We start from the raw sequence: 40,681 nt of genomic DNA on the forward strand, positions 1-40,681 counted from the left end.
TTCTGGTATGATTGTCATCGAGTAGAGTCCCTTCTTGGTGGCGTGGTAACCCCGAGGATACTCTACTTTTTTGTGTCTTGGAAAGACTCCAAATGTTGGTACACAACTTATTGTACGTCATCCCTGCCGCGGAAATAACGTTATTTTATCCGTTAATCGCAACGGTCGCACCTTGGCCCACTAGACACACCATTCGCACCAGTCGAACCGCTTGTGTCGGTCACACAAGACACACAAGCCGCGCCATCGACCAAAAAAAGGCTCGAGCCGCTGCGTCCGCCATTTTCCCGGACCTCGCGCTCGAGCCTTCATTTGTCCAAAACTCATCTATACTCGCAACTATCGCTTCTCTTTCTTTTTTACGCTCACTTGAGCACCTTGCGGATCCACTTCAGCTTGTCGCCGTAAGGCGGGAACAGCATGCCCGTCTCGAACCGCGTGCTGCGCTTCAGCACGCTCTTCCGGTGGGAGAACAGCTCGAAGCTGTGTTTGCCGTGATAGGCCCCGATGCCCGAGGGTCCGACCCCGCCGAAAGGAAGATGCGGGTTGATGATGTGGGAGAGCGTATCGTTGACGCAGCCGCCTCCGAACGACAATGTCCCGAGGACGCGCTCCTGAACGGACCGCTCCTCCGAGAAGACGTACAGCGCAAGCGGCTTCGGGCGGTTCCGTATCCACTCGATCGCATCGTCCAACCGTTCGTAACCGATAAGGGGGAGAATCGGACCGAACAGCTCGTCTTCCATCGCAGCCGAGTTCGCGGCTTGCTCCGACACGCGGCCTAGATCAAGAAGAGTCGGCTCGATATACAGGTCGTCACGATCATTGCGTCCCCCGTGCACGATGCGCTCTCGTTCGGCCTCCAGGATGGCCGCCAGACGGTCGAACTGACGAGCGTTCACGATCCGGCCGTATTCGCTGCTTGCGCTAGGATCATCCCCGTAAAAGCTCCCGATCGTCTCCTTCAGCTTACGCGCAAGCGGCTCCTTCACCGATTCATGGACAAGCACGTAATCGGGGGCGATGCAGGTCTGCCCCGCGTTCATCAGCTTCCCCCACGCGATGCGTTTCGCCGCCAACCCGATGTTCGCCGTCCCGTCCACGATGACCGGACTTTTGCCGCCCAGCTCCAGGGTAACCGGCACCAGGTTTTTGGCTGCAGCTTCCATGACAATCCGTCCAACGCCCGTGCTGCCGGTGAAGAAAATATAGTCGAACGGCGCGTGAATCAAGGCGGAAGTCGTCTCTTTCTCCCCTTCCACGACCCGGACAAAAGCCGGCTCGAACGTATCCGCGATAAGCCGGCTGATGACGGCCGACACATGAGGCACGCTCTCCGACGGCTTGATCACGGCGCAATTGCCCGCGGCGATTGCCCCGATCAGCGGCTCCAGCACAAGCTGCACCGGATAATTGAACGGACCGATGACGAGCACCGTTCCGTACGGCTCGAGCCGAATTTGGCTGCTCGTGCCGAATAACTGCAATGGCGTCCGCGTTCTGCGGGGCTTCATCCAGCTTCTCAGCTTCTTCGACATCTGCGTGATGCTGCCAAGCACAATCCCGACCTCCGAGGCGTACGCTTCCGCCTCGCTCTTGCCCAGATCAAGGCGCAGCGCCTCCAGCAGCTCCTTCTCGTAGCGCCGGATGCCTTCCTTCAGCTTCCTTAGCTGCTCAAGACGGAACGAGGCATCCGCCGTTTTCCCCTGTCGGAAGAAGCCGCGATGCTCCTCCAGCATGTCCATGACATTCTCTTTCGTTATCATATACGGAGCCCTCCAGCCTGTTTTCTTGACGATATGACTTCTAGTTCTGCGCCGTCTGCCGATTTCCTCTCCCCAGCGTTACTTCGCTTCGGCCAAGCCCTGAGCCCCGCCCTTCAAGCCGCGCTGCACCTTCAACAAGCGGAGGAAAAACCCGGCCGCCGCGCAGGTCAAGCCGATAATGATGCCGACCCAAAATCCGAACGCCCGAAGCTCCGTAAACGCAGACAGCAAGTATCCCGCCGGAATTCCAATAATCCAATACGAGACGAAGGCGATGACGAACGGCAGCCTGACATCCTTGTATCCGCGCAGCACCCCGAGTAGCGACGCCTGTGCCGCGTCCGATATTTGATAGAAGATCGCAAAAATCAAAAACTGCGCCGCAAGCGCGGCTACCTCCGGCTCCTGCGTGTAAAGCTCCGCGATCGGCACGCGGACGTAATACAGCACGACGGCGCACAGCGCCATAAAGCCGACTCCGCCGCCGACGCCCAGCCTCGCGTATTGCCTCGCATGCTGAAGCCGCTCCCCTCCGACCGAATAACCAACGACGATCGTAAGCGCCATCGATATGCTAAGCGGGATCATGAAGATCAGCGACGAGAAGCTAAGCGCGATTTGGTGTCCGGCCGCAACCTCCGTCGCGAACATTGAGCCGACCATCAACGTTACGACCGAAAAAATGCCAACCTCGAAAAAGATGCTCAGCCCGATAGGAATGCCGATCACGAATAGCTCCTTCCATGCCTTCCACGACGGAACGGCCCACTCTCTGAACAGCCGGTATGAACGCATCGCCTCGACTTTGAACGTCGTTGCGATGCTGACCAGCAGCACGAGCCAATAGGTGACCGCCGTCGCATAGCCCGCTCCGATTCCGCCCAGCGCGGGGAATCCGAGCTTGCCGAAGATCAGGCAATAGTTCAAAAGCACGTTAAATGGCACAGCCAGCAAAGTAATGTACATGGAGATGCGCGTGAAGCCTTGCGCGTCGAAAAAATACCGCAGCACGTTCGATGCGAATAACGGGATAATGCCGATGAGGAGCGCCAGCAAATATTGATGCGCGATATATTCAACCTTTGGCGTAAGGCCCATGTACTCTAATAAAGGCAAAAAAGCAACGGCGCCGATACCGGCCACGACAAGCGCGATCAAAACGGAGACATACAACGCTTGGCTGATCGCCCGCGCGATTCCTTCGCGCTGCCCGCTGCCCATCAGCTGCGAGACGATCGGCGTCACGGCTAACAATATGCCGTTAATGCCCGTAATGATCGGCATCCAGATCCCCGATCCCATGCTCACTCCGACGAGATCCTCGCTGCTTACGCGCCCCGACATGATCGTGTCGGCAAGATTCATCGCATAGAGTCCTACCTGCGTGACCATAATCGGCCATAAAATGTGCATGAAGAGCTTCACCTTGGCTCCCCAGCTTTCCGCATGAAACATGCTGCAGCCCCTTCCTATAGAAGAACACCCTCCTGATCAGGAGGGTGCTCTGTTTGATCTATTCCGTCCGCTTCGGCAACAGCTTCATATATCCGTCCGAAAGCTTCATCAGTTCTAGAATATAATCATAGTCCTCGCGATACTTGCTGAAATCTTCAACCGGCTCGAATGTTTCCAAATCGATTGCCGTGCCGTCGTCGAAGCCTTTGCCCGGCACGAACATGATATCGTCGTTGAAGAACGAGCCTGTTGGCATGTAGTAACGCATACCGACTACGTTTTTGGTTGTGTTCAGAAGATCCTTGCCGAAGACCGTATACCCTTCGTTCTCGAGCGAAATGCCAAGCAAGTTCGCTACGGTCGGCATCATATCGACTTGTCCGCCGACGCCGTCGACCGTCATTCCTTCAACCCCTGGCACGTGGACAAGGAACGGAATGTTGAAGCGGCTGATGTTTTCTTGGTATTTGACGCCGAGCACTTCTTCCACCCAAGCGGCGTCGTTATCTTTGGTTTGAAGGCCCATATGGTCGCCGTATACGACGAGAATCGTATCTTCCCACATGCCGTTCGCCTTCAAGTTCTCGATGAATTCGCCCAGCGCTTTATCGGTATAGTTGGTTGCCGCCACGTAATGGCCCAGCTGCTTGCCGCTCAGCCGCTGCGGCACGTTGATGTTCAGGAACTCCTTCTTCACCCAGAACGGATGGTGGCTGGAGGTCGTCACGAACTGCGCATAGAACGGCTGGCCTTGCTTGTGCAGCTCGGTCAGCTTCTCCAGGCCGACGCGGTACATCTCTTCGTCGGAAGCGCCGAAGCCGTTGAACTCATCGTTCACGAACGACGGCTTGTCATAATATTTCGTGAAGCCTAGCGCAGGATAAAGCTTATTGCGGTCCCAGAACGTGACGTCGTTGACGTGGAACGTGTTCGAAACGTAGTTCTGCTTGGCGAGCAATCTCGGCATCGACGGGATTTCCCGGTCGCCGTAGCCTTTGGACATCGCGATAGTGCCCGTCGGATAAATACCCGTGTTGCTGATGAATTCGGCGTCGGACGTGTTGCCCTGACCGATCTGTTGGAATACTTTCGGGAAGTAGAAGCTTCCGTTCTCGATCAGATCATTGAGCACCGGCGTAACTTCTTGACCGTCCACTTCCAGGCCGATCATCAGATTCTGGAACGATTCCAGCTGGATCACGATAACATTCTTGCCTTTGGCCGCTCCGAAGAACTTCGGCGTTCCTGCTTCTATAACGCCTGTATCTTCTCCGTTGAAGCTTTGCTCCAGATCCTCCAGCGTTTCTCTCGTCTCATCCGTCGAGCCGTTTCTAATCGCGCTGTTTTCTTTGCTCTCGTTAATCGCGATGGCGACTTGGTAATTCAGAACGCCCAGTCGCTCCGCTTGAACAAGCTCGTTCGGAATATCGAGGTCGGTGCGGATATACAGGAACGAGGCGCCCAGCGCGACGATCAGCGCAATGCCAACATACAGCGGCTTCGCGGCAGGCTGGCTTCGCGGCTTGTCCGCTTTGCTTCTTAACGTAACCAAATACAAGATGAGCAATACGGCCAGGTCCAGGAACAACAAGAAAAACTTCAGGCTGATCGCGGACTCCACGCTCTCCTTCACTTGGCCGACCTGATCAAGCCCGTGCAGCGCCGTATACGAAGGAATGCTGCCGAAGAATGAAAAGTAGACCGAACACGCGAATAGGATCAACGACATGATGCCATTGCCAATACTCATGACCGCCGTCTTCCAGCGCGCCGAAGAGATCAGCTCCAGCACGCAGAGCACGACGAGCACGGCCGCGGCATCGGACAGCAGCCTGCTGATCTGCACCTCTTCGAAGGTAAAGCTGCGGAACAGCGCCATCTTCAACATAATCAGAATAAAAGTCGCCCAGAACGGCGATTTACGGTATTGATTCATGATAGCATTCACTAGCTCTCACTCCCCTTTATTTACTTTAGCCCAAAAGAAAAACCGTCGACAAACGACGGTCGCACGCTGCAGAAATGTTAACTTCATATTAACGTATTCTGTCGAATAAATAAATAGGGAACAATAGACATTCTATCTCTATTCGTCGCCCTGCCACAGACGACGGAACGATTCGCTCGAGGCGAGGAGCGACTGCATCGTGCCCTCCGCTTCCACGCGGCCGTCCTTCAGCACGATGATGTGGTCGGCTTTGGCGAGCGCCGCTTTGCGATGGGAGACAACGAGGCATGTCGCGTCTCCCCGCTCCTCGAACAAGCGCGCCCACAGCTTCTGCTCGGTCTCGACGTCGAGCGCGCTCGACAAATCGTCGAACACATACAACTCCGCGTCGCGTACGAGCATGCGCGCCGCGGCCGTGCGCTGCGCCTGTCCGCCGGACAGCTTGACGCCGCGCGGCCCGATCATGGTCTCGAGTCCGAGCGGAAGCTGCTTCAGATCCTCGTCCATCACGGCCGTATGGACGGCTTGCGCAAGTTCCTCCTCCGAATCCGCGCGGCCTAACAGGATGTTCTCCTTCAAACTGTCGCTATATAATCTCGGCACCTGCGCCGTATAAGCGCTTCTAGGCGGAACGAAGAACGAACCGGGATCCGTAACGACCTCTTCGTTCCAGCGAACCGTGCCGCTGTCCATCGGCAGCAGCCCTAGCAATGTCCGGACGAGCGTTGTCTTCCCGGAGCCGATCGGCCCTGTAATGACGGTGAACGTTCCTCTTCGAAGCTCGAGGCTGATGGACTCTACGCCCCTCCCCGTCTCCGGATAGCGATAGGTTAAGCCCGACGCTTCAAGCGACTGCAGCTGCTCTTCCGTTTGCAGCTTCTCCGCCTGCTCCCGCATCTCTGCATCCTTCTTCTTCAGATGGAGCGGCTTGAACACCGTGAGCACGCGCGCCGGCGCTCCTTGCAGCAGCTCGGTCAATCGCGAGAACGCGACGCCCATCTGCTTGTAGTAGGTCAGAAATTTGCCGAAGTTCGATATGAACTGCGTCACGAACGTCAAATAATAAACGAACAGCGCGAAGTCGCCAACCGCAAAATCTCCGCCGCGCATTTTCGACCCCGCCAGCAGAAGAATCAATCCCGTCCCCAGATTGACCGTATTGGAGAAAATCGAATCCAGACCCTCGGTCATCAGCTTATCCTTCAGCATCGTCTTGCGGCGCGTGTCGTTCAGATCCCTGAACCGGTCCACGACCCGTTTCTCCGCGCCAGCCACCTGAATAGCCTGCACGTTGCCGAACATGTCGCTGATCGCCCCGGTCACTTGGGAGGTCGCCTCCCGGCTGGCGGAGCGGTATTTCTGAAGCTTTGTTGTCGCGAGCTGAGCCGCTATGACGACCAGGACGAGCGGCAGGAATACGAGCAGCGTCATTTGCGCGTCGATTCGAATCAAAATAATGCAGGACACGATAGCGAAGCATGTCATCCCGAATACGTCGACCGACCAGCTCACCGCTTCCTCCGACTGATCGACATCGTCCCGGAAATAGCTGATCGCTTCACCAGGCGAGCACGGAATCGCTTTGGCGCCGGGCTCCTTCAGCACGTGCTCGAGCAAGTTGCGCCGAAGAAGCATGCCCATTCGGAACCGAAAGTTGACGTCGGTGATGAAGCCGATCCAAATGGTCGCGCTTCTGGCCAGCGCCGCGCCGACGAGCAGCGCGACAAGCATGCCGGTTCCGATACCTACAGCGCTATTGAATTCGAGCGAATCGAAGAACGCCTTCGTTATCAGACCGGGAAAGATCGGCATCAAATAAATGATCGTCCACATTATCGCGTTCGCGATATACCAGCCCTTGCGGTATCCGATCAGCCGCATCATATATTGGAACGGGTTCATGCCGTCACCTCCTCTAGCCCTGCCGCAAGCATGCGGCTGAACCTCGACTCCGGGTCGCTTGCCAGCTTCGTCCGTTCTCCCGCTTCCACGATGCGTCCCTGCTCGAGAATGACGATCCGGTCCGCGCGCTGAATCGTCGCGAGCCGATGCGCGATAATGACGCAGGTGCGCTCCTCCAGCAGCTTGTCGACCGCCTTCTCGAGGCGATGCTCCGTCAGCGGATCCAGGCGCGAGGACGCTTCGTCCAGAATGACAAGCCCCGGATCGTTCAAGAACACCCGGGCGAAGGCTAGCAGCTGCGCTTCGCCGGCCGAGAGGCTCCCGCCTCCCGAATCCAGCCTGGTATTCAATCCGTCGGGCAGCGAATCGAACCACTCCTTAAGACCAAGCCCGCGAAGGACTTCCTCGATCGCTTCATCCGGAATGCTTCTATTATAGAAGGTCAGGTTGTCGCGCACGGTGCCTTGCATGATTTCGATATTTTGCGTCACCAGAGCGACCTTATCCCGCACTTCCGCCAGCTTGCAGTCGCGGATATCTATACCGCTAAGCTTGACGCTGCCCTGCTGCGGATCGTAGAAGCGGAGCAGCAGCCGGCCGATCGTCGTTTTCCCGCTGCCCGTCCTTCCGAGAAGACCAAGCACCTCGCCCGGCTTCAATTCGATGTCGATTCCCTGCAAAGTCGGTTTCTCGTCGTAGCCGAACGTTACCGAATCGATATGAAGCGCCAGCGGTCCATCCGGCAGAGGAACGCCTTGGCCGTCCTGAATTTTCGGCTGCAGTCCGAACAGCTCTCGAATTCGCTGCATGCTGGCGTCCGCTTTCTGCAAATCTTCGATCTGCGTCCGAATCTTCTCGATGGGCTTCGCGAGCAGCTCCGTATAGAAGAAGATCAGGTACACCGTGCCGATCGTAACACTGCCCGACTTCCACAGGAACGCGCTGATGGCGAAAGCCATCGCATTGCCGAGCGCGAAAACGATGATCGTCGTGATCCACATCGAGGCGAAGCCCAGGAACGCCTTCTTCCGCAGCGGCAGCATCCGCCTTAGCAGCGAATAGAAGCGGCGCATGACGAACCCGGAAGCGCCATTGGCGCGCGTATCCTCGGTCCCCTCCAGATGTTCGCCGATGAAGCCGTAAAATTCCGCGTTGACGCCGCGCCAATCCTGCCAGACCGGAGCCGCGAATTTGCGGATCCATTGAATGACGTACATGGCGAAGAAAACAAACACCAGCATGCCTGCTCCGATCCAAATATTTTCGCGGAAAAGAAGCACGATAATACCGATCATCAAAATCAGGTTGCCCGCCAAGTGAATAAGGAAGCTTGAGAAAAAGTTGGCGAGCGCGTTCACGTCTCCGTCCACTCTCTCGATCAGGGAGCCCGACGTATTGGACTTGTGGAACGTCATATCCAGCTTCAGGCAATGCTCCGCGAGATCACCTCTAAGCTTGTTCGTCGTGCGCCAGGCCAAGTTCTCGCTGACGTAAGTCGCTACGACGTTAATGACCTGCCCGACGAGGGAAAAGCCGATGAAGATCAGGGCGGCATACAGCAGAAGCTCGAGCGGTTTGTCCGATTGGGCCGTGTCGATGAAATAGCGGATGATCTGAGGGTTCACCAGCTGCAGACCGATGGATACGAACAAAAGGATGGTCAGCAAAATCAAGGAAGACTTCTGAGGAAGCAAATAACTGCGTAACATACTGTAACGATGATTGACGCTTGGCGTGCCGGCTTGCTTGTTCATGAGTTTCCTTTCCCCGCCAAAGCGGAACATTCTTCGGTTGTAAGCATTAGACATGTCTGATATGATTTTTACAGATTGGGCGCTACTTCGACAGAGTTCGCCTAAGAAGCAAGACGATTATAAGGAGGTAACGACCCTGAGCTCTTTCGACGACAATAACAACAACAGCGGTAACAACGAGCCAAGCGGCGGCTCGCAGGATTCCTATTCGCCGGATAACCGCGCGAATGAATCGGCTCCTCAAGATACGGCCCCGCAGGCATCGCAGAACGCCGATTCGAGGCATGCGAGCGAACAGTTCGACCCTTCTCCGGCCCAAGAACAGGCATCCGACGATCATGATTTCCATGACCATTCGAAAGCCCCTCATCAGCCGGTTCGGGAGCAATCGTTCAGCCAGCAGCCTCCTACACCGCAGCAAGCGTACGGACAGCCGCCTTACACGGCGCCTCATCCGCAGCATGCTCCATATCCGCAGCAACCGGGAGGTCAACCGCCTTACGCGGGACAGCAGCCTTATCCGCAAGGACAAGCGCCATACCAGCAAGGGCAAGCTCCTTACCCGCAGGGCCAGGCTCCATATATGCAGCAGAACGGCTCCTATCCAGGCAATAGCGGCGGCTTCCAATCGCCTCCGCCGTATCCGCCGTACAACCAGCCGGCCAAAACGAACAGCAAGTCGATCGTGACGCTGGTGCTTGGCATCTTGTCGCTTATCGTTCCGTACATCGGCTTCCTGATTGGTATTGTCGGCATTATCTTCGGCGCCCTATCCTTCAAGGAATTGAAAAAAACCGGCGAGCAAGGACGCGGAATGGCCATCGGCGGCTTGATTACCAGCATCCTCGGCACGCTGTTCTGGGGCTTGATCGCCATTATCTTCATCGTCTTTCTCATTATCGGCTTCAGTGAAGGAAGCGGCTACAACAACAATTTTTATTACTAGAGTTCTAATTAGGAGTTATCTATTCTTATGACCAAGCTTATATCCTGGAACGTTAACGGACTTCGCGCTTGCGTGAACAAAGGCTTCCTCGACTACTTCCATGCCAGCGGCGCGGACCTCTTCTGTCTCCAGGAGACCAAGCTTCAAGCTGGCCAGCTCGATCTGCAGCTGGAGGGCTACCGCCAATATTGGAATTATGCCGAGAAGAAAGGGTACTCCGGTACCGCCATATTCTCGAGAATCGAGCCTCTCTCCGTCCGTTACGGACTGGAGACGGACGATGAACCCGAAGGCCGCGTCATTACGCTGGAATTCGAATCGTTTTACCTTGTGAACGTATATACGCCGAATGCCCGGCGCGACCTGTCGCGTCTGGACTTTCGGCTCGAATGGGAATGCCGGTTCCTCGATTACCTGAAGAGTCTCGACGCCGTCAAGCCCGTTGTCGTATGCGGGGATTTGAACGTCGCTCATCAGGAGATCGACCTCAAAAACGCGAAGTCCAATCACGGCAACTCCGGCTTCACCGCCGAAGAACGCGGCTGCATGACCAAGCTGCTGGAGTCGGGCTTCGTCGATTCGTTCCGCCACCTCCATCCGGACCGGACGGACGCCTACACGTGGTGGTCGTTCATGCCCAAGGTGCGCGAGCGGAACATCGGATGGCGCATCGACTACTTCCTGGTATCGTCCCGGCTGGCGGAACGCATCGCGGACGCCGGCATCGAACCCGGCGTAATGGGAAGCGATCATTGCCCGGTTACGCTTACGCTATCATAATCTTTAGCCCATTCGGGCGGCACCGCGCGTGCCCCTCGAATGGGCTATTTTATTGGCTCGATTAGCTCGAGGAGGTCGGGATGAACCTGCGGAGCCAGCTGCCGAAGTTCGCGGGGTTGCGGCTCTGGATCAGGATCGTGCCTTCGCCCCGGAAACGGCAGACGAGCATCTCTCCGCTCTTCCAGCTGGATACCCAGCCCTTGGACGACTTCTCGATGCCGTACGACATATGGCTCGGCCATGCGACCAGATGCCCGTTATCGATAACGACCTCCTCGCCGGGTCCGAGCTTCACTTCGTGAATGGCGCCGAAGGAGGAGAGGAACACCGTGCCGCGGCCGCTGATCTCCACGACAAAAAATCCTTCGCCTGAGAAGATGCCTTTGCTCAGGTTCTGCATCTTCGTATTCACCTCGATGCCGCCGGTGCCCGCCAGGAATCCGTCCTTCTGCACAAGCAGCGTGTAGCTGCCGTCGAGCTCGACCGCCCGGATATCCCCGAGCGACTTGGGCGCCAGCATCAACTCGCCTCCGCCTCTTGCCGCATTGACTTCCTGGAAGAAGAAGCTTTCGCCGCTTAGCATGCGGCCGATTCCCTTGAGGACGCCGCCGTCCGTCGTGCCTTTCAATTCCAGAGTCGGAGACATCGATACCATCGCCCCGGATTCCGCTTTGACCCGCTCTCCCTGCTGCAGCCGCAGCCGCAGCATCGCGAACGCTCCTTGATTCAACAGCTCGTATTGCATCTTACGTGGCCTCCTCAAGTCGTTATGTATCGTTCTTTACTCGTTAAAATATATTCCCAGTATACCGAAAATAACCGAACGTGTGTATTCATTTAATAATGTACCTCCTATCCGCTGGAAGGACAAGGTAGAGATTGATTATAGCTTTTGTTTCACTTGGCGCCTAGCCCCCGCATGCCTTAAAGTTCAGTTTAGCGATTGAAAATAATTCCACTGAAAACGAAAGAGGAGATTCACATCATGCAAGAGTTACACAAAGGTTTAATTAAAGGGCTACATTGGGAGGACGGCCCGCAGGACGTTGTTCGTCAGGCGCTTCTCGCCAAGCAGTATGCAATGGACTATTTGAAGGAGGCGCTGGTAGGGGTTTACGTTCACGGCTCGTTGTGCCTGGGGGCATTCCATGAAGGACGAAGCGATCTGGATCTGCTGATGGTCGTTAACCGTCCGCTGACCGTGCAGGAGAGATTCCAGCTGATGGTCGCGTTCCTCGGCTTCCATAGAACGCCGGCTCCCATCGAAGTGAGCATTATGCTGCAGGACGACCTGCTGGAATGGAAGCATCCGGCTCCGTATCAATTCCACTTCAGCGATTACTGGCGCAAGCGTTATGCCGACATGGCGTATTGGGACGACGCGAGCTTCTGGGATTACGAAGGCGAACGGACGGATATCGACCTCGCCTGCCATGTCTCGCTCGCGAAGCAGTTCGGCGTAACGCTGCATGGCCCGGCCGCGGGCGAGCTGTTCCCAGCCGTCCCGGAAGCCGACTTCTGGGAGTCGATCCGAAGCGGAGCCGAGAGCCTGATGACAGCTGCCGAAGGAGACGCGTGCCTCACGGTTCAGGAGGACGAAGCTCAAGGCATTCTGACGTTGGCCCGAATCTGGTCCTATCAGGAGCACGGCATCTTCTTCACGAAAACCGAGGCGGCGGAGTGGGCGGCAAAACGATTGCCCGAGAAGCTAAGCAAGATTTTGCTCGCATCCATCGAGGTGTATGGCGGCTCGCGCTCCGGATTCCACTGCCCTCCCGAGAGCTGGAACGAGCTGCGGGCGACGATGCTCACTTCGTGTCCGCTTTCGCTCACGCGGTCCGCGTAAAGCCTGGGGCATTCATGCTCCCAGGCCCGCGGCGGCCGAGCTTAGCTTTGGCTTCGCTTGCCTCCGCAGCTTGGCGCGTTTGAACGAAACGACTCTCGGTCCTCTATTTACCTCGTTCCCGCTCTTTTGGCGCATTTAGACGACTCTCGGTCCGCTATTAATTTCGTTCCCGCTACTCTGGGGCATTTAGACGTCCCTGGCACGCTTATCGCACTCTCCTCCGCCGTTCTCGCGCATTTAGACGTTTCTGGCACGCTTATCCGGTTCAGTCACCGATCCGAAACGCCCGATCCAATATCCCCCGCGTCCGACTCGCACCCGTCCATATCCGTCTCGAGACCGAGTCCGCATCAAACTCGAGCATCTGTAAGCGCCTTCCATTATGTGGCACCATTAGGAGTAGAGAATATACGTCGGAGGTGCCGCATTGAATACGTCTTCCCCATCGGGTTCCTTATCCATTCTTCTTCGCATGTTAAAACGCACCAAAAAACACCGCCTGTCCTACGCCGGAGTCAGCGCAATGGCTTTCGCCGCTTCCCTGCTGCCCGTCGGATGGGCCGAAGCGATGCGCCGGCTGTTCGACGCCGCGTACGCGCTTGACCGCGGCGCGCTCGGCCTAGCCGCCATCTGGTTCGGCGCCGTCTTCGCGGCCGAAGTCGTCATCGCGCTTGCGCAAGCCTTCCTCATGCAGCGGCTGTCCAACCTGACGACGCTGGACTTGCAGCGGGACGTGCTAAGCCGGCTGTTCGTCATGCGGCTGGCCAAATACGCCAAATGGCATACCGGCGACAAGCTGCAGAGGCTGAACCAATCTGCCGTTAGCGCGCAGACCGGCATCAACCAGAAGCTGCCGGAGCTCGTGCAGAACGTCCTGTCCATCGTCTTCCTGTTCGCGTACCTGACCGTGCTGACATGGGAGCTCATGGCCGGAGCGCTCGTCGTCGCCTTGTTGATCCCCCTGCTCAGCAACGCCATGGGCAAGCCGATCCGCGATAACCAGAAGCGTACGAACGAGCTGCAGGCGAGAACCGACGCCGCCCTCCTCGATCAGCTGCAAGGAGCCGAGGTGGCACGCAGCTTCGGCCTTCGCGCCTCCTTCAACGCCAGCTGGGAGCATGACGTGGAGTCGACCCGCCGCAAGTGGCTGCGCACGGATATGCTCCGCCATCTGACGAATTCGTCGGTCGGCATCGGTTTTTCATTAGGGCAGGCCTATATTCTGGGCATGGGCGCTTGGATGGTGACGCAAGGGACGCTCGGCATCGGCTCCATCGCGGCCTTCATCCTGTCGTACGAGCGGATCGTGTTCCCGCTTGCTCATCTCGCCAATACATGGGCCGCGGTGCAGGACGCCATCGCCCATGCCGCCCGCGTTCTCGAGCTGGCGGACGAGGATTCCGAAGACGAAAGCGCAGCTGCTCACTCCTCATCAGGTAACAAACTCACTGCGTTCCCTGCTGCAGGAGGCGATCTGCAGCTCGACGATGTCGTCTTCCGCTACGGCGATGAACCGGTCCTTCGCGGCGTCACCGCGACGTTCCAACAAGGGAAGACGACCGCGATCGTCGGTCCGAGCGGCAGCGGGAAGAGCACGCTGCTCAAGCTGCTGCTCGGCCTTCACCCTGTCGATGCCGGCTCCATCCGCTACGGCGGCGTCGAGCTCGCGGGCGGCAGCTGGGAGAGCTTCCGGCAAGCCGCCGCCTATCTCCCGCAAGACGCCGCTATCTTGGACGCCAGCGCCGCCGACAATATCCGAATCGGCAAGCCGGAAGCGAGCGACGAAGAAGTGAGGCAAGCCGCCATCCTCGCGAATGCCCACGATTTCATCGGGGCGCTACCCGGCGGATACGGCCACAAGCTTGGCGAAGGCGGCGGCCGGCTGTCCGGCGGCCAGAGGCAGCGTCTCGCGCTTGCCCGCGCCTACGTCCGCAACCCGGACGTTCTGCTCCTGGACGAACCGACCTCCGCCTTGGATGCCGGCGCCGAAGCCCTTATGCAGGAGGCGCTGCGCTCGATCATGCGCGACCGGACCGTCATCGTCGTCGCTCATCGCCTGTCGACCGTGCGCGACGCCGACTGCATCCATTACATGGAGAGCGGCCGAATCATCGAATCCGGCACGCATGAGCAATTGATGAGCCTGCAAGGCCGATACGCCGCGCTTGTGCAGGCAGGCGAATTTACCGAAGAAGGAGAAATAGCCTCATGAAGAAGGAGCCATCCATCAGTGCCGAACCGCGGCTCAGAGAGCTGATTCCGCTGCTTTGGAACAAGCTCGGCAGCAGCAAGCTTCTGTTTTCGCTCGCTATCTTTTTATGCCTGTGCCAACTGGGAATCGATATGATTATTCCGTACGTCCTAGAGCTTTATTTCAATATGCTGGATGCCGGCGACATTAACAAGGTGAGCGGAGTCATCATTACTTTTAACGTGGTGTTTCTGACGCTTACGGGGCTTGGCCTTCTGGGGCATTATTTGAGGCAAAATAACATGAGCATCCTGCATCGCGTCGTCACGCTGGATTTGGCGGACCATGCGCAGCGTCTCCCGCTGGAGAACGCCTCCGCCTCCCATTCCGCCGATCTGTCGCAGCGGATCATGTGGGATTCGAACAAGGTCACGCAGCTGCTCGTTACGATATTCAACCATATGGGAAGCCAAATTCTGCTGCTGCTGTTCGCCTGCGCATACATGCTGACTCTCCATTGGCAGGTAGCCGTTGGCGCCATGATTCTGATGCCTCTTAGCCTGCTTGGCAGCCATCTGCTTCGCCACAGGCTCGCGCGGATCGCCAAGGAAGTCGCCGACCAAGAGAGCGCGGTGAAGCAGTCCCAGCAGGACGCGCTGCAAAATATGGATATGCTTCGGGCCTATAACGCGCGCGATTGGATGACGGAACGGTTCGTCGCCGAACGGAGGAAGCTGAACGCGCTGTATATGCGGAGGATGTGGTGGCAGCAGCTGGTGCACACCTTATCGGTGACGTCGGCGCTGCTCATCGCGTGGGGAACCATTCTGTTCGTCGCCTGGCTCGCGGTCCAAAATAAAATCCAGCTCGGCGCGCTGATGGCGTTTTTCGTGCTCGTATGGAGAGTCTACAATCCTCTGCTAAATCTAGGCAGGCTATGGGGAGAAGCTCAGGAGGCGAAAGGAGCGGCGGCCCGGCTCGCCACCCTTTGGAGAGCCCTCAAGGAGCCGTCGGACCGAAACGAGCCCAATGGAATACCCGCATCTGTCAGCGAGGAGCTGCATCCGGGAATCCCTATCCTCTCATGGAAAAATATCCTGTTCCAATACGAGGAGCACGCCTCCATCCAACTGACCGAGCAAGCCGCACCCGTCTCCGAGGCATCGGATCCCGCCGCGGCTCCGCTGCTGCAACAATTCGATCTGGACATAAGGCAAGCCTCCTTCACTGCCATTGTAGGGCCAAGCGGATCGGGCAAATCGACGGTTGCCAAGCTTGGCGCCGGTCTGTTGTTCCCCCAGCGCGGTATCGTCGAGATTTGCGGCTCCTCCTCGCTCCGCGACGCCGAACAGGCCAGGAGATCCGTGGCTTACGTGCCGCAGAACCCTTATCTGTTCGCGGGCACGATTCGCGATAACCTGCGTCTGGCCAGGCCGGGAGCCAGCGACGAGGAGCTGGTCGAAGCCGCTCGCGCGGCGGAAGCGCATGCCTTCATCCAGTCGCTTCCGGACGGCTACGATACGCTGCTGTCCGAGCACGGAAGCTCGTTAAGCGGCGGCCAGAGACAGCGGCTCGCGATTGCACGGGCAATGCTGGCGGACCGGCCCGTATGGATTCTCGACGAGGCGACGTCCGCTCTGGATACCGAGACGGAACGCCGCGTCATGGACAACATTCTGAAGCGAGCCAAGCAGCGGGGCAGCGCTTTGCTTGTTATCGCTCATCGCCTCTCCACCGTGCAGGAGGCCGATACGATTATCGCCATGGAGAATGGCGAGATCGTCGAGCAAGGCACCCATGGCGAGCTTCTGGCCCCCGAGTCTGGCGTGTACGGGAGCCTGTGGCGCCAGATGGAAGGCGACCGCCCCGAACCGGCGATTACTGCCTCCTAACTGTGCCGCGCCAAAAAATCCAATCCATCGTCCGGCTGAGCTGGCATGGCCTTCAGACTTTCCCTTTCCGCACGGCTAATAAAACAAGCAGCGCGCCGACGTTCACTAACGTCCTGCGCGCTGCTTGTTTCCGTTCTTACACCGTCGTTTCCTTGCGGCCAATAAATCGCAGCATTTCGCTAATAAGCGGATGCAAGACGGACACATGGCCTTCGTCCTCGAATTTGCGGAATCTCAGCCGAAGCCCCGCTCCGTCATAAGGCAGCATCAGCTCGTGCAGCCGCTCCGCATCCTCGATCATGGACGGCTTCTCTCCGGCGCCGATACCGATCAATACGGAAGCCTCCATCGCTCCTCGGCGCAGCCGCTCCTCCAACTCGGGCCAGCGCTTCATCAGCTGCCGATCCTTCCACCAGATGGAAGGACTGCCGGCGATATAGGTATGGTAGGTTCCCGGCCGGGAGAACAGCATATGCAGAGCAAAAAATCCGCCAAGCGAATGGCCGAACAGAGACTGCCGGGCACGGTTGATGGGCGCCAGCGATTCGATGAACGGCTTCAGCTCCTCCTCGATAAAGTCCGCGAAGGCATCCGCCCCGCCGACCTTTGGCCAAGCCGAACCGTCCGGCCGCTCCGGCAGCTCCGACGGATCTGCGGGCGTCGTATAGTCGCAGAAGCGCGGCTCCGTCACGATCGGCTGCTCCGAATCGTAGCCGATGCCGACGATCGCCTGCGGCTCGATGCCATGCGGCTTGCGCCCCTGCAGCCGCATCGCCTCGGCCAGGGAGCCGAACGTCGCGTTGGCGTCAAGCGAATACAAGACGGAGAATCCGTCGGACGGCGGCTCTACATCCGGCAGCCAAACCGAAATCCGGTATTCCCGGCCCGTCTTCTTCGCTAGCATCTTCCATACCCGGGATCCCGGTATGCCGGAACGGGAAATTTCCCGCGCACCCCAAGCCGGCGCGACTTTGGCCGGTGGAACCGCACCTGCGTCAACCCCAACGGGGAACAGCCAAGCCGCCGCTTTTAGCAGCTTCTCCGCCATATACAGGTGATCATGCGTGCCGCCCTCCCGCATCTCGAACAGCAGCTGCTCCGCAGGAATTCCTCTACGGACCAGCACATCCGCCGCTTCTATGGAATAAGGGACCATATGCCGCTGGATATTGTCCTTGTAGATCCCCTCGCAATCGCCTACCGACATGTATACCCGTATACCCCTATCGAACACAGCCTGCTCCCTTAGGAAAGGAAGCACGCCTTCGAACCAGAAGGAAGCCGACAACAAGCCTAGTCGACCGAATACGTCCGGCCGCCAAACGCCGGCAAACAAAGAAACCAAGCCGCCGAAGGAGCCGCCCATGATCGCCGTGCTCTCCGGCCCCCGCAGCGTTCGATACCTCTCGTCGACGAGCGGCTTCAGACGATCCGCCACCTCGTCCACGTATTCGCGCCCCCTACCGCCGAAGTCGGGATAACCCGCGAACAGCTCCGGCGCCGGCCACGGCGTATATTCCGCATTGCGATCATGAGGCGCGATTCCTACGTAAATGATCTCCTGCAGCCTGCCCTGCCGGACCAGATGATCCAGCTGGTTCGATACCATCTCGAACAGCTCGCCGCCGTCCTGAACGTACGCGACGGGAAAAGCTCTGCTCTCATCGACGTGATAAGAGGGCGGCAAATAAACAAGCAGCTTCCTGCCCAGCCGTTCGATCCGCTCAAAATGCATCATTTCGCAAGCCACTCCTCTTCTTTAGCTTTTTGACCGAATCAACAAATATACGAAATACGGCACGCCTATAATCGAGATGACGATGCCCACCGCAAGCTCGGCCGGAGCGAATATCGTCTTCCCTATAAAATCGCCGAGCACGACCATCGCGGCCCCGATGAGACCGCTGACCGGAAGGCTCGACCGATGGCGCAGCCCTACGAGCCTGCGCGCGATATGCGGCGCGATCAAGCCGACGAAGCCGATGCTTCCCGATACGGCGACGCTGGCGCTGACGAGCCCGATGCTGCCGAACAGCAGCATGTTCTTCTCGCGTTCTACCGCCGCGCCGAGCCCCGTCGCGGTAGGCTCCCCTAGCTGGAGCACGTCGAGCGTCCGAGCCCGCCACCAGAGCAGCGGCGGGATGACGACCAGCCAAGGAACCATGGCGGCGACGAACTTCCAGTTCGCGCTGTAGATGCTGCCCGCCAGCCAGACGGCCGCCATCTCGAAATCGTTGGGGTTCATCTTAAGCGATACATACATCGTCAAAGCTCCGAAGCCCGAAGCGATGGCGATGCCGACGAGAATAAGCCGCTGCGGGTCCAGCCTGCCCTGCTCGCGGGCGAATAGATAGATGAGGCTGGTCGCGAGCAATCCGCCCGCGATGCCGAACATCGGCATCGCCATAACCGCTGCCCAGCCCGTCAGCTCCACCGTGCCTTGGAATAAAAACATATAGAGGACGACGGTCAAGCCCGCTCCCGCGTTAATGCCGAGGATCCCGGGATCCGCCAGCCCGTTGCGCGTCACCCCTTGGATGACGGAGCCCGCCATGCCGAGCGCGGCGCCTACAAGAATGGCTAGCACGATGCGAGGCAGCCGGAATGTGAAGACGACAAGCTCGTGCTCCCGGCTTGAGCCCATTCCAAGCAGTGTCTTCGCCACCTCGCCGATCGACATGTCGAACATCCCGTTTGTAATGCTGAGGTAAAAGCCGGCCGCAATGACGGCCATACACGCGCCGGCCGCCGTCCACGTTCTCGCCATGGAATGCTCAGGCATGCTTACCTCCCCCTCTCGTCTTGATCAGGTATAGGAAGAAGGGAACGCCGAACAAAGCCGTCACGACGCCGATCGGCGTCTCGAACGGCTGGTTGACGAAGCGCGACAGCAGATCGCACAGCGCCAGGAACAACGCGCCGAGCGCGCCGGATACCGGAATGACCCAGCGATAATCGACGCCCGTGAAATACCGGGCGATATGCGGAATGATAAGGCCGATAAACGCGATTTTCCCGGCGATCGCTACAGCTACGCCCGTCAGGATGACGACGGCAAGGATCGCCATCGCTTTGACGAGCTTCGTCCGTAGGCCTAAGCTCGCGGACACCTCGTCGCCGAGCGCCAGCGCCGTAATCGATTTCGATAACGCGATGGCCAGAGCCAGACCGACGATCGCGAACGGAATCGCCAGCTTAAGCAGCTCCGGATCGACCTGATGCAGCCTCGCGTTATACCAGAAGCTGATGCCCTGCGAGATTTGATAGTAGCTGCTCAGCGCGGCCGACATGCCGCTCAGGAAGGTGCCGATAATCGTGCCCAGGATCGCGAGCTTCACCGGCGACAGCCCGTTCGGGATAAGAGCGGCCATCCCGAATACAAGCGCGGCTCCGATCGCCGAACCGACCATGGAGAGTGCGATCAGGCTGACGGAGCTCCCGCTCGGCAGGAAGATCATCGCGGTCGTCACGAGAAAGACCGAGCCGTCCGATACGCCCATGATGGACGGAGACGCCAAGTAGTTGCGCGTCATGCCTTGCATGAGAGCGCCGGATACGGCCAGGAACGCCCCGATGAGCAGCGCCCCGATCGCGCGAGGCAGCCGGGACACTTGTATGATTTGATGATCGACGTTATCCGGATCGAACCGGAAGATCGCTTCCCATATCGTTTGAAGGGAGATGTCCTTCGCGCCGAACGAGATGGACAAGCAGATCATGCATATGGCGGCTGCCGGCGTCATCCAGAGGATGACGGCCGGCAGCGAACGTTTGAATCGCATAGTAACACGCCTTATTTATTCGGAGTTGGCGAAGCCTATTGCTTCAGTTGTTCCACGGCCGCTTTCAGGAACTCGATCTTGCTGTACGCCGTGCCGCCTTGCGCCAGCGGATCGACGACGTTAACGAACGACTTGCCGTTCTTCACCGCATTCGTACTCTTCATAATCGGATTCGCTTGTAGCTCTTCGAGCGTGTTCGGCGTATCCTTGTTCTCGTCCTCCGAGAATTGGATGAACAGATAATCCGGATTCATCTCCGCGAATTTCTCGACGGACAGCTCCTCCTGCGACTTCGCCGCTTCGACCTCGGCCGGTACCGCAAGCCCCAGATCGCCGTAAAGGATCGGGTTGAAGAAGACGTTCGCCGGGTACAGGTACATCTTGCCGCCGCGGATGCGAACGGCCGCTACCTTCTTGTCCTTCAGCTTGTCGCTAAGCTCCAGCTTCGCAGCGTCCAGATCCGCTTTGTATTTCGCGATCTCCGCGTCGGCTTCCGCCGTCTTGCCGCTCAGCTCGCCCAGCAGCTTCAGGTTCGCTTCCCAGTTCGTCGAGATGTGGGAGTACAGAATCGTCGGCGCGATCGCCTGCAGCTTCTCCGTCGTTTCAGCCGGGAATTTTGTCGAGCCGAGAATAACGTCCGGCTTCAGGGACAGAATCTTCTCGAAGTTGGGCTCCGTCTTTTCGCCGATCGACTCGGCGTTTGCCGTAACCGATTCGAACAGCGGCGGGAACGCGCCCGAGAAACTGATTGCGCCGACCGGCTGCACGTCCAGCACAATGGAATCCTCCATCGCTTCCACCGCGCCCGCGATTACGATGCGCTCGACCTTGGCCGGAATTTCGTATTCTTGATCCAGGTACGTAATTTTGCGGGTTCCGGCCGCTTCATCCGCAGCAGGAGCTTCCTCGCCTTCTTTCGCTTCGCCGTCCGCCGCCGCATTTTGATCTGTATTCGCGGGCGCCGACTGCTCGGCGTTTGCAGGCTCCCCGTTGTTATTGCCCCCGCATGCCGTCATGACAACCGCAATGGCAAGGATGACCAGTATGCTCCAAATCCCTTTTTTCTTCACCGATATGACTCCTCTCAATTCCTCAATTGATATTGATTATCATTAGCGATTATATAGGAGAGAGTCTTGGCGTGACCATGGATATTTTCCTGTTTTGCTATGGACAATTTCCTGTTAGCAGCTCTGCGCATTCGTCCAGAATGCGGCTGATGGCGACGGGAGAATATTCCCTCCAGGGCTCGGACGAAATGAGACGAAGCCGATTATCCCTGACGAACGGCAGCGACATCCATTCCGTCGATTCCTTGAGCGCAGACCAGCTTGCGAGCGTCTCCGATTCCTGGCATACGAGGAGCAGCACGAGGTCGGCATCCAGCTCGGCCAACTGCCGGGCGGTAACCGGCATGTTGAACTCCTGTCCCGCCTCCCCCGCCGCCAGCTCTAATCCGAGCTCAACATGGAGCGTATCGTGAAGACCTGAGCTAACGAATAAGCTGAGCTTGCCTTTCAGCAGCTTTAATGCCGCCACTTTCTTGCCTCTGCCCCCGGCTGCGGAATCGGACTGAACCTGCTGCCTGACAAGGGCCGCCTTCTCCTCGAAACGCCGCAGCCACAGCTGCTGCTCCGCCTGCTCGCCGAGAGCTTCCGCCAACGCCGCAAGATTCGTTTTCCAGTCGCGTTCGTCTCCCGGGAGCTCTATAAGCGGCGCGATGGCCGACAACCTTGCTCTCTCCTTCTCCTCCAGCCCGCCGCTCGTCACGATAAGCTCCGGTTTGGCTTGCTCCAGCAGCGCCATATTTTGTTCCTTATAATGGTTCTGCCGGTAAGCGTTCATATGGACCGGAATGTCCGCGCCATAGCGGTCCCCGTAATATTTGCACCATTTCGGATGCAGGGGCGCCGCGTAAGGAATGATGCCGAGCGGCAGCATATAGCCGATCAGCGCGGTTGAACCGTAGGCGGCTACCCTCCTGCCGCGTTTCTTCATATAAGCAGTCGGCGGCATGCCGACAACCTGCTTGAATTTGCGGCTGAAATAGAACTCGTCCGCATATCCGACCTCGTGCGCAATATCGCGAAGCAGACGGTCCGACCGGAGCATCAGCTTCTTGGCCTGATTCATGCGAATTTGCGTCAGCTCGTCGAGCGCGCTGATGCCGTACGTTTTTTTGAACACGTCTACAAAATATTTCGGACTAAATCCCGCGACGGACGCCAGCCGCTCGATCGAGAGCTCTTCCTTGTAATGCTCGCGCATATAGTGCCTCGCGCGATCCAGATCGTGCTTCGCTCCATCCCTCGCCGGCTTCTTGCCTTCATTCAGCAGCTGGTACAGGAGCTCGCCCATGTCGAGCTGCGCCCGCCAGCTTCGCATCCGATCGCCGCTGGCGAGATGCTCGTGCATCTTTCGGCAGAAGGACGCCAGATGTCCCGGCGGGTTCAGCCGTAAGCCGTCGAGCTCACTATATAGGCGTCGAATCGCTTCGAGGTCGGCGGGATCTCGGTTATCGGACCGCAGCTGAAACCGCAGGATGACGACGGACAAATCGCTTCCCGCGCCGGCCGCAAGCCCGAACGTGCTTTCCGGCGGACAGGCATAAATATGATCGCGTTCCAGCCGGACGCCGCCGCTCTCCCTGATCAGCTCCCCGCCGCCTCCGATAAGCGCGATGAACACGCCGGGTATCGTCAAATGCTGCTCCACGAGCTCTCCCGATGAGCCGGTATGGAGCTCGGCCGACAGCAGCCTTATCGACATGCGGCTGATATCGAGGCCCGGTTCTGATGTATAAGAGATTTTCATATTGGCCACCTCTTTATATTCGATAATGATTCTCATTGTCATAGACGAGTATATCAAACAAACCGCCGCGTGAGAACCTCCAGCGGGGAAGCAAAACCCAAGCACGAAAAAACGGAAGCATACGGCATGCCTCCGTTTTTCCCATTGCCTTATTACTCCTCGAACGACAGATTTTCCGGTTCATCCCTCAGCTCGCCGCCGATCTGCATGTTCGTGCTAGGCGTTCGCTTATCGACCGTTTCGAACGTGAAACCGTCCATCCATACCTTCCCCTGTCCCGTAAGCAGCACGCCGAACGAAATCGATTCGCTCGCAGCCGGCACGTCGAGCACGATGGAATATAAATTCCACGGCAGCGTGCCTTGTATCGGGCGATCGCTCATGTTGTCGAACTGGAGCGTGTCCCCCGCAGCATTGTCGACCCGCATCCATAATCCGGCGAAATGGCCGACCTTCTCCGCTTGGATGAAGGCGGACAGCTTGATGCGCTCGCCCTTGTACTTATCGGCCTTAAACTGCTGCATCATGGTCGCGAACTGGGTCTCCGACGTCGCGGACACCGATCGCAAATAGCCGGACACCTTCCCCATATGCACCGTCTCCCGGTCAATGCCCATCTCGTAATGCGACGGATCGCTTCCGCTTAGAATCCAGCCCTTCACTTTGCCTTGCTCGCTCATATTCTCCATCTCCTCACGTCTGCCTTTTGTCTGCTGCACGCTCCCCATCAGCTTCCGGTAACGTCCGGGGGGCATGCCGTATTCCTTTTTGAAAGCGCGGGTGAACGCCTCCTGAGACTCGAACCGGCATCGGAACGCGATCTGGATGATGTCCTCGGATGTGTACAACAGCAGCGCGGATGCGCCGGCCAGCCTGCGCGAGCGGATATAATCCGTCACGCTCATGCCGACTTGCTGTAGGAAAATCCGGTGGAAGTGGTACATCGAGAAGCCCGCGGCGGCGGCCGCATCCTCGAGCTTCAGCTCCTCCTCCAAATGCGCTTCGATATAGCCCAGAGCCTGGTAAATCATTGGATGGTATCTCACGTGATCACCTCTTGTACAGAGAATAACATAGGCACGGACAGTCGTTTTTGATCAGGATTGCGAAAAAAACAAAGCCCCGGGCGGCAAGCCCAGGGCGTAACCAATCATTCGTATACGATCCCGGCGTGGTTCTTGACGACGTCTCTTACAAGCGAGAACATCTCCCCGACCTTAAGCTGGCTAGGGTCGCCAATCATTGCGAGCGTATCGGCTTCAAGCAAGCCGCTCGTCTTAAGCGTCTCGAGAGCGTTCTCGCGCGATGCTTCCAGCTCGGCCGTCAGGCTGATCGTGTAAGCCAGCTGCTCCAGCGTGAGCGGCTGCTTGCCCGCATCCGCCATGCCGTCGATGGCCAGATACGGATTCCCGGCAAAATGATCGGCATGGACAATCTTCACCGTCGCCATAATGTTCGCGAATTGGCCGGCCGTCGCCTGGTTGTCGAGCCCGAACGCCTCGTTGAACTCGCCGCCGAATGCAAGCGACATGCTCACCGCCGCGATCAGCCCCTTGTAATGCGGGTGCTTCGCATACTCCGGCAGCGGGAACTTGGCGCGCTCCAAATCCATTCCCTGCCTTGTCAGCCGCTTACGCAGCTCCGCAATCGATTCCTTCGAACCCGACAGCTCGCGGAAGGTCATGCTCTTCTCCTGCGCAAGCTTCGCCGCGGCCCCGGCCGCTTCGCCCGTCGCCATACCGAGCGGAATGACGCGCGCGCTGCCGTGCGGGATGGAATCGAAGCTGGCTGCTCGGCCCACGACAAGCAGGTTGTCGACCGCGAGCGGCACCAGCGTACGGAACGGCACGCCGTATTGCTCCGGCGCCATGACGATTGCGCCTCTATCTTGGTGATTCATCCGCTGTATGTCCACGGCGTACGAGCCGTAAGCGATCGCGTCCCAGAAATCCCGGTTATCAAGGACGTCTCCAGCAGTGAGCCGGTACTCGCCTTGGATATGGCGGGTTTCCCGAACGTACAGCTCCTCCGCTACCCCTGCGTATTCCACGTTCGCAAGCTCCTTGTACGTCTTGCGCAAGTAGTCGACGATAAGCGGCGCTTCCTTGGTCCCGATCTCGATCGCTTCCTTCACCGAGTCCGGATTCAGCGGATCGATGCCGAAAATATGCATTGCGTTGATCAGCACCGTATCGTCGTTCTGCCTGCCGACGTTAAGCGCGCGGATGCCGACCTTCTCCGGATTCGACGACTCGTATTCCCTTGCCTTCATGAAGCCCCAAGCGCTCATCTTGTCGATGCCCGTTCCGTCGCCGATCCCGGCAAAGGAATCCCATACCTCCTGCGTCACGCCGCTCATCTTGAACACAAGCGTCACGGCCATCCGGTCCTCCGGCCGGCCGAGATCCTCACGTCCCAGCGTATACGGCACTCCGGCCATTGCCGCGATATCCGCGTCCTGCGTCGCGTCGATGACAGCGTCTGCGCTAATCTCCAGCGTGCGGCCCGACTGGTCGACGATGCGCAGTCCCTCGATGACGGCCGCCGTCCCGCCCTGCGCCACGATCGGCTCCATGGACTGTACCTGCATCAGCACGTCAATGTTCGGCTCTGCTTTCACCATGCGGTAGAACTCGTTAGCCGCCGTGTTCACGTCGAACGACGTCCCTTCTATCCGATCGAACCATTCCTGGTAGATGCCTTTGTTCAATTGATTGATCTTGCCGAGCCTCGGCTGCTCGGGCGACTTGTTCATATCGAGAGAATTCAGCCAGCCGATCGTCATGAGCCCGCCTAATATCTCCCTCCCGCGTCCATCAACGAGCAGCACGGACAACCCGTTCCTCGCCGCCGATACCGCCGCCGCGACGCCTTCGGGATCCGTGCCCGCGACGATGACGTCGTAGGCGGTCTTCGGCTCCGCTACCGATTCCACTCGCAGCAGAGCTTGATGCTTATGCTTATTATCCGTGCTGTTGCGCTCCAAGTAGACGTAACCCATTATGCCGCCGGTGACAAGCGCGAGCAGCAGCAGAGTTATCGCGAGCGCCTTCCATCTTTCTTTTGCCATCATTCGAATGAAGCCCCCCAAGCTTGACTAAACGTTCTCTATGAACCAATATTAGATTAGGATGAATCTGGAAAACTAGGAAACTATGAATCGTTGAACGGAGGTACGCATGAACAACCCGTTAACCGCCGGCGCCAATGGAAGCCGAATATCGGAGATCGACCTTGTGCGCGCATTCGCCATGATCGGGGTGCTTGCGGTGCACGCCACCTCGTTCGCTACCCTGGAGATGCTGGACGATCCTGCGAGCTATCCCGTCTACAACTTCCTCAATATCTTCATGAAGTTCGGGACGCCTGTGTTCCTATTTCTTAGCAGCTTCGTCTTGTTCATGAGCTACTACGCCAAACCTCTGTCAGCCGGCACTTTCGTTTCCTTCTACAGAAAAAGGCTCATTCATATTATTATACCATATCTCGTATTCTCTACCATCTATTACATCGCCGTGGCCGTAACGAGAACCGAAGCGGAGCGGCCGGCCAGTTTAGTCGTCGACTTCGTTAATAAGCTGGCGAACGGCACCGCTTATTCCCACCTCTATTTCGTCTTCGTCAGCGCGCAGTTTTATGTACTGTTTCCACTGGCATTATGGCTGCTGAAGAAGCTGCCGCGGCTCATCCCGTTCTGCATTCCGATCGGATTCGCCGTGCAGTGGGGCTTCTACGCGCTTGGGCAGCGTCTGGACATCGAGCACGCCTCCAGCTGGGCCTTCACTTATTTCAGCTTTTATATGCTGGGCGTGTATATGGGCATTCGTTTTCCGGCTTGGAGAGATCGGCTCCGTTCCCCCGGTAAGGGGCCGCTCACGGCCTATCGAGTTCTGTCCGTCCTGATATGGACCGGCTGGCTGGCCGGCGGTATCTTGCACAGCCGCATTTGGTACGACTTGCGTACCGGACTCGAGACGCTGCCGCTCTACGTGTATAGCCTTTATTGGAACATTTACGCGTTTGTCTCCGCTCTGGTCTTCCTCCAGGCAGCGTTCCATCTGGGGCGAAGGTTCGGCGACGCGTTCCTGATCCGCAAGCTGAAAGCCTTCGGCGCGATGTCGCTCGGCATCTACCTGCTGCATCCCTTGCTGCTGGCGGTTTACCGGGAGCTGAAGCCTGGTGCGGCTTCCATGCCGATGCTCCATCTCTGGTACGCGGGCGGTTTTCTCCTGGCGCTGCTGGGATCGGCCCTCATCGTCTGGCTCTCGCACCGCTATCTGCCATTCGCGTGGCTCTTGTTCGGCAAAAACGAAATCGGCGGCCATAACCGCCGAATCGGCTCGCCCGGATCGGGCGCGCGGCTTGACCGCGTTTAAGCAGAAACGGCCTTCGCGCATCGATGCGCGAAGGCCGTTTCGTTGTTTCTTCGTGTTAGGGCTAGTACCCGACTTCAACGGACGCGATAACGACATAAGCGAGATCGTTGCGATCCTCTTTGTCCGCCAGCACGATACCGCTTGTCGTCAGCATCCCGCCGTCCACAACCTCGAACGTCACTTGTCCGTAAGGCAGCTCCGAACGCACCTTCTCCAAATCCAGCCGCTCCTTGTCAGCGGGAACCGCAAGCCTCACATTCACTTTCATGTTGTTCAGATCGCCGCCTGGAAGCACGGAACGAATACCCGGCATGGAGTTGTGGTGAATGGCGTTCTGCACCGCTCGAACGGCTGCCTTCGTCACGTTCTGGCCGTGCAGATCGATGCCCATTCCAATTTCGACAAACATCATTTGATCCATGTGATTTTTCTCCTCTCGGGCGCATACAACTGCGATTTATCTACCGGCATTTTAACATATCCCCGCTTTCACGACGAATGGCATGTTCAAGCTTCCCCATTTTTTAGTTGACAAATATTAGATTCCTTGTTAATTTAAATGTATCGGTTAGATACATCAAATTGATATATGGAGGTATCGCTTCCCATGATTGATTACATATGCCTGGGCATGCTCATGCAGGGCAAGATGAGCGGTTACGACATTAAGAAGACGGTCGAACAATCGGTTGGCCTCTTCTTCACGATCAGCTACGGCAGCCTTTACCCGGCTCTTAAGCGCCTTGTCGAAGGCGGCATGCTCACCGAAGAAGAAACGAATAACAGCAAGAACAAGAAACTGTACCAGCTCACCGAGACGGGGCGCGGCAGCTTCCTGCAATGGCTGGGGGAACCCCTACAGTCGAACCGAAGGGAATATTTGCTCAAAATCTTTTTCTACGATTGTTTGGACCCTGCTATTCGGAAAAATAATTTGGAAAACTTTCTTTTCGAGCTCAACCGGAACATCGCCCAAATCGGCGCCGTTCAGCAAATCGTCTCGGGCCAGCTGGCTCAGCTGGAGAACAAAGACGATTACTACTACCGGGTATCCGTTATGCATTACGGGCTTCGGTTCTATCAAATGGAAAAAGCGTGGCTCGAACAAATCATCGAAAAGAGGGATTACGAATGAAACCATTGCCGCTTGAACCCCAGCTTGTCAGAAGACCCTATCTCATGCTTGTATGGATCGAACTTGCTTTGCTCGTTTTCGTGGCCGGAGGCAGCGCCTATGTCTCGATCGCCGAACTGACGCATCCGGCCGCTCCTTTCTTCGGCTTCATTCCGCTTGCGCTGATTCTTCTCCTCGCCCTGACGATCAAGAAAGGCTGGCGGACGTTTTATTTTGACGGCATCTCCCGCATTCGGGGAAAACAATGGCTGGATTACGCACCGCTTCTGCTCATCCTAATCGTACTGCTGGTCGCGAACCGAGGATTTGCGGACGCCCCTGCCACGACTTTCGTTTATTTGTTCCTATCGCAGATTCTATTGGTGGCATTCGTAGAAGAGACGTTATTCCGCGGCATCCTGATTCGCCTCTTCGCTCACAAAGGCGCCCGTTATGCCGTGCTAATCTCCAGCTTTTTCTTCGGAGTTACTCATGCACTGCAAGCGCTCGGCGGACAATCGCTCGAAGACACCATACTGCAAATCGTATATGCTTTCGCGGTGGGGCTCGTTCTGGCGCTGCTCGTCATCAAACACCGCTCCATCGTGCTAACGATCGTATTCCATGGTCTCCATAATTTCATAATCATGACCGGACACGATCCCGGCACGCACCTCTATGATTACCTCATCCTTGCCTTATTGGCCGTTCATTTCATATGGCTGGCTCTAACGTTCAAGAATCGCCATCCCTTTACCAAAGACGCTATTGTGCCTCACGTAACGTGAGGATGTATGATGAAAGAACAACACCACTACATAATGGAGGAGAACTGAGCTATGTCAAAGGAAGTTCATTACTCCGTTGGAGAGTTCGCCAGGCTGACCGGCATCTCGGTTCGGACGCTTCATTATTATGACGAGATCGGCCTGCTGAAGGCGCGCAAAAACGACCGCACAGGCCATCGGCAATACCATTCGGGCGATATCGTCAGGCTGCAGAAAATCGTCACGTTAAAATTTTTGGGCTACAGCCTGGAGCAGATTCTACCTCTCGTTCAGCAGGAAACGTTCGATTCCGATCTTCTAGACACGCTGCTCGCGCAAAAGCGTGAGCTTGAGGAGCAGCGTTCGCGTATCGATATCGCATTGAAGGCGATAAACCGGGCAACGGCCGTCCTGCAGGACGCCAAGGAAGTCGACAGCCACGTGTTAATCGGCATCATTCACAGCATTCAGACCGAGAAGGAGCAGCGCGAATGGCTGGAGCGGTACGTCCCCTCCGAAGCGGTCAGCGGACTGTACGACCGGTCGGAAGAGGAGCTTGAGGAGCTGGATAGGCGTTACGTCGAGCTGGTGCAGGAAGTGAAGAGACTGGTCGGCACGCCGGTCGAGGATCCCGCCGTCCAGCAGCTGGTCGACGAGCAGCTGAAAATAAACATCGGATTCGTGGGAGAAGACTCCTACGAAGCCTTGTCCGGACTTGCCGACCTGGACGAAGAGAAGCTGAAGGAGCTGGAGGCCCTAATCCCTACCCCGTTCACGCCGGAGGAAGAGCGCTGGCTGCAGCAAGCGATGGAGCATTATATGAAACAGAACGGGCTGTCTTAGCCCGTTCTTTTTATTTGGGAAGACGACGCAACCTTATGCCCGCATTTACGTCTAGTCATTCAAACATCTCTTAAACGTTGTAAGGAGTGGAGATTTTTGAGAAACACACGACTGTTATTCCGTTCACAAGTGACTTCGCGTCTAGCCAAGCTGCTGCTGGCCTCCTCGCTGGCGTTCGGCGCCGCGGCCGTCTTCGTCCCGCTACCGGGGTATGCGGCCGAGACCAGCGCCGCCGCCAAGCTGAATACCAACGATCAAGCGATGGACCGGGCCATCGCGTTGAAGCTGATGCCGGCGGACGCGACCGTCACGAATATCGTCAAACGATCCGATCAGTGGGAAATTGTATTCAAAACCGATGAGAAGGACAAGGAAGGCAAGGACCGCCGCTTCGGGGAAGTCGTGCTTGGCGCCTCGAACGGCGAAGTCATCCGGTTTCACGACCGCTTGAACCTTGACGAATATACGGCCTACAATCCGGAGAATCCGAATCCGTTCGACGAAAGCAAGCAAAAAGTCGACTTCCAAGAAGCCGTACGAATCGCGGACGAATTCGTGGAGGAGCAAACCTGGCAGCTGGACGATTCCTGGATGCATGATTTCTACGACCGCTCGGACTATTCGACGCGCGCTGATGAGCCGACCGTCCACTGGATTCGCTACCATCGCTCCCATGAAGGCATTAGGTACGAGGCCAACCATATGTATGTGCTGGTAGACCGCATAACGGGAGAAGTGCGTTCTTATGAGGTATTCTGGCACAGTCAGAGCTTCGAATCGAGCAAGGGGCTGCCTAGCCTGCAAACCGCGGCCAAAGCGGTCATGAGCAGCGTCGAACCGTTCCTGGGATGGCAGGATGAATACAATGGACAGAAGCAGCTTGTATATCGGACGCATCCTTTCTACGTGATGGACTTGTCCGGCAAGCTTCCCGCTTCCGAAAATTTAGAGACCCCCGTCTTCTCGGAGAAAATAAAACCGCAGTATCCTTCGCGTCTCGCGAAGCTTCGGCTGTTGTCCCTCTATGAGCTGGAGCCCGTATACAAGTATGGCTCCGGAGACGCCAAGCTGTATTACCAGTTGTCGATTAAGCCGGGCGTTCCGAGAGATTATCCCGGCACCCACCCTTCCATCCATGCGAATACCGGGCAGTGGCTGAATCTGTCCGGCGAGCCCGTCACGGAGCCGTTCCCTCCCGTCGCCGACTGGCTGATCGATCAGGCCGCGCCATCCGGCAAAGTCGGTTATTCCGCGGCGATCGTTTGGAACTACGATCTTCTGCAGCTGCAGAACGAGCCGATGATTCGAAACGGATACACGCTGGTTCCGTTCCGCGAGCTGCTGACGAAGCTCGGCGCCGCCATTACGTGGGATCCGGCAAATCGGAAGATCGGGACAAGCAAAGACGGAGTATCGATCGAGCTTACGGCCGACTCGAACACGGTATATGTAAACGGCAAAGCGCAAAAGCTCGAAGCGCCTGCCCGAATCAGCGGCGGCCGCACCTACATCCCGGCCCGGCTCGTGTTAGAGACGTTCGGCGCCAAGGTTAGCTGGGACGCGGCATCCCGGCTCGTCGTCGTCGCGACGGATGACGGTACTTCCGTCCTGACAGCGGAGCAGCTGGAGCAGCTTCGCTTCCAGGCGCAGCTGAACTGGGAAGCGAAGAATACGAAGTAGCGCCGGCGGGCCAATTCCTTTATTGAAGGGAAAAAGGCGGTGCAAGATGCGCCGCCTTTTGGTCTGCGTACTTCGACGTTATCGCTCCCTCGCACGTTACTGCTCCATAAACGGGAACAGCAGCTTCTGCTTGTCGTTGTCGTACATGTTCGCCTTCGTGATGACCACCTCGCCCGTGTCGATCAGCGGCTTCACCTTCCGCCCGTCCAGCGCTTCGATAGCCGTCTTCACCGACAAATACCCCATGTTGAACGGCTTCTGCACAATCGTCGCTTGGATGATGCCCTTCTCGAGATACGCCACTTCCTCCATCGAGCTGTCGAAGCCGATCAGCTTGACGCGCGAAGCCGCGCCGCTATCTTCGATCGCTCTCGCGGCGCCGATCGCCGTCGGCTCGTTCAGCGCGACTATACCCGATAGATCGGGATGCTCCTCCAGCAGCGCAGCGGCTTGCTCATAAGCCATCTCCTCCGACGCGTTGCTGAACACCGTGTCCAGAATGAGGATGCCAGGCTCCTGCCCCAACTGCTCGCGGACGCCTCTCTCCCGCTCCATCGCGGTAGCCGACCCTTTCACGAAATTCATGATCGCGACGACCTGCTCCCCTTTGTCCCGCGGCTCCAAATAAACAAGAAGCTGCTCGGCAGCCCTGCTTCCCGCGGCCACGTTGTCCGTTGCGATGAAGCTCCTGGATACGCCGCCTCGGAGGCCGGAGTCCACCGTGATCAGCGTGATGCCCGCGTCTGCAATGCGCTGCGCCACGGGGACAAGCGCGTCGTAATCCGTCGCGGCGAGCACGATGGCATCCGGCTTCTCGGCGATCGCCCGCTCCAGCAGCGCGACCTGGCCGGCCACGTCCGACTCCTCCCGCATGCCGGTTATTCGAATGTCCGCTCCGAACTCTTCGGATGCCGTCATCACGCCCTGCCGCATCATCTCCCAGAATTCGATCTCGAAATCCGTAGTTTTCGGCACGAACAGGATAACCGGCAGCTCGGGCTGCAGCCGGCGGGCAATCTCCTGCGACGACAAGCCGATGACGACGGCCGCGGCCAATACGCATAGGCTCAATATGAACCATTTCCGCATCATTATCCCTCCCCCTCTCTGTCCGGAGAGCTTCCGACCGATTCGCGAAGCAGCGGCAGCCTCAGCGTTACCGTCGTCCCCTCATCCCGTTCGCTCTCGAAATGAAGGCCATAGGGTTCGCCGTAATTCAGCCGAATCCGGTGATCAACGTTGTCGAGCCCAAGACCGCCGGAGCCGCTCGGTCCGGACCCGCCGCCATCAGAGCCGGACGTACCCGAATAAAGTCTTCCTCTGGCTAGCCGTTCCTTGACCTTCTCCGCATCTGCGCCCACCCCGTCATCCTCGACCTGCAAGCATAGGCCATCCTGACAAGCCGTTCCCCTTATGACGATCCGGCCTTGGTCGGCTTTGTTTTTGATGCCGTGGTAGATGGCGTTCTCGACAAGCGGCTGGAGCAGCACCTTCAGCACGTATTGATCCAGCAGCTCCTCCTCCACCTCGATGGAATACGCGAATTTGCCCCGGTAACGCATGGATTGGATGACCAAATAATGCTCGGCATGCGCAAGCTCCTGCCGCAGCGGCACCAGCTCCTCCCCTTTGCTGATCGAGGAACGAAGCAGCTTGGACAGCGCCGAAGTCATGCGGATCACGTCGTCCCGTTTGTCCATCTCCGCCATCCATATGATCGAATCGAGCGTGTTGTACAGAAAATGGGGATGAATCTGCGCCTGAAGCGCCTTAAGCTCGCTGATCCGCTTGTCCTCCTGCTCCCACATGACCTGCTCCATTAAATCCTTGATTTTGCCCGTCATGAGATTAAACGTCCGGGCCAGCTTGCCGATTTCGTTCGGACTTTCGATCTCCGCGCGGACGGCAAAGTCTCCTCTCTCGACCTTCTTCATCTGGACGTCGAGCTTCTTGACCGGCTTCGTCAGCGTGTGAGACAGCCATAAGGACAGCGCAAGACCGAACACGAGACAGATCAAGCCCCACCGCAGAGCGGAGAGCGCGATTTCCTTCTTGTCGCCGACCAGCTCCTCGGGATAATTGACGCCGATGACCTTCCAGCCGAATTCGGAGGTTCGCACCGTATACAGCTTGGCCGCGCCGTCGCTGACCGCTTCGAAGCTTCCGTCTTCCGCCTGCAAAATGTCATCGAAGCGCTCCGACTTCAGTCCCGAATAGATGAGCTGCTGCTGCGGATGGTAGATGGGATCGCCGGTCGGGTCCAGCAGGAACACGTAGCCGCGGTTGCCCATATGGATTTGTTTGCACAGGTCGTTAATCACGTTGTAGTTCAGATCGACTAGGAGCACGCCGCCGCTGCCGTCTATCCCCCGCTCCGCTTCCCTGCTGATGGAGACGACCCAACGGTACTCATCCTCGAACAAATGCTGGATGCGGGATGAGGAAATGACGGATTCCCCGCCCGCCTCCTTCGCCGCCTTGTACCAATCCTGATTCATCAGCTCATGATAGGGCTTAAGAGCGCTTTCTTCCCGATTCGAAACAAGCGAGCCGTTCGACCCGATGAAGAGGATCGACGCGATGTCCTCCCTGGACCTCACGATCGAGCCGAAAAAAGCGCTCACCTCCGCCGTCAGGGCAAGTCCCTCCGGCGAATCCGCGTCATGGAGGCGCATCAGCGTTCTCAGCTTCTCGTCCGCGAGAGCCAGCTCCGCGATACTCTCCATGTTGCCGACGTACGTCTCGACGTTCGCGTTCACCTGCTCCACCAGCTGCCCGGTATGCTCGTAGGAATTTCGTTTGACCGCCTCCGAGGAGAGCAGGAACGAATTGAAGCTCATCGCGAGAACCGCGCAGATAATAAGAGAAGAGAAGGCGATCGCGATGCTCGTATGGATGCTTTTGAACTTCGGCAGGCCGTTCATCTTCATGCAGGCGCGCTTCCCTTCCCGGCCGAACGGAACTCCTTGGGCGACATGCCGAAGTGCCGCTTGAAGATCACGCTGAAATATTGCGGATCCTGATAGCCGACGCGCTCCGAGATTTCATAAGTCTTGAGACTCGTCGCGAGCAGCAGCTCCCTCGCCTTCGCCAAGCGGTGCTTCGTCAAATATTCGACGAAGGTCAATCCTGTCTGCTGCTTGAACAAGCTGCTGAAATAGCTGAGGCTTAAATACACATGCTGGCACACCTCGCCGAGAGTCAGCTCCGCCCGCGAATAATGCTCGTGGATGTAGGCAATCGCCTCCATCATCTGCGTGTGGCTCGCGTCCGATCTTCGTCTGGCCAAATCGCGAATCACTTGCCCGCACAGCTCCTCCAGCCAGCTTCGCGCTTCCTCGATTGTCTTCAGCGCGTTCAGCTTGGCGAAGAAGATGCCGCCCAGTCCGTCTCCTTGATCCAACCCGGACTGCGTCCCCGCCTGGATGACCGTCGCCAGCGTCCGGTGCATATAGCCGACCACCCCATTCATCCTCATCGCCGACGCCCTTAATCTGGCGACCCAATCCTCGACCGCTTGAAGCGCCCTTGCCGTGTTCCCCGTCTTCACGGCGGCCGACAGCTCGCGTTCGAATTCGTTGTATTCCGCTTCCCCGACGGGCTCTCCGAACTCGACGTCCTGAATCGAGAGGATACGTCCGTCCCCGGTCAAATAACGGTACTCCAGCGCCGAAGACGCTTCTTGGTACGAGTACCGAAGCTGATGCAAGGAAGGGTACACCCGGCCTAGACCGATGCTGACCGATAGCTTCAAATATTTGGCGAGGGCTCCCGATACGAAGCCCGCTACCTTCTGCATATGCGCGCCAAGCATACCGCCCTCCCCTCCGAGCAAAATCGCGATCCGGTCATCGCGCGTCTGAAACGCGACGCCGCCATACTCCTGCTCCGCGATTTCCTGCGCGATGTTCGCCGCGGCGAACCGGAGCAGGTCCTTATCGGGATGCGAACCGCCGGCATCGCCCTGCTCGGTCTCCAGCTCGAGCAGCAGCGCCGCGTAAGAGGGACCGGAGAGCCCCAGCCGGAAGGAGTCGAGCTTCCGGCGAATCGCCTCGTCCGTCATCGGATGAAGGACGAGCCGATTCAGGAACCGTTCCCGCAAGAGCGGGTAGCTCTCCTGCCATTGCGCGCGAAGCGCGGTTAAGTCCGCCAATCGGGCGGCTTCCTCGTCGAGCTCGGCCTTCAGCTTCAGCAGAAATTCAGTCAGCTCCTGCAGATTGATCGGCTTCAGCAAATAATCGTTCACCTTCAGCTTAATGGCCTGCTTGGCGTAATCGAATTGCTCGAAGCCCGTCAGAATGACGATTTTCAGCTCGCGGTATTGCTCCGTCAGCCGCTCGGCCAGCTCGAGGCCGTCCATGTAGGGCATACAAATATCCGTCAGGACGACGTCCGGCTGCAGCTTCTCCGCCGCCTCGAGCGCGTCCCTGCCGTTCGCGCAGCCGCCGACCAGCTCGAATCCGCACGCGGCCCAATCGGTTTTGAAAGCAATCGCCTCTCTCACTTTGTCTTCATCGTCGACGATCAACATCTTGTACACGGACGTCACCCCTATGCGAATTTCTCTTGTCCCTATTTCGCCCGAATGCGCAGGTATCCCTGCATGGCTCCAGCGCCTGCCGTTTGAAATAACGGACATTTAGGCATTAATTTTTGCATTCTTAACTGACGAACAAGAATAACGGCGATAGTACCTTTATTTCGCGGGGAGCAGCCTCCAAATAGGCACATCTCAAAAATTAACGGTACTATTTCCGCTATTTCCCTCCAATAACCCCCTAGCTCTAAAAATAACTCCCTTTTTGCACACTAATGCAGCCGATAACCTCACGAGCCAGAGGCAGGGCCGGGGCATGGGTCAGGGCATGGGTCAGGGCCAGCGAGCCATTTGATGCCGGCAGCGGCAGCAACCGCAAAAGACAGGCCGGCTGTGCCGGCCTGTCTCTCCCCTTTATTCGTAAAGCAGCGCCTTAATTTCCTCGGAATCCATGTTCGTCTTGTCGTACCAGTGGAAGCCGGTGTCGATCATCGGCTCGACCGACTCGCCCTTCGCGGCCATGACGGCGGCCTTCACCGACCAGTAGCCGATGCCGATCGGGTCCTGCGTGATCGCTCCCGCCATGACGCCGTTCTTGATCGCGTCCATCTGCAGCTTGCCGGAATCATAGCCGATAACGGTGATCTGCCCGGTCTTGCCCATCTCGGTCACCGCGTTCACGACGCCGATCGCCGAGCCTTCGTTGGCTCCGAAAAATCCCTTCAGATTCGGATGTGCCTGCATGATCGCTTTCGCGAGATCCGTCGACTTCAGCTGGTCGCCGCCGCCGTATTGCACGTCCACGATTTTGATATCCGGGTACTTCTCCTTGATCCGGTCGACGAACCCTTTCTCCCGGTCGATACCCGTACGGCTGGTCTGGTCGTGCACGATCAAGGCCACTTCGCCGGAGCCGCCGATCAGCTCCGCCATCTTGTCGGCCGCAAGCCCTGCCGCCGCGATGTTGTCGGTCGCGGCCGTCGTATCCGGAATGTCGCTGTCAACGCCGGAGTCGAAGCCGACAACCGGAATGCTGGACGCTTTGGCCTTCTCCAGCAGCGGGATGGACGCTTTGCTGTCGAGCGCGGCGAAGGCGATAGCCGTCGGCTTCTTATCGAGGGCCGCCTGCAGCATCTCGATTTGCTTGTCGACCTGCGATTCCGTCTCCGGTCCTTCGAACGTAATCTCGACGTCAAGTTCGGCGGCCGCCTTCTCCGCGCCTTGCTTGACCGCCTGCCAGAACTGATGCTGGAACCCTTTGGAGATGACCGGAATGTACATCTTGTCGCTGCCGCCGGCTTCGCCCGACGCCGGTTTGTTCGCGCCTTCGCCGCCTCCTTCATTCGAGCCGCAAGCTCCGAGCACTAACGATACCGACAGGACAAGCGCCGCCAAAACACCCATTCTTCTTCTCATCGATAAACTCCCCTTCGTTTTCAGATATACAAGCCTCTCGCTTACTTTCTGCGCCGCCGCAAAATATCCGCGTATACGGCCAAGATGACGACCAAACCGACCAGAACGATCTGCCACTCCTGCGGAACGGACAAGATTCGCAGCCCGTTGGTCAGCACGCTCATGATGAGCGCGCCGATGACGGTGCCCAGGATGGAGCCCCTGCCCCCGCTGAGCGAGGTGCCGCCGATGACGACGGCGGCGATTGCCTCCAGCTCATAGCCTGCGCCTAGCGCCGGCTGCGCCGAATTGAGCCGCGACGCCATCAGGATACCGGCGATGCCGGCGAACGCTCCCGTGATCACGTAGATCACGATTTTCCAATACGCCGTGTTGACGCCGGACAGTCTAGTCGCTTCTTCGTTGCTGCCGATCGCGAAGTTGTACCGCCCGACGATCGTCTTCGACAGGATGACGCTGGCGATGACAGCCAGCCCGAAGAAGATGTACACCGCGAGCGGAATGCCGAGCAGCTTCGCCATCGCGACCTGCGTGAACCCTTTGGCATGATCGTCGGTGAAATAAATCGGCTTCGTGCCCGATACGATGAGCGACAAGCCTTTGGTCACCATCATCATCCCGAGCGTGGCGATGAACGGCGGGATGTTCATCTTGGCGACGAGCCAGCCGCTGATGAACCCGCACAGCGCGCCCGTCAGAATGCCGCCGACAATGCCGAATGGGATCGGCAGCCCCCAGAACGTAATGACCACGCCCGTCATAACGGAAGCGAACGTCATCACCGTTCCGACCGACAGGTCGATGCCGCCGGTAATAATGACGAACGTCGAGCCCAGCGCCAGTACCCCGATGACCGCGGTCGATAATAGAATGCCGATGATGTTATCGAATCGGAAGAAATTCTCCGACGATACCGTAAAAAACACGATTAACAAGATCAAGCTTGCGAACGCCAGCACCTTCTGCATGGCGCCCGGCTTGATCATGACGGGCTTGGCCGCCGTCGCCGTCTCTGTCAGCTTCATCCCGCTGCCTCCTCTCTCATCGTCGCAAGCTTCATGATGCCTTCTTGCGTCGCCTCTTCGCCGCTCAGCTCGCCCGTAATCCGCCCCTCGCACATCACGATGACGCGATGGCTCATCCGCAGGATTTCCGGCAGCTCCGAGGAAATCATCATAATCGTCTTCCCCTGCTGGGCAAGCTCGTCGAGCAGCTTATAAATTTCCGCCTTCGCCCCGACGTCGATGCCGCGCGTCGGCTCGTCGATGATCAGGATGTCGCAGTCGCGGGTCAGCCATTTGCCGATGATGATCTTCTGCTGATTGCCTCCGGACAAATATTTGACCAGCTGATCGATGCTTGGCGTCTTGATGCGAAGCCCCTCCACATGCTTGCGCGCGTTCTGCTCCATGCGGGTCTGACGCATCCAGCCGAGCCGGCTGCGGAAGCCGTCATAGGAGGCGATCGACAGGTTCGTCTTCACGTCCATCTCGACGAGCAGTCCGAATTGCTTGCGGTCCTCGGACAGATAGCCGATGCCGTGGCGGACGGCGTCGTCGGGTCCTTTGATGCGGGCAGGCTCGCCATGGATCAGAATATCCCCCGAGTCGATCGGGTCCGCCCCGAATACGGCCCTCGCCGTCTCCGTCCTTCCCGCTCCCATCAGCCCGGCGAAGCCGACGATCTCGCCGCGGTTCAAGTGAAAGGAGACATCTCGCAGCGCCCCCTTGCGGTTCAGTCCCCGGACCTCGAGCACCGTCTCTTGGTTCGTTCTGGCCGCGGGCTTCGGCTTCGACTCCGCATACAGTTGCCTGCCGACCATCATGGCGATGATGTCGTCAACCGCCGTTCCTTCCGTCGGCACGGTGTTGACGTAGCAGCCGTCCCGCATGACCGTAATGCGGTCGGTAATCCGTTTCAACTCGTCCATCCGGTGAGAAATGTAGACGATGCCCACGCCTCTGCTCTTCAGCTCGCCGATGACCCGGAACAGCTCCTCGATCTCCGATGCCGTCAGAGCGGCGGTCGGTTCGTCCATAATGAGCACCTCGGATTCGAATGACAGCGCCTTGGCGATCTCCACCATCTGCTGCTTGGCCACGGTTAAATCCGAGACCTTCTCCTCCGGATCCAGCCTCAGGTTCAGCTGCCGGAGCAGCGCTTCCGTCTTGGCGTTGATCGCCCGGTCGTCGAGAAGAAGCGGCAGCTTCCTCCTCGGCTCGCGCCCGATAAAAATGTTCTGCGCGATCGTCAGATCCGGCATGAGATGAAGCTCCTGATGAATGATGCCGATGCCGAGACCCTGAGCCGCTCTCGTATCCGGAATGTCGGCTTCGCTGCCTTTGTACAAGATGCGCCCGCCGTCCTTGGCGTACACGCCGGTCAATATTTTCATCATCGTCGATTTCCCGGCGCCGTTCTCCCCCACCAGCGCATGAACCTCCCCCCGCCTCAGCTCGAAGCGGCAGCGGTCCAGAGCGAGCACGCCCGGAAATTGCTTCACGATGTCTTCCATGACAACCAACGGTTCCATCCTTCATGCCTCCTTCTTGCCTCCGTGTGCCTATTGTATGACGGAAAAGAAAGCGTTCACATGGAGAAATCTCCTGCAAAAAGTCGAGAATTTTACGGTGTTGGCTTCGTTCAATCGGCAAATAAAAAACTGTCTGTTCAAGATCCTATTCGATCTTAAACAGACAGCAAACTGCCCCCTGCGTTTCTATCCATTTTGAAGGCAGCCGATCCTGAACTGCACCCCATTTGTTAGACACGACTAACAAAGGAGGTGCAGTTTTTTTGCCCAAATTCAGTTTAGATGAGAAATTGGAGGCCATTTATAGGTATCAGAATGGTGCCGAAGGAGTCAAAAGCA

The 40,681-nt window shown here is 57.8% G+C and carries 30 protein-coding genes; 10 read left to right on the forward strand and 20 right to left on the reverse strand.

Annotation, left to right across the window (positions count from 1 at the left end):
- Positions 1-365: 365 nt before the first annotated feature.
- From NQZ67_RS28785 to NQZ67_RS28805, 5 genes are all read right to left on the reverse strand, one after another.
- The gene (locus NQZ67_RS28785; RefSeq protein WP_257452762.1) at positions 366-1,766 is read right to left on the reverse strand and encodes an aldehyde dehydrogenase; all 1,401 of its coding nucleotides are present in this window, start codon (positions 1,764-1,766) and stop codon (positions 366-368) included.
- A 78-nt stretch (positions 1,767-1,844) separates the two neighbouring features.
- Positions 1,845-3,221: an MATE family efflux transporter gene (locus NQZ67_RS28790; RefSeq protein WP_257452763.1), complete on the reverse strand. Its 1,377-nt coding sequence runs from the start codon at positions 3,219-3,221 to the stop codon at positions 1,845-1,847.
- Between the two features lie 58 nt (positions 3,222-3,279).
- Positions 3,280-5,169, reverse strand: coding sequence for an LTA synthase family protein (locus tag NQZ67_RS28795; protein ID WP_371825371.1), 1,890 nt, complete (start codon positions 5,167-5,169; stop codon positions 3,280-3,282).
- Positions 5,170-5,307: 138 nt separating this feature from the next.
- On the reverse strand, positions 5,308-7,071 hold the full coding sequence (locus tag NQZ67_RS28800) for an ABC transporter ATP-binding protein (RefSeq protein WP_257452764.1): 1,764 nt from the start codon (positions 7,069-7,071) through the stop codon (positions 5,308-5,310).
- Positions 7,068-8,825, reverse strand: a complete 1,758-nt coding sequence (locus tag NQZ67_RS28805) for an ABC transporter ATP-binding protein (RefSeq protein ID WP_257452765.1) — start codon at positions 8,823-8,825, stop codon at positions 7,068-7,070. Before NQZ67_RS28805 ends, NQZ67_RS28800 begins: the two co-directional genes overlap by 4 nt.
- 52 nt (positions 8,826-8,877) lie before the next feature.
- Here NQZ67_RS28805 and NQZ67_RS28810 point away from each other — a divergent pair, with 52 nt between their 5' ends.
- The gene (locus NQZ67_RS28810) at positions 8,878-9,771 is read left to right on the forward strand and encodes a DUF4190 domain-containing protein (protein ID WP_257452766.1); all 894 of its coding nucleotides are present in this window, start codon (positions 8,878-8,880) and stop codon (positions 9,769-9,771) included.
- Between the two features lie 27 nt (positions 9,772-9,798).
- On the forward strand, positions 9,799-10,551 hold the full coding sequence (locus NQZ67_RS28815) for an exodeoxyribonuclease III (protein WP_257452768.1): 753 nt from the start codon (positions 9,799-9,801) through the stop codon (positions 10,549-10,551).
- Between the two features lie 61 nt (positions 10,552-10,612).
- Here NQZ67_RS28815 and NQZ67_RS28820 read toward each other — a convergent pair whose 3' ends face one another.
- Positions 10,613-11,296: a TIGR00266 family protein gene (locus NQZ67_RS28820; RefSeq protein ID WP_257452770.1), complete on the reverse strand. Its 684-nt coding sequence runs from the start codon at positions 11,294-11,296 to the stop codon at positions 10,613-10,615.
- 240 nt (positions 11,297-11,536) lie between these two features.
- Here NQZ67_RS28820 and NQZ67_RS28825 point away from each other — a divergent pair, with 240 nt between their 5' ends.
- The 3 genes from NQZ67_RS28825 (at position 11,537) to NQZ67_RS28835 (ending at position 16,480) form a co-directional block, all read left to right on the forward strand.
- Positions 11,537-12,397: an aminoglycoside adenylyltransferase domain-containing protein gene (locus NQZ67_RS28825; protein WP_257452772.1), complete on the forward strand. Its 861-nt coding sequence runs from the start codon at positions 11,537-11,539 to the stop codon at positions 12,395-12,397.
- A 427-nt stretch (positions 12,398-12,824) separates the two neighbouring features.
- The gene (locus tag NQZ67_RS28830; RefSeq protein WP_257452774.1) at positions 12,825-14,609 is read left to right on the forward strand and encodes an ABC transporter ATP-binding protein; all 1,785 of its coding nucleotides are present in this window, start codon (positions 12,825-12,827) and stop codon (positions 14,607-14,609) included.
- The gene (locus NQZ67_RS28835; protein ID WP_257452776.1) at positions 14,606-16,480 is read left to right on the forward strand and encodes an ABC transporter ATP-binding protein; all 1,875 of its coding nucleotides are present in this window, start codon (positions 14,606-14,608) and stop codon (positions 16,478-16,480) included. The genes NQZ67_RS28830 and NQZ67_RS28835 overlap by 4 nt, the downstream gene beginning before the upstream one ends.
- A gap of 136 nt (positions 16,481-16,616) precedes the next feature.
- On the opposite strand, the gene NQZ67_RS28840 is transcribed toward NQZ67_RS28835, so the two are convergent.
- The 7 genes from NQZ67_RS28840 to NQZ67_RS28870 all read right to left on the reverse strand — a co-directional run bounded on the left by NQZ67_RS28840 (position 16,617) and on the right by NQZ67_RS28870 (position 26,149).
- Positions 16,617-18,218, reverse strand: coding sequence for an alpha/beta hydrolase (locus NQZ67_RS28840; RefSeq protein ID WP_257452778.1), 1,602 nt, complete (start codon positions 18,216-18,218; stop codon positions 16,617-16,619).
- Positions 18,219-18,239: 21 nt separating this feature from the next.
- On the reverse strand, positions 18,240-19,262 hold the full coding sequence (locus NQZ67_RS28845) for a FecCD family ABC transporter permease (RefSeq protein WP_306813132.1): 1,023 nt from the start codon (positions 19,260-19,262) through the stop codon (positions 18,240-18,242).
- A complete protein-coding gene (locus tag NQZ67_RS28850; protein ID WP_257452780.1) occupies positions 19,255-20,262 on the reverse strand; it encodes a FecCD family ABC transporter permease in 1,008 nt (335 codons plus the stop codon). The genes NQZ67_RS28845 and NQZ67_RS28850 overlap by 8 nt, the downstream gene beginning before the upstream one ends.
- A 35-nt stretch (positions 20,263-20,297) precedes the next feature.
- The gene (locus NQZ67_RS28855) at positions 20,298-21,278 is read right to left on the reverse strand and encodes an ABC transporter substrate-binding protein (RefSeq protein ID WP_257452823.1); all 981 of its coding nucleotides are present in this window, start codon (positions 21,276-21,278) and stop codon (positions 20,298-20,300) included.
- A gap of 151 nt (positions 21,279-21,429) precedes the next feature.
- Positions 21,430-23,076: an AraC family transcriptional regulator gene (locus NQZ67_RS28860; RefSeq protein WP_257452783.1), complete on the reverse strand. Its 1,647-nt coding sequence runs from the start codon at positions 23,074-23,076 to the stop codon at positions 21,430-21,432.
- Positions 23,077-23,228: 152 nt separating this feature from the next.
- Positions 23,229-24,122: a helix-turn-helix domain-containing protein gene (locus NQZ67_RS28865; protein WP_371825372.1), complete on the reverse strand. Its 894-nt coding sequence runs from the start codon at positions 24,120-24,122 to the stop codon at positions 23,229-23,231.
- Positions 24,123-24,226: 104 nt separating this feature from the next.
- The gene (locus NQZ67_RS28870; RefSeq protein ID WP_257452793.1) at positions 24,227-26,149 is read right to left on the reverse strand and encodes an FAD-dependent oxidoreductase; all 1,923 of its coding nucleotides are present in this window, start codon (positions 26,147-26,149) and stop codon (positions 24,227-24,229) included.
- Between the two features lie 106 nt (positions 26,150-26,255).
- Here NQZ67_RS28870 and NQZ67_RS28875 point away from each other — a divergent pair, with 106 nt between their 5' ends.
- A complete protein-coding gene (locus NQZ67_RS28875; RefSeq protein WP_257452795.1) occupies positions 26,256-27,452 on the forward strand; it encodes an acyltransferase in 1,197 nt (398 codons plus the stop codon).
- Between the two features lie 61 nt (positions 27,453-27,513).
- On the opposite strand, the gene NQZ67_RS28880 is transcribed toward NQZ67_RS28875, so the two are convergent.
- Positions 27,514-27,873, reverse strand: coding sequence for a Lin0512 family protein (locus NQZ67_RS28880; RefSeq protein WP_257452796.1), 360 nt, complete (start codon positions 27,871-27,873; stop codon positions 27,514-27,516).
- Positions 27,874-28,059: 186 nt separating this feature from the next.
- Here NQZ67_RS28880 and NQZ67_RS28885 point away from each other — a divergent pair, with 186 nt between their 5' ends.
- From NQZ67_RS28885 to NQZ67_RS28900, 4 genes are all read left to right on the forward strand, one after another.
- A complete protein-coding gene (locus NQZ67_RS28885; RefSeq protein ID WP_257452798.1) occupies positions 28,060-28,587 on the forward strand; it encodes a PadR family transcriptional regulator in 528 nt (175 codons plus the stop codon).
- Complete coding sequence (locus NQZ67_RS28890) at positions 28,584-29,354, forward strand: CPBP family intramembrane glutamic endopeptidase (protein WP_257452800.1); 771 nt, start codon at positions 28,584-28,586, stop codon at positions 29,352-29,354. The genes NQZ67_RS28885 and NQZ67_RS28890 overlap by 4 nt, the downstream gene beginning before the upstream one ends.
- A gap of 51 nt (positions 29,355-29,405) precedes the next feature.
- Positions 29,406-30,176: a MerR family transcriptional regulator gene (locus NQZ67_RS28895; RefSeq protein WP_257452801.1), complete on the forward strand. Its 771-nt coding sequence runs from the start codon at positions 29,406-29,408 to the stop codon at positions 30,174-30,176.
- Between the two features lie 96 nt (positions 30,177-30,272).
- Positions 30,273-31,856, forward strand: coding sequence for a copper amine oxidase N-terminal domain-containing protein (locus NQZ67_RS28900; RefSeq protein WP_257452803.1), 1,584 nt, complete (start codon positions 30,273-30,275; stop codon positions 31,854-31,856).
- A gap of 96 nt (positions 31,857-31,952) precedes the next feature.
- Here the strand turns inward: NQZ67_RS28900 and NQZ67_RS28905 are convergent, their stop codons facing one another.
- The 6 genes from NQZ67_RS28905 to NQZ67_RS28930 form a co-directional block, all read right to left on the reverse strand.
- A complete protein-coding gene (locus NQZ67_RS28905; RefSeq protein WP_257452805.1) occupies positions 31,953-32,948 on the reverse strand; it encodes a substrate-binding domain-containing protein in 996 nt (331 codons plus the stop codon).
- Positions 32,948-34,786, reverse strand: coding sequence for a cache domain-containing sensor histidine kinase (locus NQZ67_RS28910; protein ID WP_257452807.1), 1,839 nt, complete (start codon positions 34,784-34,786; stop codon positions 32,948-32,950). Before NQZ67_RS28910 ends, NQZ67_RS28905 begins: the two co-directional genes overlap by 1 nt.
- Positions 34,783-36,387, reverse strand: coding sequence for a response regulator (locus NQZ67_RS28915; protein ID WP_257452838.1), 1,605 nt, complete (start codon positions 36,385-36,387; stop codon positions 34,783-34,785). Before NQZ67_RS28915 ends, NQZ67_RS28910 begins: the two co-directional genes overlap by 4 nt.
- A gap of 420 nt (positions 36,388-36,807) precedes the next feature.
- Positions 36,808-37,809, reverse strand: coding sequence for an ABC transporter substrate-binding protein (locus NQZ67_RS28920; RefSeq protein ID WP_257452810.1), 1,002 nt, complete (start codon positions 37,807-37,809; stop codon positions 36,808-36,810).
- A gap of 41 nt (positions 37,810-37,850) precedes the next feature.
- The gene (locus tag NQZ67_RS28925) at positions 37,851-38,834 is read right to left on the reverse strand and encodes an ABC transporter permease (RefSeq protein ID WP_257452812.1); all 984 of its coding nucleotides are present in this window, start codon (positions 38,832-38,834) and stop codon (positions 37,851-37,853) included.
- A complete protein-coding gene (locus NQZ67_RS28930) occupies positions 38,831-40,342 on the reverse strand; it encodes a sugar ABC transporter ATP-binding protein (RefSeq protein ID WP_257452814.1) in 1,512 nt (503 codons plus the stop codon). The genes NQZ67_RS28925 and NQZ67_RS28930 overlap by 4 nt, the downstream gene beginning before the upstream one ends.
- Positions 40,343-40,681 lie beyond the last annotated feature (339 nt).

The sequence above is a fragment of the Paenibacillus soyae genome, from assembly GCF_024623455.1.
Classification (GTDB): Bacteria; Bacillota; Bacilli; order Paenibacillales; family Paenibacillaceae; genus Pristimantibacillus; species Pristimantibacillus soyae.

Bases quoted from the DNA above. Each gene is read 5' to 3' on its own strand.
- NQZ67_RS28875 (WP_257452795.1), top strand. From the start codon at position 26,256: ATGAACAACCCGTTAACCGCCGGCGCCAATGGAAGCCGAATATCGGAG.
- NQZ67_RS28880 (WP_257452796.1), bottom strand. From the start codon at position 27,873: ATGGATCAAATGATGTTTGTCGAAATTGGAATGGGCATCGATCTGCAC.
- NQZ67_RS28925 (WP_257452812.1), bottom strand. From the start codon at position 38,834: ATGAAGCTGACAGAGACGGCGACGGCGGCCAAGCCCGTCATGATCAAG.
- NQZ67_RS28895 (WP_257452801.1), top strand. From the start codon at position 29,406: ATGTCAAAGGAAGTTCATTACTCCGTTGGAGAGTTCGCCAGGCTGACC.
- NQZ67_RS28820 (WP_257452770.1), bottom strand. From the start codon at position 11,296: ATGCAATACGAGCTGTTGAATCAAGGAGCGTTCGCGATGCTGCGGCTG.
- NQZ67_RS28920 (WP_257452810.1), bottom strand. From the start codon at position 37,809: ATGAGAAGAAGAATGGGTGTTTTGGCGGCGCTTGTCCTGTCGGTATCG.
- NQZ67_RS28915 (WP_257452838.1), bottom strand. From the start codon at position 36,387: ATGTTGATCGTCGACGATGAAGACAAAGTGAGAGAGGCGATTGCTTTC.
- NQZ67_RS28870 (WP_257452793.1), bottom strand. From the start codon at position 26,149: ATGATGGCAAAAGAAAGATGGAAGGCGCTCGCGATAACTCTGCTGCTG.
- NQZ67_RS28860 (WP_257452783.1), bottom strand. From the start codon at position 23,076: ATGAAAATCTCTTATACATCAGAACCGGGCCTCGATATCAGCCGCATG.
- NQZ67_RS28785 (WP_257452762.1), bottom strand. From the start codon at position 1,766: ATGATAACGAAAGAGAATGTCATGGACATGCTGGAGGAGCATCGCGGC.
- NQZ67_RS28800 (WP_257452764.1), bottom strand. From the start codon at position 7,071: ATGAACCCGTTCCAATATATGATGCGGCTGATCGGATACCGCAAGGGC.
- NQZ67_RS28905 (WP_257452805.1), bottom strand. From the start codon at position 32,948: ATGATGCGGAAATGGTTCATATTGAGCCTATGCGTATTGGCCGCGGCC.
- NQZ67_RS28930 (WP_257452814.1), bottom strand. From the start codon at position 40,342: ATGGAACCGTTGGTTGTCATGGAAGACATCGTGAAGCAATTTCCGGGC.
- NQZ67_RS28790 (WP_257452763.1), bottom strand. From the start codon at position 3,221: ATGTTTCATGCGGAAAGCTGGGGAGCCAAGGTGAAGCTCTTCATGCAC.
- NQZ67_RS28850 (WP_257452780.1), bottom strand. From the start codon at position 20,262: ATGCGATTCAAACGTTCGCTGCCGGCCGTCATCCTCTGGATGACGCCG.
- NQZ67_RS28815 (WP_257452768.1), top strand. From the start codon at position 9,799: ATGACCAAGCTTATATCCTGGAACGTTAACGGACTTCGCGCTTGCGTG.
- NQZ67_RS28890 (WP_257452800.1), top strand. From the start codon at position 28,584: ATGAAACCATTGCCGCTTGAACCCCAGCTTGTCAGAAGACCCTATCTC.
- NQZ67_RS28910 (WP_257452807.1), bottom strand. From the start codon at position 34,786: ATGAAGATGAACGGCCTGCCGAAGTTCAAAAGCATCCATACGAGCATC.
- NQZ67_RS28810 (WP_257452766.1), top strand. From the start codon at position 8,878: ATGTCTGATATGATTTTTACAGATTGGGCGCTACTTCGACAGAGTTCG.
- NQZ67_RS28835 (WP_257452776.1), top strand. From the start codon at position 14,606: ATGAAGAAGGAGCCATCCATCAGTGCCGAACCGCGGCTCAGAGAGCTG.
- NQZ67_RS28840 (WP_257452778.1), bottom strand. From the start codon at position 18,218: ATGATGCATTTTGAGCGGATCGAACGGCTGGGCAGGAAGCTGCTTGTT.
- NQZ67_RS28825 (WP_257452772.1), top strand. From the start codon at position 11,537: ATGCAAGAGTTACACAAAGGTTTAATTAAAGGGCTACATTGGGAGGAC.
- NQZ67_RS28855 (WP_257452823.1), bottom strand. From the start codon at position 21,278: ATGACGGCATGCGGGGGCAATAACAACGGGGAGCCTGCAAACGCCGAG.
- NQZ67_RS28805 (WP_257452765.1), bottom strand. From the start codon at position 8,825: ATGAACAAGCAAGCCGGCACGCCAAGCGTCAATCATCGTTACAGTATG.
- NQZ67_RS28885 (WP_257452798.1), top strand. From the start codon at position 28,060: ATGATTGATTACATATGCCTGGGCATGCTCATGCAGGGCAAGATGAGC.
- NQZ67_RS28845 (WP_306813132.1), bottom strand. From the start codon at position 19,262: ATGCCTGAGCATTCCATGGCGAGAACGTGGACGGCGGCCGGCGCGTGT.